The organism is Devosia sp. (assembly GCF_028290435.1).
In the GTDB taxonomy this organism is placed as follows: Bacteria; Pseudomonadota; Alphaproteobacteria; order Rhizobiales; family Devosiaceae; genus Devosia.
In genome coordinates, this window is sequence record NZ_JAQGJV010000074.1 from 1 (window position 1) to 55491 (window position 55491).

The 55491-nt window shown below is 63.1% G+C and carries 57 protein-coding genes and 2 riboswitches (1 of these 59 only partly in view); of the genes, 28 read left to right on the forward strand and 29 right to left on the reverse strand.

Annotation, left to right across the window (positions count from 1 at the left end; all coding sequences use genetic code 11):
• Positions 1-421 (reverse strand): LysR family transcriptional regulator (locus JWP26_RS15295; protein WP_299729433.1); only part of this gene is annotated, 421 nt, incomplete at its 3' end.
• 151 nt (positions 422-572) lie between these two features.
• Here JWP26_RS15295 and JWP26_RS15300 point away from each other — a divergent pair.
• From JWP26_RS15300 to JWP26_RS15310, 3 genes are all read left to right on the forward strand, one after another.
• The gene (locus tag JWP26_RS15300; protein ID WP_299729436.1) at positions 573-833 is read left to right on the forward strand and encodes a hypothetical protein; all 261 of its coding nucleotides are present in this window, start codon (positions 573-575) and stop codon (positions 831-833) included.
• Positions 834-1176: 343 nt separating this feature from the next.
• Positions 1177-1986 (forward strand): PIG-L family deacetylase, encoded by an 810-nt coding sequence (locus JWP26_RS15305; RefSeq protein WP_299729439.1) that lies wholly within the window; start codon positions 1177-1179, stop codon positions 1984-1986.
• A 95-nt stretch (positions 1987-2081) separates the two neighbouring features.
• Complete coding sequence (locus JWP26_RS15310; protein ID WP_299729442.1) at positions 2082-2735, forward strand: glutathione S-transferase family protein; 654 nt, start codon at positions 2082-2084, stop codon at positions 2733-2735.
• On the opposite strand, the gene JWP26_RS15315 is transcribed toward JWP26_RS15310, so the two are convergent.
• Both JWP26_RS15315 and JWP26_RS15320 read right to left on the reverse strand, forming a co-directional pair.
• Positions 2728-2973 (reverse strand): PilZ domain-containing protein, encoded by a 246-nt coding sequence (locus JWP26_RS15315; protein ID WP_299729445.1) that lies wholly within the window; start codon positions 2971-2973, stop codon positions 2728-2730. The genes JWP26_RS15310 and JWP26_RS15315 overlap by 8 nt on opposite strands.
• Positions 2974-2987: 14 nt before the next feature.
• Positions 2988-3497 carry an invasion associated locus B family protein gene (locus JWP26_RS15320; protein ID WP_299729448.1) on the reverse strand — a complete coding sequence of 170 codons (510 nt, stop codon included), beginning with the start codon at positions 3495-3497 and terminating at the stop codon, positions 2988-2990.
• A 299-nt stretch (positions 3498-3796) separates the two neighbouring features.
• Here JWP26_RS15320 and coxB point away from each other — a divergent pair, with 299 nt between their 5' ends.
• The 12 genes from coxB (at position 3797) to JWP26_RS15380 (ending at position 16872) form a co-directional block, all read left to right on the forward strand.
• Positions 3797-4759 (forward strand): cytochrome c oxidase subunit II, encoded by a 963-nt coding sequence (gene coxB, locus JWP26_RS15325; protein WP_299729451.1) that lies wholly within the window; start codon positions 3797-3799, stop codon positions 4757-4759.
• 25 nt (positions 4760-4784) lie between these two features.
• On the forward strand, positions 4785-6488 hold the full coding sequence (gene ctaD / locus JWP26_RS15330) for a cytochrome c oxidase subunit I (protein ID WP_299729454.1): 1704 nt from the start codon (positions 4785-4787) through the stop codon (positions 6486-6488).
• A gap of 75 nt (positions 6489-6563) precedes the next feature.
• Positions 6564-7472, forward strand: a complete 909-nt coding sequence (locus tag JWP26_RS15335) for a heme o synthase (RefSeq protein WP_299730325.1) — start codon at positions 6564-6566, stop codon at positions 7470-7472.
• On the forward strand, positions 7469-7651 hold the full coding sequence (locus JWP26_RS15340) for a hypothetical protein (protein ID WP_299729457.1): 183 nt from the start codon (positions 7469-7471) through the stop codon (positions 7649-7651). The genes JWP26_RS15335 and JWP26_RS15340 overlap by 4 nt, the downstream gene beginning before the upstream one ends.
• A complete protein-coding gene (locus JWP26_RS15345) occupies positions 7651-8214 on the forward strand; it encodes a cytochrome c oxidase assembly protein (RefSeq protein WP_299729460.1) in 564 nt (187 codons plus the stop codon). The genes JWP26_RS15340 and JWP26_RS15345 overlap by 1 nt, the downstream gene beginning before the upstream one ends.
• Before the next feature lie 3 nt (positions 8215-8217).
• On the forward strand, positions 8218-9060 hold the full coding sequence (locus tag JWP26_RS15350) for a cytochrome c oxidase subunit 3 (protein ID WP_299729463.1): 843 nt from the start codon (positions 8218-8220) through the stop codon (positions 9058-9060).
• A 66-nt stretch (positions 9061-9126) separates the two neighbouring features.
• Positions 9127-9486: a DUF983 domain-containing protein gene (locus JWP26_RS15355; RefSeq protein ID WP_299729466.1), complete on the forward strand. Its 360-nt coding sequence runs from the start codon at positions 9127-9129 to the stop codon at positions 9484-9486.
• Complete coding sequence (locus JWP26_RS15360; RefSeq protein WP_299729469.1) at positions 9486-10247, forward strand: SURF1 family protein; 762 nt, start codon at positions 9486-9488, stop codon at positions 10245-10247. Before JWP26_RS15355 ends, JWP26_RS15360 begins: the two co-directional genes overlap by 1 nt.
• A 226-nt stretch (positions 10248-10473) precedes the next feature.
• Positions 10474-11868, forward strand: a complete 1395-nt coding sequence (gene thrC, locus JWP26_RS15365; protein ID WP_299729472.1) for a threonine synthase — start codon at positions 10474-10476, stop codon at positions 11866-11868.
• 45 nt (positions 11869-11913) lie between these two features.
• Positions 11914-13176, forward strand: coding sequence for a pitrilysin family protein (locus tag JWP26_RS15370; protein WP_299729475.1), 1263 nt, complete (start codon positions 11914-11916; stop codon positions 13174-13176).
• 13 nt (positions 13177-13189) lie between these two features.
• Positions 13190-13798, forward strand: a complete 609-nt coding sequence (locus JWP26_RS15375; RefSeq protein ID WP_299729478.1) for a GNAT family protein — start codon at positions 13190-13192, stop codon at positions 13796-13798.
• A gap of 191 nt (positions 13799-13989) precedes the next feature.
• Positions 13990-16872, forward strand: coding sequence for an EAL domain-containing protein (locus JWP26_RS15380; protein ID WP_299729481.1), 2883 nt, complete (start codon positions 13990-13992; stop codon positions 16870-16872).
• Here JWP26_RS15380 and JWP26_RS15385 read toward each other — a convergent pair.
• Positions 16869-17798, reverse strand: coding sequence for a hypothetical protein (locus tag JWP26_RS15385; protein ID WP_299729484.1), 930 nt, complete (start codon positions 17796-17798; stop codon positions 16869-16871). The two genes, JWP26_RS15380 and JWP26_RS15385, sit on opposite strands and share 4 nt — an antisense overlap.
• A gap of 47 nt (positions 17799-17845) precedes the next feature.
• Entirely contained in the window at positions 17846-18418 is a 573-nt protein-coding gene (locus tag JWP26_RS15390) for a YqgE/AlgH family protein (protein WP_299729487.1), read from the reverse strand.
• A gap of 127 nt (positions 18419-18545) precedes the next feature.
• Here JWP26_RS15390 and JWP26_RS15395 point away from each other — a divergent pair, with 127 nt between their 5' ends.
• The 3 genes from JWP26_RS15395 to JWP26_RS15405 all read left to right on the forward strand — a co-directional run bounded on the left by JWP26_RS15395 (position 18546) and on the right by JWP26_RS15405 (position 20605).
• Positions 18546-19352 carry a protein-disulfide reductase DsbD domain-containing protein gene (locus JWP26_RS15395; protein ID WP_299729490.1) on the forward strand — a complete coding sequence of 269 codons (807 nt, stop codon included), beginning with the start codon at positions 18546-18548 and terminating at the stop codon, positions 19350-19352.
• Between the two features lie 132 nt (positions 19353-19484).
• Positions 19485-19979, forward strand: a complete 495-nt coding sequence (locus tag JWP26_RS15400; protein WP_299729492.1) for a peroxiredoxin — start codon at positions 19485-19487, stop codon at positions 19977-19979.
• A 23-nt stretch (positions 19980-20002) separates the two neighbouring features.
• Positions 20003-20605: a hypothetical protein gene (locus JWP26_RS15405; protein ID WP_299729495.1), complete on the forward strand. Its 603-nt coding sequence runs from the start codon at positions 20003-20005 to the stop codon at positions 20603-20605.
• Positions 20606-20827: 222 nt separating this feature from the next.
• Here the strand turns inward: JWP26_RS15405 and gcvPB are convergent, their stop codons facing one another.
• The 12 genes from gcvPB to JWP26_RS15465 all read right to left on the reverse strand — a co-directional run bounded on the left by gcvPB (position 20828) and on the right by JWP26_RS15465 (position 33735).
• The gene (gene gcvPB, locus JWP26_RS15410; RefSeq protein ID WP_299729498.1) at positions 20828-22375 is read right to left on the reverse strand and encodes an aminomethyl-transferring glycine dehydrogenase subunit GcvPB; all 1548 of its coding nucleotides are present in this window, start codon (positions 22373-22375) and stop codon (positions 20828-20830) included.
• A complete protein-coding gene (gcvPA, locus tag JWP26_RS15415) occupies positions 22372-23715 on the reverse strand; it encodes an aminomethyl-transferring glycine dehydrogenase subunit GcvPA (protein ID WP_299729501.1) in 1344 nt (447 codons plus the stop codon). The genes gcvPB and gcvPA overlap by 4 nt, the downstream gene beginning before the upstream one ends.
• A gap of 9 nt (positions 23716-23724) precedes the next feature.
• Positions 23725-24090: a glycine cleavage system protein GcvH gene (gene gcvH / locus JWP26_RS15420; protein WP_299729504.1), complete on the reverse strand. Its 366-nt coding sequence runs from the start codon at positions 24088-24090 to the stop codon at positions 23725-23727.
• A 14-nt stretch (positions 24091-24104) separates the two neighbouring features.
• Positions 24105-25265, reverse strand: a complete 1161-nt coding sequence (gene gcvT / locus JWP26_RS15425) for a glycine cleavage system aminomethyltransferase GcvT (RefSeq protein WP_299729507.1) — start codon at positions 25263-25265, stop codon at positions 24105-24107.
• A 50-nt stretch (positions 25266-25315) separates the two neighbouring features.
• Positions 25316-25412: riboswitch (glycine riboswitch) on the reverse strand.
• A riboswitch (glycine riboswitch) is annotated at positions 25413-25499 on the reverse strand. It abuts the riboswitch before it with no gap.
• Between the two features lie 299 nt (positions 25500-25798).
• Entirely contained in the window at positions 25799-26302 is a 504-nt protein-coding gene (locus JWP26_RS15430; RefSeq protein WP_299729510.1) for an ATP F0F1 synthase subunit B, read from the reverse strand.
• Between the two features lie 5 nt (positions 26303-26307).
• Entirely contained in the window at positions 26308-26904 is a 597-nt protein-coding gene (locus tag JWP26_RS15435) for an ATP F0F1 synthase subunit B (protein ID WP_299729513.1), read from the reverse strand.
• 101 nt (positions 26905-27005) lie between these two features.
• The gene (locus JWP26_RS15440) at positions 27006-27233 is read right to left on the reverse strand and encodes a F0F1 ATP synthase subunit C (RefSeq protein WP_299729516.1); all 228 of its coding nucleotides are present in this window, start codon (positions 27231-27233) and stop codon (positions 27006-27008) included.
• A gap of 80 nt (positions 27234-27313) precedes the next feature.
• Complete coding sequence (locus JWP26_RS15445; RefSeq protein WP_299729519.1) at positions 27314-28072, reverse strand: F0F1 ATP synthase subunit A; 759 nt, start codon at positions 28070-28072, stop codon at positions 27314-27316.
• 14 nt (positions 28073-28086) lie between these two features.
• Positions 28087-28476 (reverse strand): AtpZ/AtpI family protein, encoded by a 390-nt coding sequence (locus JWP26_RS15450; protein WP_299729522.1) that lies wholly within the window; start codon positions 28474-28476, stop codon positions 28087-28089.
• 212 nt (positions 28477-28688) lie between these two features.
• Entirely contained in the window at positions 28689-32144 is a 3456-nt protein-coding gene (gene smc / locus JWP26_RS15455; protein ID WP_299729525.1) for a chromosome segregation protein SMC, read from the reverse strand.
• A 165-nt stretch (positions 32145-32309) separates the two neighbouring features.
• Entirely contained in the window at positions 32310-33125 is an 816-nt protein-coding gene (locus JWP26_RS15460) for a thioredoxin domain-containing protein (protein WP_299729528.1), read from the reverse strand.
• Between the two features lie 88 nt (positions 33126-33213).
• Complete coding sequence (locus JWP26_RS15465) at positions 33214-33735, reverse strand: DUF721 domain-containing protein (RefSeq protein WP_299729531.1); 522 nt, start codon at positions 33733-33735, stop codon at positions 33214-33216.
• Between the two features lie 247 nt (positions 33736-33982).
• On the opposite strand from JWP26_RS15465, the gene JWP26_RS15470 reads away from it, so the two are divergent.
• The gene (locus tag JWP26_RS15470) at positions 33983-35014 is read left to right on the forward strand and encodes an A/G-specific adenine glycosylase (protein WP_367184161.1); all 1032 of its coding nucleotides are present in this window, start codon (positions 33983-33985) and stop codon (positions 35012-35014) included.
• On the opposite strand, the gene JWP26_RS15475 is transcribed toward JWP26_RS15470, so the two are convergent.
• The 4 genes from JWP26_RS15475 to JWP26_RS15490 all read right to left on the reverse strand — a co-directional run bounded on the left by JWP26_RS15475 (position 35011) and on the right by JWP26_RS15490 (position 38153).
• Positions 35011-35205, reverse strand: a complete 195-nt coding sequence (locus JWP26_RS15475) for a hypothetical protein (protein WP_299729537.1) — start codon at positions 35203-35205, stop codon at positions 35011-35013. The genes JWP26_RS15470 and JWP26_RS15475 overlap by 4 nt on opposite strands.
• A 698-nt stretch (positions 35206-35903) precedes the next feature.
• The gene (locus tag JWP26_RS15480) at positions 35904-37037 is read right to left on the reverse strand and encodes a site-specific DNA-methyltransferase (RefSeq protein WP_299729540.1); all 1134 of its coding nucleotides are present in this window, start codon (positions 37035-37037) and stop codon (positions 35904-35906) included.
• Positions 37038-37121: 84 nt separating this feature from the next.
• Complete coding sequence (locus JWP26_RS15485) at positions 37122-37796, reverse strand: ribonuclease HII (protein ID WP_299729542.1); 675 nt, start codon at positions 37794-37796, stop codon at positions 37122-37124.
• A gap of 30 nt (positions 37797-37826) precedes the next feature.
• Positions 37827-38153 carry a DUF4180 domain-containing protein gene (locus JWP26_RS15490; RefSeq protein WP_299730329.1) on the reverse strand — a complete coding sequence of 109 codons (327 nt, stop codon included), beginning with the start codon at positions 38151-38153 and terminating at the stop codon, positions 37827-37829.
• A gap of 126 nt (positions 38154-38279) precedes the next feature.
• On the opposite strand from JWP26_RS15490, the gene JWP26_RS15495 reads away from it, so the two are divergent.
• Complete coding sequence (locus tag JWP26_RS15495; RefSeq protein WP_299729545.1) at positions 38280-38870, forward strand: hypothetical protein; 591 nt, start codon at positions 38280-38282, stop codon at positions 38868-38870.
• Between the two features lies 1 nt (position 38871).
• On the opposite strand, the gene JWP26_RS15500 is transcribed toward JWP26_RS15495, so the two are convergent.
• Positions 38872-39756 (reverse strand): aminoglycoside phosphotransferase family protein, encoded by an 885-nt coding sequence (locus JWP26_RS15500; protein WP_299729548.1) that lies wholly within the window; start codon positions 39754-39756, stop codon positions 38872-38874.
• 80 nt (positions 39757-39836) lie between these two features.
• Here JWP26_RS15500 and JWP26_RS15505 point away from each other — a divergent pair, with 80 nt between their 5' ends.
• Complete coding sequence (locus JWP26_RS15505) at positions 39837-40508, forward strand: HAD-IA family hydrolase (RefSeq protein ID WP_299729551.1); 672 nt, start codon at positions 39837-39839, stop codon at positions 40506-40508.
• 7 nt (positions 40509-40515) lie between these two features.
• On the opposite strand, the gene JWP26_RS15510 is transcribed toward JWP26_RS15505, so the two are convergent.
• Positions 40516-41664: a PA0069 family radical SAM protein gene (locus JWP26_RS15510; RefSeq protein WP_299729554.1), complete on the reverse strand. Its 1149-nt coding sequence runs from the start codon at positions 41662-41664 to the stop codon at positions 40516-40518.
• A 440-nt stretch (positions 41665-42104) separates the two neighbouring features.
• On the opposite strand from JWP26_RS15510, the gene JWP26_RS15515 reads away from it, so the two are divergent.
• On the forward strand, positions 42105-43583 hold the full coding sequence (locus JWP26_RS15515; RefSeq protein ID WP_299729557.1) for a DHA2 family efflux MFS transporter permease subunit: 1479 nt from the start codon (positions 42105-42107) through the stop codon (positions 43581-43583).
• Here the strand turns inward: JWP26_RS15515 and JWP26_RS15520 are convergent, their stop codons facing one another.
• A complete protein-coding gene (locus JWP26_RS15520) occupies positions 43584-44132 on the reverse strand; it encodes a TetR/AcrR family transcriptional regulator (RefSeq protein ID WP_299729560.1) in 549 nt (182 codons plus the stop codon).
• Positions 44133-44219: 87 nt separating this feature from the next.
• On the opposite strand from JWP26_RS15520, the gene JWP26_RS15525 reads away from it, so the two are divergent.
• Positions 44220-44642, forward strand: a complete 423-nt coding sequence (locus JWP26_RS15525) for a hypothetical protein (RefSeq protein ID WP_299729563.1) — start codon at positions 44220-44222, stop codon at positions 44640-44642.
• 50 nt (positions 44643-44692) lie between these two features.
• Here JWP26_RS15525 and infA read toward each other — a convergent pair whose 3' ends face one another.
• Together infA and JWP26_RS15535 are read right to left on the reverse strand one after the other, a co-directional pair.
• Complete coding sequence (infA, locus tag JWP26_RS15530) at positions 44693-44911, reverse strand: translation initiation factor IF-1 (RefSeq protein WP_299729566.1); 219 nt, start codon at positions 44909-44911, stop codon at positions 44693-44695.
• 192 nt (positions 44912-45103) lie between these two features.
• The gene (locus tag JWP26_RS15535; protein ID WP_299729569.1) at positions 45104-46756 is read right to left on the reverse strand and encodes a sodium:proton antiporter; all 1653 of its coding nucleotides are present in this window, start codon (positions 46754-46756) and stop codon (positions 45104-45106) included.
• Between the two features lie 351 nt (positions 46757-47107).
• Between JWP26_RS15535 and JWP26_RS15540 the strand changes: the two genes are divergently transcribed.
• The 3 genes from JWP26_RS15540 to JWP26_RS15550 all read left to right on the forward strand — a co-directional run bounded on the left by JWP26_RS15540 (position 47108) and on the right by JWP26_RS15550 (position 50455).
• A complete protein-coding gene (locus JWP26_RS15540) occupies positions 47108-47506 on the forward strand; it encodes a MarR family winged helix-turn-helix transcriptional regulator (RefSeq protein WP_299729572.1) in 399 nt (132 codons plus the stop codon).
• A 70-nt stretch (positions 47507-47576) separates the two neighbouring features.
• Positions 47577-48869: an MFS transporter gene (locus tag JWP26_RS15545; RefSeq protein WP_299729575.1), complete on the forward strand. Its 1293-nt coding sequence runs from the start codon at positions 47577-47579 to the stop codon at positions 48867-48869.
• Positions 48870-48961: 92 nt separating this feature from the next.
• The gene (locus JWP26_RS15550; RefSeq protein WP_299729578.1) at positions 48962-50455 is read left to right on the forward strand and encodes a diguanylate cyclase; all 1494 of its coding nucleotides are present in this window, start codon (positions 48962-48964) and stop codon (positions 50453-50455) included.
• On the opposite strand, the gene moaB is transcribed toward JWP26_RS15550, so the two are convergent.
• The 3 genes from moaB to JWP26_RS15565 form a co-directional block, all read right to left on the reverse strand.
• Entirely contained in the window at positions 50452-50988 is a 537-nt protein-coding gene (moaB, locus tag JWP26_RS15555; protein ID WP_299729581.1) for a molybdenum cofactor biosynthesis protein B, read from the reverse strand. The two genes, JWP26_RS15550 and moaB, sit on opposite strands and share 4 nt — an antisense overlap.
• A complete protein-coding gene (locus tag JWP26_RS15560) occupies positions 50966-52267 on the reverse strand; it encodes an MFS transporter (protein WP_299729584.1) in 1302 nt (433 codons plus the stop codon). Before JWP26_RS15560 ends, moaB begins: the two co-directional genes overlap by 23 nt.
• A gap of 138 nt (positions 52268-52405) precedes the next feature.
• Positions 52406-53233 (reverse strand): uracil-DNA glycosylase, encoded by an 828-nt coding sequence (locus tag JWP26_RS15565; protein WP_299729587.1) that lies wholly within the window; start codon positions 53231-53233, stop codon positions 52406-52408.
• 165 nt (positions 53234-53398) lie between these two features.
• On the opposite strand from JWP26_RS15565, the gene JWP26_RS15570 reads away from it, so the two are divergent.
• The gene (locus JWP26_RS15570) at positions 53399-55120 is read left to right on the forward strand and encodes a tetratricopeptide repeat protein (RefSeq protein WP_299729590.1); all 1722 of its coding nucleotides are present in this window, start codon (positions 53399-53401) and stop codon (positions 55118-55120) included.
• Positions 55121-55126: 6 nt separating this feature from the next.
• A protein-coding gene (locus JWP26_RS15575) for a 4-(cytidine 5'-diphospho)-2-C-methyl-D-erythritol kinase (RefSeq protein ID WP_299729635.1) crosses the window boundary here: on the forward strand, positions 55127-55491 show its 5' portion. The gene runs 505 nt beyond the window's last position; 365 of the gene's 870 nt are visible here — the first part of the coding sequence; its start codon is at positions 55127-55129; its stop codon lies beyond the right edge, outside the window.

Below are 55491 nucleotides of genomic sequence, written 5' to 3' on the forward strand. Positions count from 1 at the left end.
CGCGCTTCATCCCCTCGAGCAACTCCTCCGACGAGGCGCATTTGACGTCGAGCATGATCCGCGGATGGGTCTTCTGGAAGCTCGACAGGATCACCGGCAGCAAACGCACTGCGTAGTCGTCCGGTAGCCCGAAGCGGATGGCGCCGGCCAAATCCTCGTCGGAAAATTCGTCCATGATCTCGGCATTGATCTTCAGCATCTTGCGCGCCCGCGAATAGAGCGCCTCGCCGTGCTGGGTGAGCTTCACGCCGCGCCCGTCGCGGGTGAGGAGGGCATGGCCGAGCCGCTCTTCGAGCCGCTTGATCTGCATCGACACCGCCGACTGGGTCTTGTTCACCCGCCGCGCCGCCTCGGTGAAACTGCCGCAATCGGCGATCGCGCAAAAGCTCTGCAACTGGTCCAGATCGAGGGGGGCGGTCATCGGCGTATCTCATCACTGAAATTGATCGAGTGAATGAAATCTATTTGTTAGACGAATGGATGTCCAGAGCGTTATCTGATCCTCATTGGCGCCAAGACGGCGCTGAACCCGCCGGCTCCCTTCGGCAAAACAACATTTCTGGAGAATTCCCATGGCTCTCTCGCTTCCCGGCGAGCGGCCCTCCGTGGCCGCCATGCCCCTCAGTCCCTTCGCCGTGTTCGCTCGCTGGGTCGCCAAAGCCCAAGCCGCGCGCACCCGCCGGACTGCGCTGGCTGCCCTTTTGAAACTGGACCACAATCGCCTCAACGATCTGGGCATCGATCGCCAGGATGTGGTCGATGCGATGCGCCTCAATGGGACCGCTGCCGGCCGCAAGCTGACCGCCGCCCGCGCCGTCAAAGCTCGCCTCTGAGCGAATAACACCGGCCTATCGCTGCGATCTGGTGTCGCAGCGTGATGGCCGCCTTGTTTCTGACGAAACCGGCGCTCACCACATCCGCTCTGGAGTGCCCCCCGCTTCAGTCGCGCTTGAAATTGCGCATGGCCTTGGCCATGTGCCACCTCGTTGGCATGAATTGTCCGTCCGGATTGCTCGTGCCATCTCCCGGGCCGGTTTTGCCACCGGCCTATCCTGATGACTTGCCGGATGAGCGCCTCGCGCTTGTCCGGCTTTTTTGTTTGGGACGCCCCCCGCAAGGATATTCGGCGAGCCACACCCTCTGTATGGTCGCCCCGGCGCACAAGACGGCACCGAAATGCAGATTGATCTGAACAGCTACAAAACGATTCTCGTGGTCTCGCCACATCTGGATGACGGGGTGCTGAGCGTCGGTGGCCTCATCGAAAAGGCTGCCGCCAACGGTGCCGACGTGATCGTGGCGACCGCCTTCACCGCCGATACGCCGCCCGGCATGGCCATCTCTCCCCTCGCTATCGAACTGCACGCGTTATGGAACCTCGGCTCGAACCCGTTCGAACACCGACGCAACGAAGACATCGCTGCCGTCGGTGCCCTCGGTGCGCGCACCCTGCACGGCCCGTTGCTCGACGCCCTCTACCGGACCGATCGCGATGGCAACTTCCTCTATCCCACCCGGCAGTCGATCTTCTCGCAACCCCCCGAACACGACGATGTCGGTGAGGCCCTATCCCACCTGCTCGATCAATGGATTGCCGACCTGTCCCCTGATCTGGTCTTGACCCCGCTTGGCGTCGGCCGCCACGCCGATCATATCCAGACCACCAATGCCCTGCGCCGCCTGGCCGAGGTCCGACCGATGAGCGTCGCCCTCTATGAAGACATGCCATATGCGACGGGCGTGTTTCCCGTCACAGCGCCCGACACGGTAGACGCCGCACTCAAAAGAACCGCGTGGCAGGCGGCTGGCTCGCAAATTGTCCCCGTCGACCTGCCGGGCAAATTGAATGCGATAGCCGCCTACGCGTCCCAGATCGCGGACATCTTCCCGAACGGCATCGAGGTTAGCTCGGTCCTCGACAACTACATGCGCCTCGGCGGCCCGACCGGCGCCTATGGCGAACGCCTCTGGAAAGCCGTCCCCTAGCCACGACACGGCATCTTGGCAAAAATCCACGCCGCATGTCGGACGGCGTCTGCGTCGCTCGTCGTATGGGAAAGCACGGCAATCAGGAGCCTCCGATGACCCCAACCATTACCGCCTTTGAAAGCTCGCCCGATCGGGGCCAAGGACTCGCGCGTGACATGCGCGTTCGCTGGGCGCTCGAAGAGGTGGGCCAGCCCTACACTGTCCGCCTGGTGTCGTTTGCGGCGATGAAGCAGCCCGCCCATTTGGCGCTCCAGCCGTTCGGGCAGATTCCCACCTATGAGGAGGGCGATCTGGCCCTGTTCGAAACGGGCTCGATCCTGCTCCACATCGCCGAGCACCATCCGGGCCTGCTGCCGGCCGATGCCAATGCTCGGGCGCGCGCCATCACCTGGATGTTTGCCGCCGTCGGTACGGTGGAGCCACCGATCCTGGAACTGCAGACCCTCAAGTTTGGGGAGGGCAACAAGCCTTGGTTCGAGCAGCGCCTGCCGCTCGTCATGGATCGCATCCGCGATCGGTTCACTCAGCTTGCCGCTCGCCTAAGCGATGCCGACTGGCTCGATGGCGCCTTCACCGTGGGGGATTTGATGATGGTGCACGTGCTGCTCAGGGTGCGTCCATCGGGCCTGCTGGCAGAATTTCCGACCCTGGCCGCCTACACCGCCCGCGCCGAAGCGCGTCCCGCCTACCGGCGCGCCTTCGCCGCGCAACTCGCGGTCGCTACCGGCAAATCATCGGTCAGCTAAAGCTGACGCCGAGTTCCGTCTCGCGCCGCCAGATGACGGTGCAGGCGAAGCTTTGTTTGTCGTCGAGCAGCAGATCGAAGCTGTCGGGAATGCCGATGATGCTGGTGACGCGAAGCTGCGCCCCGGCCGGGGACAGATTGCGCACCGTGCATTGATAGGTGGAGAAGCCATCATTGACCACGATGCGTCCACCCTTGAGCGTACGGTGGCGGATGACGGCGCGTCGTTCTTCTTCCATCGGCTGCCTCGCGATCAAGGGAGTTGGGCGAAACCGTCCTTGAAGCCGTTGAGCGACACCGGGATGCCGATGCCCTCCTCGGGGGTCTTGAACACTACGAAAATGGCGTCCTTGCCGGTCGACAGCGTCTCGATCATCTTGTCGTCGAGCACCACTTCGGCCACGCAACCATTGGGCAGGCAGCGCACGAAGGCGACGCGGCCCATATCCTTGCCATCGACATTGAGGCCAAGCCCGTTCGGTAGCAGCACGCCGAGCGGCGCCAGCACCCGCAGCAGGCGCGCCTGCTGGTCGGCTGTCTTCAGCACGATCACTGACAGGCCAACATTGGGCTGGTCCTCGGCCATCACATTCTGAATGATGGCGCATTGCTCAAAGCTCGCGCCCGGGGGCGTATCGCAGCTCATCTGCCAGTCGCCGAACTGGGCGCGTACCACGCCCTGGCCGAGAGCGGCGCCTCCGGCAAGCGCCAAAACCGTTGCGGTCAGCCCTGCGAGGACCAGCTTGCGCTTCAAAATCGCCATCACTCGATCAATTCTCCCGTCGAATCGCGCAAGCGCGAGGACTATTGCCTGTTTCCGACAGGTGCCATGCCCTGTCAACTAAGCCCGATTTTCGGGCGATATGGGCCGCAAAGTGCGGCGAGGGTGAGGCCATTTTCAAGGGGAGGGCACATTATGACGCATGGGAATGGCGTATCGGCAGAATGGACTTGGCTCCTTCGATGTGATTTAGCTCGGAGTTGAGTTTAGCGCTCCGAGGTTGAGTCGGGGCGGCGTTTGCTATGCCGCACTTTACCCCTCAATCCTGGCGCCGCGCACCAATGGCAGTCTATAGGGGGTTTTCGGTGACCGGACAGTTCAAGAAGCGTTTGGGAGCCGTGGCAGCCGCCGCGCTGTCGTTCGTGCCAGTCGTGGCATGGGCGCAGGAAACCGCCCCCGTAGAGAGCGGCAGTCAGCCATTGCCCGGCGAGTACGCGCTCCAGCGTTCAGTGACGCCGATCATGGACTCCATCGTTGCCTTCCATAACGGCATTCTGCTGTGGATGTGCGGCCTGATCGTGGCCCTGGTCCTGGGCCTGATCATCGTCGTGGCCGTGCGCTTCAATGCCAAGGCCAACCCGGTTCCGTCCAAGACCACCCACAATACGCTGGTGGAAATCCTCTGGACCGTCCTGCCCATCATCGTCCTGATCGTCATTGCCATCCCCTCGTTCGGCGTGCTGTCGGATCAGCTGACGACGCCCGACGGGCAGCGCAAATATCTGGGCCATGACATCTTCTCCTTTGGCGATGTCGATGTTCCCGCACCCGGCTTGACCGTCAAGGCGACGGGCAATCAGTGGTACTGGAATTACGAATATGTCGACCAGGGTAAGGCCTTTGACAGCAATATCCTTGGTGAACCCAAGGACGGCTATGTTCAGGCGGTCAAGCCCGGTCAGCCTCGCCTCCTGGCAGTGGATAATGAGCTGGTGGTACCCGTCGACACCACCGTGCGCGTGCAGGTGACTGCCGATCCGAGCGGCGTGATCCATGCCTTTGCCGTGCCGTCCTTCGGCATCAAAATCGACGCCGTTCCGGGCCGTCTCAATGAAACGTGGTTCAATTCGCGCGAAACCGGCATATTCTACGGCCAGTGTTCCGAGCTGTGCGGCAAGGACCATGCCTTCATGCCGATCGCGGTGCGTGTCGTCACCAAGGACGAGTTTACCGCATTCATGGCGGCGTTTGAGAGCAGCGGCGATTATGCAGTCGCCAATGCCACCCTCGCAGCAGTCAAATAAGAATAAGGGTTAGGGGACTTCAGCCATGGCCGACACCACTCATCTCGAAGCACATGCAACCGGCCACGATGGCGCGGCTTCGCATGACCACCACACCCCAACCGGCTGGCGGCGCTACGTTTATTCGACCAACCACAAGGACATCGGTGTGATGTACCTGGTGTTCGCGATCATCGCGGGCATCGTCGGTGGTCTGCTCTCTGGCTTCATGCGCATGGAGCTGCAGGAACCCGGCATCCAGATTTTCAATGGCCTCGCATCCATGGTGTACGGCATCAATGGTGATCCCTCCATCGACGCCGGCAAGCACATGTACAATGTGTTCACCACCGCTCACGCGCTCATCATGATCTTCTTCATGGTCATGCCCGCGACGGTCGGCGGCTTCGGTAACTACTTTGCCCCGCTGATGATCGGTGCGCCCGATACCGCGTTCCCGCGTATAAACAACATCGCCTTCTGGCTGTTGCCGCCCGCTTTCATCCTGCTGCTGATGTCCTTCTTCTTTGCTGGCCCCGATGGCGCCAACATGAACGGCACCGGCGGCGGCTGGACCATTTATCCGCCCCTGTCAACGACCGGCCAGCCTGGTCCGGCGATGGATTTCGCGATCCTGGCGCTGCACGTCGCGGGTATTTCCTCGATCCTTGGCGCGATCAATCTGATCACCACCATCTTCAATATGCGTGCCCCGGGCATGACCATCCACAAGATGCCGCTCTTCGTGTGGTCGATCCTGGTCACCGCCTTCCTGCTGTTGCTGGCCCTGCCAGTGCTCGCCGGCGGCATCACCATGCTGCTGACCGACCGCAATTGCGGCACCGCCTTCTTCAAGTCCGATCAGGGCGGCGATCCGGTGCTGTTCCAGCATCTGTTCTGGTTCTTCGGGCATCCTGAAGTGTACATCATGATCTTGCCGGGCTTCGGCATCGTCAGCCACATCATCTCGACCTTCAGCCGCAAGCCGGTGTTCGGCTACCTCGCCATGGCCTATGCCATGGTGGCCATCGGCTTCGTCGGCTTCGTGGTGTGGGCTCACCACATGTACACGACCGGCCTCAGCCTCGACGTGCAGCGCTACTTCGTGGCCGCCACCATGGTCATCGCAGTGCCGACGGGCGTGAAGATCTTCTCGTGGATCGCCACCATGTGGGGCGGCTCCATCACCTTCAAGACGCCCATGCTCTGGGCCATCGGCTTCATCTTCCTGTTCACCGTTGGTGGTGTGACCGGCGTGGTGCTCGCCAATGCCGGCGCCGACCGCGTGCTGCACGACACCTACTATGTGGTGGCGCACTTCCACTACGTGCTGTCGCTGGGTGCCGTGTTCTCGATCTTCGCGGGCTGGTACTACTGGTTCCCGAAAATGTTCGGCTACATGTACAAGGAAACCCTGGGCAAGATTCACTTCTGGTCGATGTTCATCGGCGTGAACCTGGTGTTCTTCCCGCAGCATTTCCTCGGCCTTGCCGGCATGCCGCGCCGCTACATCGATTACCCCGATGCCTTCGGCATGTGGAACCGCGTCTCCTCGATCGGCTACTACATCACGTTCGTCTCCATGCTGATCTTCTTCTACGCCACCTGGGAAGCGTTCCGGGCCAAGCGTCCGGCTGGCGACAGCCCGTGGGGCGATGGCGCGACGACACTGGAATGGACGCTGAGCTCGCCTCCGCCGTTCCACCAGTTCTCGACCCTTCCCAAGATCGACTCGACCAACGTTCACTGACGACAATATGGGCCGCCACTGGCGGCCCATCCAACAAAGGCAAGGCGCGTGGCATTTATCGACAACTCCAACAGCATTCCCGTCCCGGCGGGTGAAGCACGGGTAGAAGACTACCTCGCGCTGCTGAAGCCGAGTGTCATGTCGCTGGTGGTGTTCACCGCCATTGTCGGCCTGCTGGTGGCGCCCGGCGCCATCAACCCGGTCATCGCCGTCATCGCCATAGTCTGCATCGCCATCGGGGCAGGGGCCTCGGGCGCACTCAACATGTGGTACGATAGCGATATCGACGCCATCATGAGCCGCACCGCCAATCGTCCCATCCCAGCCGGCCGTATCACCCGTGAAGAAGCGCTGGTGTTTGGCCTTGTGCTTTCGGTGTTCTCCGTCGCCCTGCTGAGCCTCGCCACCAATTGGGTCGCGGGCGGGCTCCTCGCCTTCACCATCGTCTTTTACGCAGTCATCTATACGATGTGGCTCAAGCGCTCGACGCCGCAGAACATCGTCATCGGTGGCGCGGCCGGCGCCTTCCCGCCCATGGTTGGCTGGGCTGCCGTCACCGGCACCATCTCCATCGAGAGCGTGGCGCTGTTCATGATCATCTTCCTGTGGACCCCGCCCCATTTCTGGGCGCTGGCGCTCTACAAGCAGTCGGACTACGGGGCTGCCGGCATCCCGATGATGCCCAACGTCAAGGGCGAAGCCTCCACCAAGCTGCAGATCCTGGTTTACTCAGTACTGCTGGCCGTCTCGGCTTTGGTGCCCACGATCATGGGCTTCTCGGGCATGGTCTATACCGTGGTCGCAGTGCTGACTGGCGTCATGTTCCTGTGGCTGGCCTGGAAGCTGTTCCGGGCCGAAGATGGCGTGCCAATGCGCAAGGCCGCGCGCACGCTGTTCACCTACTCGCTGAGCTATCTCTTCATCGTCTTCTTCGCGCTGCTGACCGACAATCTGCTAACGCGTTTTGGGAGTGTCATCGGATGAGCGCGCCAAACGAAATCCGCGAAGTCATCATTTATCCGCCCGAGATCGAGGCCGCCCGCGCCAAGGTGCGCCGCCGCCGCTCGCTCGCGCTGGGCGCGGCCTTGGCCCTGTTCGCCATTACCTTTTACGTGCTGACCATCATCAAGATGGGCCCGGCCGTGTTCGACCGGGCGATCTGATGGCCGGAACGACGACCCTTCCGCCGGTGACCCCGCAGATGCGCCGCAACCAGCGCGTCGGCTTCATCTGCCTGGCCGTCGTGGCCAGCATGGTGGGCGTCGCCTATGCGGCTGTTCCCCTCTACCAGATGTTCTGCGAAGCCACCGGCTATGGTGGCACCACCCAGAATGCGACCGACAATCCCAAGGGCGTCATCGCCCGGCCGATGACCGTGCGCTTCGACAGCAATGTCGATGGCGGGCTGAACTGGACGGTCACCCCCTCCAAGCCGATCACCGACGATATCGGCAAGGTCGATACCGTCAATTTCGTGGCCACCAACAATTCGGACCACGCGGTTACCGGACAGGCGATTTTCAACGTCTCGCCCGAACGCGCCGGCTACTACTTCAACAAGATCGAATGCTTCTGCTTCACCGAGCAGACGCTGCAGCCGGGCGAAACCGTTCAGATGCCGATCGTCTTTTTCGTCGATCCCGATCTGGCCCAGAACGCGGAACTCGACACACTCAAAGAGCTGACGCTCTCCTACACATTCTACCCAGTCAAAAAGGGAAGCTGAACAATGGCCGCGATTGAGGTAAATCACGACTATCACATGGTAGAGCCGAGCCCGTGGCCGTTTGTCGGCTCGGTGGGCACGCTGATCATGGCGATGGGCGGCGTGTTCTGGATGCACCACTGGACGCCATGGGTGTTCCTCGCTGGGCTGGCCATTGTGCTCTACACGTTCTTTGCTTGGTGGAGCGACGTCATCAAGGAATCCACCCAGACCAAGGCGCACACGCCCGTGGTGCAGATGCACCATCGCTACGGCATGATGCTGTTCATCGCGTCCGAAGTGATGTTCTTCGTCGGCTGGTTCTGGGCCTATTTCGACGGTTTCTTCCGCCACAGCGACGTTGAGCAGTATGCCCGCGTCGCCGCGACCGGCTCCCAGTGGCCGCCGACCGGCATCGAGCTGTTCGACCCGTTCCACCTGCCGCTGTTCAACACGCTGATCCTGCTGACCTCGGGCACCACCGTAACCTGGGCGCACCATGCCCTGCTGGCCGGCGACCGCAAGGGCCTGCGCTGGGGCCTGGTGCTGACCATCGCGCTGGGCCTGCTGTTCTCCTTCGTGCAGTTCACCGAATATCGTGAAGCCGCGTTCTCGTTTGCCGGCAACATGTATGGCGCTACCTTCTTCATGGCGACCGGTTTCCATGGCTTCCATGTGATCATCGGCACCATCTTCCTGATCGTCTGCCTGATCCGCGCCGAGCGCGGCCAGTTCACCCCGGAAAAGCACCTCGGCTTCGAGTTCGCCGCCTGGTATTGGCACTTCGTGGACGTGGTCTGGCTGTTCCTGTTTGCCTCGATCTATGTCTGGGGCAGCTGGGGCGTTGCGGTTGGCCACGGCGGCTGATCGAACGGCATCGATTTTCTCGGGGCGCAGCACTAGCTGCGCCCCGAATTTTTTGAAGGCAGCCACGTGACATCGTCCCGGATCAATCCTTTCGTGGTGGGCCTGCTGTGCCGCTGCCCGCGTTGCGGTGAGGGCAAGCTGTTCTCCGGCTATCTCAAGATCGCCCCGACCTGCTCGGTTTGCGGCCTCGATCTCAAATTCGCCGATAGCGGCGATGGCCCCGCGGTGTTCGTGATCTTCCTCGTCAGCCCGATCATTATCCTCCTGGCCGTGATCACCGGCGCCCTGGTCAGCCTGCCGCCCTATGTTCACCTGATGCTGTGGATTCCGGCCACCATCCTGCTGTCGCTGGCGCTACTCCCGCCGTTCAAGGCAACTCTGGTGGCGCTGCAATATCGTCACGACGCACATGAAGGGCATCAATGATGGCCGAGGCAGTTTCCCCCAAGCGGCTCAGCCCGGTGCTGCGCTGGAGCTTCGTGGCGCTCATGGTGGCATTGACCGTGGTCTTCGCCTGGCTCGGCGTCTGGCAGATCGAGCGGCTGGCCGAAAAGGAAGCCCTGATCGCCGTCGTCGCCGAACGCCTGAACCTGCCGCCCGCGCCGCTGCCGCCCCAGGCGCAATGGGCCACGCTCGATCTGGAGAAGCTGAACTTCTCCCCGATGTCGCTGACCGGCACCTTCAAGAACGACCAGGCCGTCACCGTCTTCACCAGCCTCGTTGACGGAAAGGGCCCGGCCTCTGGTCCCGGCTACTGGGTCGTCACCCCCTTCGTGCTGCAAGACGGCGGCACCGTCTTCGTCAACCGCGGCTTCGTGCCCGAAAACCTGCAGGAAGCCGCGCTCAACGATCCTGGCGCGCCGCAGGGCCTCGTCACCATCACCGGCCTGCTCCGCCCGGCCGAAGCGGCCGGCTGGTTCATCCCCGAGGCCAACACCTCCTCCCGCATCGAATGGGTCCGCGATCCGGTTCGCCTCGCCGCCATGGTCGATCCCGCTCTCGCGCCCTTCGCCCCGTTCTACATCGATCAATCCGCCGGCGCCCCCGGCGTGCTGCCGCAAGGCGGAGAGACTGTGGTCGAATTCCCCAACAACCACCTGGGCTATGCCTACACCTGGTTCGGCTTCGCCATCATCACCCCGATCATGCTCGGCTTCTGGCTGTGGCGGCAGCGGCGGGTGACGTAAGGCCGACCGCCTCTTCACCTCTCCCTTCGGGGGAGAGGTCGGCGCGCAGCGCCGGGTGAGGGGGCCTTCCGCGCACACTTCACCCGGTAAAGGCCCCCTCACCCGACCCAGAGGGTCGACCTCTCCCCCAGAGGGAGAGGTGAAGCAAGCGCCGCTCACGCCAGAGGTTGCGCCTCGCCCCTCGTTTGACTAGGTTGCACCAATTCTAAAAGGGCTCTTCCCCTCGATGCAGTTTGTTTCTACGCGCGGCCAAGCGCCGTCGCTCGGCTTCTCCGATGCAGTGCTGGCCGGCCTTGCCACCGATGGCGGACTCTATGTTCCGCAATCCTGGCCCCAGATCGGTCCTGACGAAATCGCCGGTTTCGCAGGCAAGCCCTATAGCGACGTGGCCTATGCCATCATCTCGCGCTTCGTCGGCGACGAGATTGCCCCGGCCACGCTCAAATCCATCATCGATGGAGCCTATGCCGGCTTCCGCCACCCTTCAGTCGCCCCGCTGGTTGAACTGGAGCCCGGCCATTTCGCGCTCGAACTGTTCCATGGCCCCACCTTGGCGTTCAAGGACGTGGCGATGCAGTTCCTCAGCCGGGTGATGGATCACATCCTGACCACCCGCAAACTGCGCGCCACCATTGTCGGCGCCACCTCCGGCGATACCGGCTCCGCCGCTATCGAGGCTTTTCGCGGTCGCGACACCACCGACATTTTCATCCTGCATCCGCTTGGCCGCACCTCCACAGTGCAGCGCCTGCAAATGACCACCGTGCTTGACGCGAACGTGCATAACATCGCGCTCGAAGGCACGTTCGACGATTGCCAGAACGTCGTCAAAGCGCTGTTCAACAACCACCGCTTCCGCGACTCGGTGCGCCTCTCGGGCGTGAACTCCATCAATTGGGGCCGTATCGTCGCGCAGATCGTCTATTATTTCACCGCGGCGGCCTCCCTGGGCAGCCCGCAGCGCAAAATCAGCTTCACCGTGCCGACCGGCAATTTTGGCGATATCTTCGCCGGCTATGCCGCCAAGCGCATGGGCCTGCCGATCGATCGCCTGATCATCGCCACCAATGCCAATGATATTCTGGCCCGCACCATGGCTACCGGCCGCTATCAGATGGACGGCGTAGAGCCCACCATCAGCCCGTCCATGGATATTCAGATTTCCTCGAACTTCGAGCGCCTGCTGTTCGACGCCGCCGGCCGCGATGCCAGCGCCGTCAACCGTATGATGGATAGTCTCAAGCAATCCGGCGGCTTCGCACTGCCAGATGCAGCTTTGGCCAATATCCGCGCCGAATTCTCCGCCGGCACCACCGGCGAGGCCGAGACCCGCGCGGCGATTACTTCAACCTACAAGAATTCGGGCTACCTGCTCGATCCCCACACCGCCGTTGGCGTGCACGTAGCTCGCCATGAGCGCCAGGCCAGCACCCCCATGGTCACGCTCGCCACCGCCCATCCGGCCAAGTTCGCCGATGCGGTGACAGCGGCTAGCGGCATCGCGCCGGCCCTGCCGGCATGGCTCGCCGATTTGCATCAGCGCGAGGAACGCCTCAGCGTCCTTGCCAACGACCAATCTGCGGTCGAAGACTTCATCAGGGCGCGAACGCGTGCAGCATAACACAAGCATTGAGCGGTCATTGACCGCCGGTGCCGGGAGGATTGCGTGAGTCTACAATCGACAACCCTGGACAACGGCATGGTCGTCCTTACGGACGATATGCCCCATCTCGAAAGCGCCTCGCTGGGCGTCTGGGTCCGGGCCGGCGCCCGCAGTGAGCGCAAGGCCGAACACGGCATTTCCCACCTGCTCGAACACATGGCGTTCAAGGGCACCACGTCGCGCACCGCCCTGCAAATCGCCGAGGCGATCGAAGACGTCGGCGGCGATCTCAACGCTGCGACCTCGATCGAACACACCGGCTATTTCGCCCGCGTGCTGAAAGAGGACGTGGTGCTGGCCGCCGATATCCTCAGCGATATCCTGCAGAATTCCCTGTTCGACGAAAAAGAACTGGAACGCGAGCAACAGGTCATCGTCCAGGAAATCGGCGCCGCGCGCGACAATCCCGACGACCACGTGTTCGACTTGTTCCAGGCCGCCGCTTTCCCCGAGCAGCCGATCGGCCGCACCATTCTGGGCACTGTCGAATCGGTGCGTGAATTCAAGCCGGAAGTGATCCGCAAATACCTCAACCGGAACTATGTGGGCGACCATATGGTCATGGCCGCCGCCGGTAATGTCGATCATGACGAGCTGGTCAAGGTCGCCGAACAGCGCTTTGCCACCCTCAAGGCCAATGGCGCCCCAGCGCCCCAGCGCGCCGAATACAAGGGCGGCGAAGAGCGCCTCGTCTCCGAGCACGAGCAGGCCCATATCGTCATCGGCTTCGAAGGCCGCGCCTATAATTCCGACGGCTTCTACGCTGCCCAGGTGCTGGCCTCCATCCTTGGTGGCGGCATGAGCTCCCGCCTGTTCCAGGAAGTGCGCGAAAAGCGCGGCCTCTGCTACTCGGTCTATGCGTTCCACTGGGCCTTTGCCGATAGCGGCGTGTTCGGCGTCGCCGCCGCGACCGGCGAGGACGAGGTGGGCGATCTGGTGCCCGTCGTCATCGACGAACTGCGCCGCGCCACCCAGACCATCACCGACGAGGAAGTCATCCGCGTCCGCAACCAGATCCGCGCTGGCCTTTTGATGTCGCTGGAAAGCCCATCGGCTCGCGCCGGTCAGCTCGCGCGCCAGCAGATTCTCTGGGGCCGCCCCATCCCGATGGCCGAAACCGTCGAGCGCATCAATCGCATCACTGCCCAGCGGGTCAAGGATGTGGCCGAGCAGATTTTCCTGTCCGGAACGCCAACGCTGGCTGGCATCGGCCCGATCGATGCTTTGCCCGATCTCGAGGCCGTCGGCGGCCTGCTCAAGCGCTGAGCGGGCCAAGGCGATGATTTGGCCCTGGTCATCGCCGGCGTCGCTGATAACCCTCAAGGGCCCGCGCCTGGTGCTGCGTCTGCCTCAGCATGGCGATTATCAGGCCTGGTATAGCCTGCGCAAAACCAGCCGCGATTTCCTGAAACCCTTCGAGCCGCGCTGGACCGAAGCCGACCTGGCCCGCTCGGTCTTCACCGCCCGCGTCAAGCGCGCGCGGCAGGAGGCTGAGGACGGCAGCGACTATTCCTTCCTGGTCTTTGCCACCGCCGGCGGCAAGGAGACCTTGGTGGGCGGCATTACCCTCTCCAATATCCGCCGCCGCGCCGCCCAGTTCGCCAATCTGGGCTATTGGATGGGCCGCGACTTCGCCGGGCAGGGGATGATGACCGAGGCCGTCGGCATCACATTGCCGTTTGTGTTCGACAGCCTCGACCTGCACCGCCTCCACGCCGCGTTCCTGCCCGGCAACACCGCCTCGCGCCGCGTGCTCGAAAAAAACGGCTTTATCGAAGAAGGCTTTGCCGCCGGCTATCTGCAAATAGACGGTCGCTGGGAGGACCATGTCCTCTTCGGCCTCACTCGCGAACGCTACGAAATGCGCCGCCGCCCGCGGCATGCCTGAGACTCTGTGGCCATTCGGCAACAGCCCACAACGCTTGTCGCATGGGTCAATCCCCGCTACCAAAGAGCGCTCCCCTCAAGAGGACACCGTGATGGCCGCGACGCCGAAACAGTCGAGCGCCGTTTCGCTGCCATAATGAAGCCTAGCGCAGGATATAATCGCCTCTGATGCGTCACCTTTTAGCACTCGCGATGTGTCTTGCGTTCGCGCTTGGAATCCTCGCTCCAGCCGCCGCCTTCGAAGTGATTTCCGTCCCCGAAGACGTCAACGCCGTCAATCTGTCCGATGTCGTCGAGGTCCAGCCGGGCACCGAGGGCAAGGTGCAATTGTCGACCGCTCCCGGCGAGGACGGCATCATCCGCCGCATCGAAGTTTTGGCCACCCAGCAGGGCTCCAATCCCGATTGGGCGCTGTTCGCGCTCAAAAACGAGAGCGACCAGCAGATCGAGCGCCTGCTCGTGGCGCCATTTTTCCGGTTGCCCGGCTCCGGCGTCTTCAGCCCCGATCTGGGCGATGACCGCATCAACGCTCTGACCCCCAGCGCCGGCATTCGCCCGGTCCGTCTGGCCGATCCGGAAGCCGACGTGTTCGAAGTCACCCTCGATCCCGGCGCCACCGTCACCTTCGTCGCCGAACTCACCTCCGGCCAATTGCCCGAACTCTACCTCTGGCAACCCAATGCCTACCGCGACTATGTGAACTCCTTCACCCTGTTCCGCGGCGTGGTCCTCGGCGTCGCTTCGCTGGCAGCCGTGTTCCTCACCATTATGTTCGTCGTCAAGGGCCGCGGCGTCTTCCCCGCGACCGCCGCCTTCGCCTGGGCCGTGCTGATTTACCTGCTGATCGATTTCGGCGTCCTCGGCCGCCTGTTGGGCCTCTCTAGCGGCGGCATGCAACCCTTCCGCGCCGCCTCGGAGGCAGGCATCGCCACCACCTTGGCCGGATTCCTGTTCATCTACCTCAACCTCCACCGATGGCATCTGCGCTTCATCCACCTCGCGCTCGGCCTCGCGGCGTTGTTCCTAGCGCTCTTCGCCTTCGCCTTTTTCCAGCCGGCCATCGCCGCCACCATCGCCCGGCTGGTGCTGGCACTGCTCGGCGTCTCAGGCTTCTTCCTGATCCTGCTGCTCGCGCTACGCGGCTATGACCGCGCAGTGCTGCTTGTCCCCACCTGGATCATCCTGATCGCCTGGCTGTTCTACGGCTGGCTGGTCATCACCGGCCAGGTCTCCAACGACATCGCCCAGCCCGCCGTCGCCGGTGGCCTCGTCCTGCTCGTCATGTTGCTCGGCTTCACCTCAGTGCAACACGCCTTCTCGGAAGGCCAAGTCTCCATCGGCACCCTCTCCGAAGTCGAACGCCGCGCCCTAGCCCTCACCGGCTCCGGCGATTTCGTCTTCGACTGGAACATCGAGCGCGACCGCGTCTCCGTCTCCGACGAACTCGCCACCCGCCTCGGCGAAAAGCGCGGCGCCCTGCGCGGCGCCATCAAGCGCTGGCTCGATCGCGTGCATCCGGATGATCGCGACCGCTTCCGCACCGCCTTCGATACCTTGGTCGAACTGCGCCGCGGCAAGGTCTCGGCCGATATGCGCATTGCCGGCCACGACGGCAGCTATCGCTCCTTCCGCATGCGGGTGAAGCCGGTGCTGGGTGGCGACGGCCAGGTCAACCGTATCGTCGGCACCCTGCAGGATGTCACCGAAGACCGCGCCTCCCGCGAGCGCCTGCTGCATGACGCCGTTCATGACAGCCTCACCGGCCTGCCCAACAAGCAGCTTCTGCTCGACCGGCTGGAGCGCGCCCTGGTGCGCGCCCGCACCCCGGGCGGCACCAAGCCCGCCGTGTTCCTCATCGATATCGATCGATTCATGGACCTCGAAGAGCGCATCGGCCACTCCGCCGCCGATTCGGTGCTGCTGGCCGTGTCGCGCCGCATCGCCCGGGTCATGCGCCCGCTCGATACCGTGGCCCGCGTCGCTGGCGACCAGTTCGCCGTCATCCTCGCCTCTGAGCAGGCCGCCGGCAAGATCGCCGAAACCGCCGAACAGATCCGCAAGGCCCTCAAGGCCCCCTTCAATTTCGGCGACCGCGACCTGACCCTGTCCGCCTCGATCGGCGTCACCATCTATGACAGCAACCCCGCCAGCGCCGCCGATGTGCTGCGCGATGCCGAACTGGCCATGTATTACGCCAAACGCCTCGGCGGCGATCGCATCGAGGCCTATCGCGCCTCCGCCCGCTCGATTTCGGCCTATAATCGCGCCAGCGAGGAAGACCTCGAACGCGGCATGAAGCAGGGCGAGTTGCAGGTCCAGTTCCAGCCGATCATGGACATCGTCTCGGGCCGCATCGCCGGGGCCGAAGCCCTGATGCGCTGGCTCCACCCCACGCGTGGCATCGTCGCCCCCTCCGAATTTATCACTCTGGCCGAACGCTCCGGCCAGATCGAACGCCTGGGCCGCATCGCCTTCGAACAGGCCGCCTACCAGACGCGCGATTGGATGACCTCGATTCCGGGCCTGCCGGAAGAATTCTTCGTCTCGGTCAATCTATCCCCCGGCCAACTTGCCGCGCCGAGCCTGCTCAACGATATCCGCGCCGTGATTGCGCAAAATCCGGGTATCGCCAATCACCTCAAGCTCGAACTCACCGAGTCCCAGGTGATGACCAATCCCGAGCATTCCGCCTATATGCTCGAAGCCCTGCGCGGCATGGGCCTCGGCCTGGCGCTGGATGATTTCGGCACCGGCCATTCATCGCTGAGCTACCTGCACCGCTTCCCCTTCGACACCATCAAGATTCCGGCTGATTTCGTGAAGATGGGCGACACCAATGGCATCGGGCACACCCAGGGCCCGATCATCCGGGCCATCGTTGCCCTCGCCAACGATCTCGATCTGGCCGTAATCGCCGAGGGCGTCGAGACTCCCGAGGAAGTCGAACGGCTGCGCCAGTTCAATTGCCGCTTTGGCCAGGGTTTTGCCTTCGGCGCCGCCATGACCGCCCCCGAATTCGGCAAACAACTTGCCGCCCAGGTCGCCCGCCTGCCGGCTCGGGAAACGGCGGGTTAGCGCGAAGCTCGATACACCGGCACTGGCCAGCTGTGCCGCATGGCGCCGGTTTTGGCGGCAGTCGCGATGCGCAAGGTCCAGACAATGTCGGTGGCGCCAGCCTCGCTACCCGTTTGTGGCAGCTCCGCGGGCAGCCCGAAGGCCACCGGTACGACAACCCCTGCCGGTGCACGTCGCAGCTTGGCGGGCTCAACCATTTCCACTGCGGACCAAACTTGCTCCTCGGTATTGCCTGGGCGTCCGTCGCGACGATAGCCGCGGCGGGTGCACGTCAACTCGATGCGAATGGGCACGGTTGGAGGTTTGCGCAACCGGGTCTCCAGTCGGGCTTTAAACTGCCCGCCCAATCGGCCTGGCAGCGGATCGATCACCAGGACGCCGCCGCCCATACGCAGCCAGAGGCGTGTCCGCTTCACCGCCAGGTTCAGCGCCATGAGTGTCATCAGAATGAAGAAGGCGCCAAGTGCCCAGTTGCCCCATCTATCCCAGGAACTGAGGGCGGCGATCACAGCATCCTTGCGTTGAACCAGGATAATGACGATGCCGCCGCACCAACCCGCGCAAAACAGCCAGAGGAAGACGATCCGGCCGATCTGGCTGTCCACCAAGCGTCCCTTGGCCCAGGTTGGGTTGAGCATCCAGGGTTGGTCGGGATAACGCGCTGCGATGGCTGCTTCGCGAGCCGCCGTCACCTGGTCCGACAGGTGGAGGAGATAGAGCCGGTAAGCACCAAACCCGCCCGAGAACATGGCCGCCGCCGCTACCGCGGCTATTGCCAGCGGTGGCTCTCCGGCCTTGAGCATGTTGACCGCGCCAATCAACAGAATGACACCGAACACCATGGCCGCAGTGAGCAGGCCATTGGCCGCGATCGCAGGCCAGCCTGCCTGTGGCGCCGACTTCCGTGAGTTGGGACTGATCGACATGCAACATAACTTCTGCTTGAGGGATTGGATCAGGCTGGTGCCGGGCCCTAAGCGTGCCCCGCATCTGGGCTCAGCGTCGCGCGCGTAATATTCAACATCCCCAGCGCCGCGTCATAGCGCCGGTCCACCGGCGTCTCGAATAGCAATTCGCGCGAGAACGGCACGGTCAGCCAGCCATTTTGCGCAATCTCGCCCTCAAGCTGCCCCGGTGCCCAGCCGCAACAGCCCAGTGCGAACAGGGCCGCCTTGGGCGCGGGCCCGAACGCCATTGCCTTGAGCACTTCCAGCGTCGCCGTCAGGCAGATATTGTTGGCCACCTCATAGGTGTTGCCGCTGGAAAAATCGGGCGAATGCAGCACGAAGCCTCGCCCTTTTTCCACCGGTCCGCCGCGCATCACCGCGCGCTCGCGGATCGCGTCGGGCAGGCGGATGATCATGTCCGGATCGCCGAGGTCCAGCTCGTCCAGGATATCGGCGAAGCGCATGTCCAGTTCGTGGTTGACCACGAGGCCCATGGCGCCATCATCGCTGTGGCCCACGAGAAAGATCACGCTCTCGGCGAAGCGCTCATCGGCCATGTCGGGCATGGCCACCAGGAATTGTCCTTCAAGTGAGTTCATGGTTCCATTCTAAAGGCTGCGGCCCCCGCTGCCAAGGTAACGCTCGCCCATGCTTCAGTGCGAGCCTCACGAAGCCATGAACATGGGACGCTAGGCGGCGCGGATATCCTGGGTTACACGAGTGTCCATGCGAATTTACCCTAAAGTCCTTTTGCTGCTCAGCCTGCTCGCTACACCTGTCGCAGCGGCCGAAACGCCGTGGCAAACCGTGGCACCGGGGGTCACCATGCGGCTGGTCAGCGCCGGCACGATCAAGCCCGATGGAACCACTTGGCTCGGCGTCGAATTGGACATGCCCCAAAACACCAAGACCTATTGGCGCATCCCCGGCGAGACAGGCCTGCCCACCGAACTCGATTTCGCCGGCTCGCAGGGCATTACCGGCGACGCGATTTCGTGGCCCTATCCCGAACGCGACCAGTCGGGTCGCTACCTCGATTACGTCTATCACGGCCCTACCTTGCTGCCCGTCCAACTGACCCTCGACGCCGCCACCGCGCAGATCGAGGTCGCCGTGGTGATGGGCGTCTGCTCCGATATCTGCGTGCCCGCCCAGGCCAAGTTCAGCCTGCCGGTGGATGGAACCAAGGACATGCCCAATGGCCTGCGCATCCGCCAGGCCGTGGCCATGGCGCCGATTGCCTGGCCCGACGCTGTCCAGCCCATCGGCGATGTCCAGTATCGCGCCGCGGACCAGATGCTCCTGGTGCACGTCACCGATCCCGCCGTCGATCCGGATTCCCTGATCGTCTCCACCGCCGATGGCGAGCCCTTCTTTGGCGCGCCGCAAAAAAGTCCCGAACCCGATCTAGTGCTGGTCCCGGTCTTGGGCAAAACCCACGAAATTAACTTGGAAAACCGCCCCGTTCAGCTCACATTCACTACTGATATGGGAGCATATGAAATCACCCGGCCGGTTCAAACGGCCGAATAAGGTCACGAGGGCGATCGGGAGCAGGGCGCAATGCCTTGCATGCGGGGGCAAAGCCGCATATCCGGGTTCCCAGCAATTCAAGCGTCGCTGGCAGCGGGCAAGGCCGCCAGCAATGAAGGGGCATAATCCTATATGATCGAGCGCGGTAATCCGGTCCCGTCGGTGCGGGTCAAGCTTGTCGATGCCAATGGCATTGCCGATAGCACCAGCGACGCCATCCTCGGCACCGGGCTTGTGGTTCTGTTCTCGGTCCCCGGCGCGTTCACGCCCACGTGCCACGTCAATCACCTGCCGGGCTTCATCGCCAATCAGGCCAAGCTGCGCGCTGCCGGGATTACCCGCATCGTCTGCGCATCGGTCAATGACCAGCATGTCATGAAAGCATGGGCCGAAGCCTCTGGCGCCCTCGGCAAGGTGGATTTCATCGCCGACGGCAATGCCGAACTCGCCAAGGCGCTGGGCCTGGCCAAGGATTTCAGCGGCAGCGGCATGGGCACACGCTATGCCCGCGCGGCCATGATCATTCGCGACGGCATTGTCGACAACGTATTCGTCGAAGACGCGCCCGGCGTGTCGGCCAGTGGCGCTCCCGCCATCCTGATGGCGCTCGAAACCGCCAACAGCTAGTATCTGCGTTAGGAGACGATTTCATGCTCAAGTCCACCCTGACCCTGGCTGCGCGACGCGGTCTTGCCATTGGCGCCACCGGGCTCGTCGCAGCGGCGCTGGCCGGTTGCAGCATGGGCGGCATGTTTGGCGGCGGCTCGCCCGCGGCCGATGCCAACCTCGCCAATTCCAACGCCACCCCGACGGCCATGGCCCAGGCGCAGACCAGCGCTCTCCCCGCAATCGCCACTGCCTGCCCACCCATCAAGGTGCGAACCGGCACCGAGGCCATGTTCTATTATGGCAATGGCAAGGTCGGCGATCCGCGCACGCTGCAATATCAGGGCGTCATCGATAAGAGCACCCGCAATTGCGTGGTGTCCAATGGCCTGATCACCGTGCAGATGGGTGTCGAAGGCCGCGTCCTGCTCGGCCCCACCGGCACCCAGACCTCGGTCACCGTGCCGATCCGCTTCGCTGTCGAGCGCGACAAGCAGGCCATATTCTCGGAAAAATACCAGATACCTGTCGCCATCACTCCGCCGGCGCAGGCTGGCAATTTCATCAAGGTCGTCCAGAACGTCGCCATTCCCTATTTGGGCGGCGAAGACATCACCATCTGGGTCGGCTTCGATACTGGCAAGTAAGGCGATACGCGTTTCGTGATGGTCCAGTAGGCACATCACGCCCGCCAGTGTTTGTGCGGCTATCGCATCCTACCCACGTAGTGGGCACTACCGCATCCCACCCACGGGCTTGCACCGTGGCCCACTCCCCACACGCACCCACCTTCGGTTCGCGAGGATAGCGACCCGCGGATCAAGTCCGCGGGCAGCATCGTGGTTGGAAGATCGGTAAAACCGGCGAAATTACTCCGCCGCTTGCGGCAATTCCTTCGGCCGCTCCCACCGCAGGATCGGCGAGCGGGCGGCCCGCGTCTCGTCCAGCCGGCGCCGCGGTGCCTTCATCGGCGCCGCGGTGAAGCGTTCCGTATTCCCCGCCTTGGCGTCGGCGGCCAGTTCCTCCATCACCTCGCAGAACCGGTCCAGCGTCTGCTTGCTCTCGCTTTCAGTCGGCTCGATCAGCATCGCCCCATGCACCACCAGCGGGAAATACATCGTCATCGGATGGAAACCCTCATCGATCAACGCCTTGGAAAAGTCCAGCGTGGTGACACCGGTCCCGGCCAGGAACGTATCGTCGAATAGTGCCTCATGCATGGTCGGGTAATCTCCGAACGGCACCGAGAAGGCATGAGCGAGCCGCGCCTTGATGTAGTTGGCATTGAGCACCGCATCCTGCGCCGCCTGTGCCAATCCATCGCCGCCGTGCGACAGCATGTAAGTCAGCGCACGGACATACATGCCCATCTGACCCTGGAACGCGGTGATGCGACCCAGGGCGTCACCTTCTGCATGTTCGACCAGTTCCAGCCCGCCCGCGCTCTTGCGCACGAACGGCACCGGAGCGAACGGCGCCAGCGCCGCCGACAGCACCACCGGACCCGCACCCGGACCCCCGCCACCATGCGGCGTCGAGAAGGTCTTGTGCAGGTTGATATGCATGGCGTCGATGCCGAGATCACCCGGCCGCACCACGCCCATGATGGCGTTGAAGTTCGCCCCATCGCAATAGAAGAACGCCCCGGCATCATGAACTGCCTGAGCAATTTCAATGACTTGCGGTTCGAACAGCCCGCACGTATTGGGATTGGTCAACATGATCGCCGCCACGTCCGGCGACAGCGCATCCTTGACCGCCTGCACATCCACGGTGCCATCGTCCCGCGCCGGGATCGGCTTGACGGTGTAGCCCAGGAATGCGGCCGTGGCCGGATTGGTACCATGGGCGCTTTCGGGCACCAAAACCACCGTGCGGTGGCTTTGACCGGCCGCATCCTGCGCCGCCTTGATCGTCATCATGCCGAGCAATTCGCCATGCGCGCCGGCCTTGGGCGTCAGCGCCACGGCTGCCGTATTGGTCAGCGTCATCAGCCAGTGGCTGAGTTCGTTCATGAGTTCCAGCGCGCCCTGCACGGTCGAAACCGGCTGCAGCGGATGGATATCGGCGAAGCCGGGCAGGCGCGCCATCTTCTCGTTCAGCCGCGGATTATGCTTCATCGTGCACGACCCCAGCGGATACATGCCGCTATCGATCGAGTGGTTCAGCCGGCTCAGCCGCACATAGTGGCGCATCGCCTCAGGCTCGGTTAGGCCGGCGAGATCAAGCGCCGATTTGCGCTCAAAGCCGCCGAGGCGGCTGGTCGAAATTTCCGCGTCCGGCAGATCGACGCCCGAATGCTCGGTATCGCCGATCTCGAACAGCAGCGGTTCATTCGGCAGCATCGAGGAGCCGGAGGTGGAGGCGAAGCCCGAAGTGCCGGTGCCAGTGGGGCGGCCTTGCGTGTTCATGCTCATGCCAATTCCTCCGTCAACGCCGCCACCAGGGCCGCGATATCTTCGTCGGTCGTCAATTCCGTCGCTGCTAGGACCAACAGGTTGGCAACATTGGGGTTTTCGGGCTCCAGCCGGCTGACCGGCACTCCGCCCAGGATGCCCCGTGCGGCCAAGGCCTCGACCAATGGCGCTGCCGGAACAGCAACCCGAATGGTCATCTCGTTGAAGAAGGTCTTGTTGAGCAGTTCCACGCCCGGGATGCCGGTCAAAGCATCAGCCAGCGCACAGGCCCGCGCATGGTTGAGCCGTGCCAGCTTGGTGAAGCCAGCCTCGCCGAGCAGCCCCATATGGATCGAGAACGCCAGCGCACACAGCCCCGAATTGGTGCAGATATTGCTGGTCGCCTTCTCGCGGCGGATATGCTGCTCGCGGGTCGACAGCGTCAGCACAAACCCGCGCTGCCCATCGGCATCGACAGTCTCGCCGCACAGCCGGCCCGGCATCTGGCGGATGAATTCCTTACGCGTCGCCATCAAGCCGAGATACGGCCCGCCAAAATTCAGAGCATTGCCGATCGACTGGCCCTCGGCCACCACGATATCGGCCCCATAGGCACCGGGCGATTCCAGTAGGCCCAGCGAGACGATCTCGGTCACCACCACGATCAGCAGCGCGCCCTTGGCATGGGCGGCGTCGGCGGCGGTCTTGAGATTGCGCAAGTGGCCGTAAAAGTCCGGCGTCTGGATGACGATGGCCGCGGTCGTCTCGTCGATATGATCGAGAATATCGCCCTGGCCCTCGGGAGAAGCCGATAGGCATTCAAGATCGGCATCGTCTTTGAGATAGGAGCGCACCACGTCGCGGTAGTGCGGGTGCAGCCCGCCCGATAGCACGATCTTGTTGCGCCGAGTCAACCGCCGCGCCATCAGCACAGCTTCGGCCGTGCCGGTCGAGCCGTCATAGAGGCTGGCGTTCGCCACATCCATGCCGGTGATCTTGGCCACCTGGGTCTGGAATTCGAACAGCATCTGCAGCGTGCCCTGCGAGATTTCTGGCTGGTACGGCGTATAGGCCGTCAGCCACTCCGAGCGCTGGATCAGATGATCGACCGTCGCCGGCACATGGTGGCGATAAGCGCCAGCGCCGACGAAGAACGGACCGTCGCTGCCGGCGCGGTTCTTGCCGGCCAGCGCCTTCATATGGGCCTCGACCAGGTATTCGGGGCTGTGCTTGGGCAGGTTCAGGTCGAACGTTTTCAACGCCTTGGCTGGCACGGCGCTGAACAGCGCCTCGATCGACGTCGCGCCGATCACGCCAAGCATCTCTGCGCGTTCGGCGTCGGAATGGGGGAGGTAACGCATTGAGCTCTCTTACTTGGTCAAATCGGCATAGGCCACGGCATCGAGCAGGCCATCCAGCTCGCCCGCATTGGCGATGGAAATTTTGTAAATCCAGCCGGCCGCCTCAGGATCGGTGTTGATTAGCCCCGGCTCGCCCGACAGCGCCGAATTGACCTCGGTCACCGTGCCCGACACCGGCGCATAAATCTCGGAGGCGGCCTTGACCGACTCAACCACGGCGGCCTCGTCGCCCTTCTTCAGCACCTTGCCGACGCTGGGTAGCTCGACAAAGACGATGTCGCCCAGCGCGTTCTGGGCATAGGGCGTGATGCCCACAATGCCGGTCGCGCCCTCGACGCGAATATATTCGTGGTCCGGGGTGAATTTGGTGGTCATGATCGATCCCTCAACTAGGATTTGGCTTTGCGGAAATAGCGGTGTGGCACGAAGGGGGTGGCAGTCACCTGCGCCGGCTGCATGCGTCCGCGGACGCTGACTTGCAATTGCGTGCCGGGAGTTGCGTGGGCCGGCGGCACGAAGCCCAAAGCGATGGCACGCGCGAGGCTAGGGGCAAAGCCGCCGCTGGTCACCTTGCCGACGACCATGCCAGAGGCATCGAGGATTTCGGTGCCCTCGCGCGCTGGTGCGCCTTCGACGAACAGGCCGACGCGAATGCGAGACAGTTCCCCGCCGAACTCCTTCAGAATGCGCGCAGCGCCGGGAAAGTCGGCGCTCTCGCGGCGACGCTTGGAGACGGCGAAATTAAGCCCTGCCTCAGTGGGAGAAACAGTTTCGTCGAGGTCATGCCCGTACAGCGGTAGCCCGGCTTCAAGACGCAGGCTGTCTCGCGCGCCGAGCCCGATCGGCTTGACGCGTTCGTCGGCCAGCAGGGCGTCCCACATCGCTTCGGCCACGCTGGCATCACAGAGGATTTCGCATCCGTCCTCGCCCGTATAGCCGGAGCGGGCGATGATCAGCTTGGTGCCGTTCCACTCGAACGGCGCGTAGGTCATGAAGCCCAGCTCGGCAACACCGGGAACGATGGTATCCAGAACGGCAACTGCCTCGGGCCCTTGCAGCGCCAGCAAGGCGCCATCGTCGGCGCGGGTCAGCTTGGCTTTGTCGCCGGCAGCCTTGGCGATGATGTCGAAGTCATTGTCCTTGGTGCCCGCATTGACCACGATATAGAGCGAGCCGGGAAACAGCGGCGAGCGGGCGACCATCAGGTCGTCGATAGCGCCGCCGGTCTCGTTCAGCAACAGGGTGTAGCGCACCTGGCCGGGCTTAAGCCCGTTGATGTCGCCGCAGACCAGCGGCTCCACCAGGGCCGCGACGGCCGCATGATCGGCATCGGCGTCGCCGCTTGGATTGTTGAGCGTCAGGAAGCTCGGGCCCATATGGCTGACGTCGAAAAGGCCCGCATGCTCACGGGTCCATTTGTGCTCGCCCATGATGCCCGTGTTGTACTGCACCGGCAGGTTATAGCCGCCAAAGGGCACCATGCGGCCACCGGCGGCGACGTGTTTGGCATAAAGCGGAGTGGTTTTGAGGTCTTCGACTGGTTCGGACAAGCGGCGCTCCCGGCAAATGGACACTGCGGACGTTCGTTGCCGAACGCCGTGGTGCCCCCTCTGTCCGCTGAACCTGAGAGATTTCCCGGCCGCCTATGGGCCGGTTGCTCCTTCGGTGAGGCGTGTGCGCCTGCTTTCCAGAGTTTTCGTCGAACTGCGGTCCATTTGCCTGAGAGTTTCCGGGGCGGTTGCTCCTTCGGCGCTGGACTGAACCAGCTCTCCCGCAGTCACCGGCACCATGGGGGAGATTCCGCGGGGCGTCAATCGGGCCGCAGGGCAGGGCACAGGGAATTGTGGGATTAGGGTAGAGCCGTGCGCAGAACTCGATCTGATCCCCTCCCCCGTGAGAGGAGGGCTAGGGTGGGGGGAAGTTGCAACAGGAGTGGCGCCTGCTGGAATGAACCTCACTCTCGCGGAGAGTTCCCCCCACCCCTAACCCCTCCCCTCAAGGGGGAGGGGAACCAGATCGATGCCCACAAACAAAAAGGCGGACCTTGCGGCCCGCCTCAATTCTCTACGCCATCCGCCGAACCTTAGTTCAGCTGCGTACCAACATCCTTGATCGCCTTGCTGACCAGATCGTCGCCCTTGCTGGCCATCTGCTGGCTGAGCACGATGCGGGCGGCTTCCACGGTCAGGTCGGCGGCGCGGGCGCGCACTTCGCCGAGTGCCTGGGCTTCGGCCTGGGCAATCTTGTCCTGCACCGACTTGGTGCGGCGGGCGATCAGGTCGGTCAGCGCGACGTTTGCCTCTTCGGCGAGGCGCTTGGCCTCTTCCTGGGCGGCGGTCACGATGCCGGCGGCTTCGCCTTCGGCAGCGACGCGCTTGTTTTCATAATCGACCAGCAGGGCCTCGGCTTCTTCGCGCAGGCGCTTGGCTTCGGCCAGGTCGGTTTCGATCTGGGCGATGCGGGCGTCGAGCATCTTGGTGATCATCTTCGGCAGGCCGAAATAGATCATGATGCCGATGAAGATCACCAGCGAAATGGTGGCCCAGATGGTCGCCCAGGTGGTTGCGTCGATCGTCGAAAAGTCCATCCGAGCTACTCCTTGGCCGCGGTGGCGACAGCGTTGCGCGCCTCATCGGCCGAAGCCGAACCGGTCAACTGGGTGACCAGGGCTTGCACTGTATCGGCGGCGATTTCGGACACATGGCCCAGGGCCTCGGTCTTGGTCGCCTGGATGCTGGCTTCGGCATCGGCGACCTTCTTGGAGAGGTCGGCCTCGACCGCTTTGCGCTTGCCGTCGATATCGGCCTTGATGGCGTTGCGGGTTTCCTCGGCAATGGCTTGCGACTTGGCGCGTGCCGCAGCGTGGGCGGCCTCATAGGCTGCGATCGCTGCGTCGGTCTTCTGACGGGCCGCGTCGGCAGCGCTCAGGTCGCCATCGATCCGGCTCTTGCGGTCTTCGAGGATGGAGCCAATGCGTGGCAGCGCCAGCTTGCTCATCGTGAAATACAAAAATGCGAAGGTAATCGCCAGCCAGATCAGCTGGGTGCCAAAGCTCGAAGGATCGAACGGCGGAAATACTTCGGAATGTTCACCGCCATGCGCCTCTGTGGTCGCGTGGACAGCACCACCCTCGGCAGATGCATCGACAGCCGCCTGGGCGACGAGCATCACTGGAGTTTCGGTTGCCATATTGGTCTACCCGTTGGTGAGCCGGCTCGAAAGCCTTCGAAAAAAGCGGCAGCCCGGAGAAATTTCCCCCGGCCGCCGCTCCTCATGAACGAACGCTGATATCACACTGCGAACAGCAGGAGCAGGGCGATCAGGAACGAGAAAATGCCCAGAGCTTCGGTCACGGCGAAACCGAAAATCAGGTTACCGAACTGGCTGCCGGCGGCAGAAGGATTACGCAGGGCGCCCGACAGGAAGCTGCCGAAGATGTTGCCCACGCCGATAGCCGCACCGGCCATGCCGATAGCTGCAATACCGGCACCGATGTACTTGGCGGCAATTGGATCCATTTGAATACTCCTTGGAGACCGAAGATTTGTGTTTTCTGCCGTCCGGCCACCGTGGCCGCACGAATAGCTAGGCAGTCAGTTTAATGCGACGGATGGATCGCATCATTGATGTACATCGAGGTCAGCACCGCAAACACATAGGCCTGCAAGGCTGCCACGAGGAATTCGAGCGCCGTGATGGCGACCGTCATGATCAACGGCAGCGACGCGCCGAGGAACCCGAGAACGCCCAGCGAGCCGAGCGAATAGATGAAGCCCGCGAACACCTTGAGCGTGATGTGGCCCGCCAGGATATTGGCGAACAGACGCACGGAGAGCGAAATCGGGCGCGACAGGAACGAGACGACCTCGATCGGCACCACGATGGGCAGGACGTAGCCGGGAACGCCGGCCGGCACGAACAGCTTGAAGAACTTGAAGCCGTTGCGATAGAGGCCGTAGCCGATCACCACGACGAACACCAGGATGGACAAGGCGGCCGGCACGATGATGTGAGAAGTGGTGGTGAAGAAGAATGGGATCATGCCGAACATGTTGGCCATCAGCACGAACATGAAGAGCGAGAACACGAAGGGGAAGAACTTCATCCCCTCGGAGCCGGCAGCCCCTTTGACCATATTGGCCACGAAATCATAGAGCAGTTCGGACACTACCTGCGCGCGGCCGGGCACCAGGCGACGGCCGGCGGTCGAGCCGAGCAGGAAGATGACGATCAGGCCGACCGTCAGCACCATGAACAGGGCCGAATTGGTGAAAGCGAAGCCGCCTTCGCCGCCGAGCGAGAAGATATTGGTCAGTCCAAACTGATGGATCGGATCGACTTTATTCGGATCGGCCACGCCCAAACCCCGGTCTAGTTATCGTCTTCATCGTCCGCGCTCGAACCTAGGTCCGAACCCGGTGGCGGCGGCGCCGCCTTGTTCATTTGTGTCACCACGCGGATGACATTGAGAATGCCTGCGGCAAAGCCCACCAGTAGGAGGATGAGCAAGCCCCATGGCCGAGTTCCCAGGCCGAGATCGACCAGATAACCCAGGCCCGCTCCCACCAGAATAGCGGCGATGAACTCGGTGCCGATGCGCATACCGCGCGCCATACCGCTCATGTCGCTGGGAGACATGTTCGAAGCTCTATTGGCCTCGACATTGCGTTCCCTCTGGGCTGAGGCAATACGCGATGCGAGATCGCGCGTCACCCCTTTGGCACTATCGGGCTGACCCTCGGTATCTTGCGGTTTTGGCATCCGCTCGCTCCCCTTGGCCGGCCACTCCCGTGTGTTCCGGGGCGCCTTTATTAGTCGCGCGCAACATAGGGAAGGGTGCTGGGAGTGTCAAGACGAGGCCGGTCGGCTTAACATACTGATGTGTATGGCATTTTTGGCTTGATAGCGGGGTGCGGCATGCTGTCCACAGCTAATCGTGGCGAAGTCTGGGCAGGCGACGGGGGATTCTCTGCCTAAACCGCCTCGCGGAAGCTCTCGGCCGTGGTCAAATCCACCGAAACCAGTTGGCTGACGCCGCGTTCGGCCATCGTCACCCCGAACAGGCGATCCACCCGGCTCATCGTGATCGGATTGTGGGTGATCACCATGAACCGTGTCTGCGTGCGCTGGCGCATCGAATCCAGCAGGTTACAGAATCGCTCCACATTGGCGTCGTCCAGCGGCGCATCGACTTCGTCGAGCACGCAAATCGGCGCCGGATTGGTCAGGAACACCGCAAAGATCAGGCTCATCGCCGTCAGCGCCTGCTCGCCACCCGACAGCAGCGTCATGGTCTGGGGCTTCTTGCCGGGTGGGCGGGCGATGATTTCGAGGCCCGCTTCCAGCGGATCGTCGCTTTCCACGAACTGCAATTCCGCCGTGCCGCCGCCGAACAGGGTGGTGAACAGCTCCTGGAAATGCGCATTAACCTTGGCAAAGGCCTCATTGAGCCGGATGCGGCCTTCGCGATTGAGCGAGGCGATGCCCTGCCGCAGCTTGGCGATAGCCTCGATCAGGTCGTCGCGATCCTTGACCATCAGGTCGAGCTTTTCCTGAACCTCGATGGCTTCCTTCTCGGCCGACAGGTTCACCCCGCCCAGCCGCTCGCGCTCGGCTTTGAGCCGGTCGACCTTCTGCTCGATGGCATGTTCATTGGGCAACGCCTCTTCCGGCTTGATGCCCGAGGCCTCAAGTGTCCGGCTGGCCTCGATATTCAGCGTCTCCTCGATCTGCCGCTCGATCTGCTGGCGCTGGACGATGAAGCCCTTGAGCCTCTCCTCGATCCGCGTCAGCTCGATTCGCGCCGCCGCCAAGGCCTCGCTCGCCAGCCGCAGGGCTTTGTCCGCCTCACGATACGTGGTCTGCGCCACGCTCAAGCTGTCGCTCGAGGCCTTGTGCTCCACCTTGGCGCGCTCGATCTGCTCGTCCAAAGCCGAGCGCCTGGCGGCGAAGCCATCCGGCGTTTCGTTGACATTGGCGAGTTGGCTGGTGACTTCGGCGGTGCGGCTGTCCAGCGTCGCCAATTGCGCCATCGCGCCCTCGCGCCGGCGCTGCCAACTTTGACTGTCCTTGGCCAATTGCGCCAAACGACTGTCCCGCATCCGGGCTGCGGTTTCGAACGAGCCCAGTTTCAGCCGCGCCTGATCGGCCCGCTCGCGCAGCTGCGCCAGGCTCGCCTGCTTCGCGTCAGCCAGCTCGCCGGCATAGTCCTCGTCGCCAGCCTCTTCAAGCGCCTGCTCGGCATCGTCGCGGATCGCTTCGGCCTCGCTCAGGCTGGACGCCAGCCGCACCCGCGCCTCTTCCAGCGCACTCTGCCGCGTAGTCAAATCGCCGATGGCACGCTGCGCCTTGTCGACCTCAATCTGAGCCGCGCCGATTGCATGTTGCGCCGCGCGCCAGCCGTCGCGCTGCTGCTTTTCGGCCTGCCGTGCTTCCGCGAGCGCCGTGGTCAGCGCATCGATATCGCGCTTCCAGCCATTGCGCTCGGCCCGTGCCCGCGCCACTTCCTCGTCCAGTTCCGCCAACCGATTGCGCTGTGCCAGGCGTTGCGCAGCAGCACTCGGTGCGTCGGCCGCCGCCACAAAACCGTCCCAGCGCCATAGCGCGCCGTCAAGCGTCACCAGCCGCTGACCGGGTTTTAGCGCGTGCATCAGGGCGGGTCCGTCAGTGTCGCTCACCAAGCCGATCTGGTCCAGCCGCCGCTTCAAAAGCGGATTGCCCGAGACATAGCGCGACAGCGGCTCGGCCGCCTGGGGCAGGGCGGCATCGTCATATCCGTCAATCGCCGCCGCCCAATGCATCGGCGCCCCCGCATCCGAGGAGGCCTCAAGGTCATCCCCCAGCGCCGCGCCCAGAGCCGTCTCGTATCCCGGCGTCACCTTGAGCTGGTCAACGATCGCGGGCCACAGCGAGGCCCCGACATTGAGCATTTTGCCGAGTGTGGAGGCTTCGGCCTCCAGCCGGTTCAGCGCGGCCTCGATCTCCTGCAATTTAGGCCGCGCCGCATCGAGTTTGGCCTGCGCCGCGACCGAAACTTCCTCCGCCGCCACCGCGCCTTCTTCCGCCTCGGACGTGTCCGCCTGCGCTTTGGCCAGAGCCGCGCGCTTCAGCGTTAGCGTCTCGTCGGCATCCAGACTCGCGGCAATCGTTGCGGCCTCGCGCTCGACTTCGGCCACTTGCTGGCTCAGTCGGGTCATTCGTGTCGCCGCGTCCTCCGCACTGCGCTGCGCCTGCACCCGCCGGGCGCGAACCTGGGACAGTGCATCGGCCGCCGCGCGTGCTTCGGCCTCAGCCGTCACGACAGAAGCCCGCGCCGCGTCGGCGGCAATTCGAGCGTCGTCAAATTCCGCCTGCGCCGCCTCGCCTTCGTCCTGTAAGTGCGCCTGTTCCTCGCCATAGACCGCCAGCGTCGTTTCGCTTTCGGCCACGAGATCACGCTCACGCTCGCCATCGGCGGCCAGTTGCTTGATGCGATCTTCCAGTTCCACCCGCCGCCGGCTATTGCGACGGGCCTCTTCCGCCAATTGCTCGGACAGGATCGTGTAGCGCTGCAACACGGCCCCAGTCACCGCCTCGCGATCGCGCAGTGGCTGCAGCGCTGCGTCCGCCGTTTCCAGCGCGCGCTGCGCCTGCAACTGCTCATGATTGGCATCGGCCAAACTGCGGATCAGCACCGCCTGCTGCGCCTCGCCTTCTTTTTCAGCAAAGCGCGCCGCCACCCAGCGGATGTGGAACAGCGTTGCCTCAGCACGGCGGATGTCGCCAGAAACGGCGCGATAGCGCATTGCCAACCGTGCCTGCCGCTTGAGTGTTTCAAGCTGGGTGTCGACCTGGCCGATAATATCGTCGACCCTTTCGAGATTGCCCTCGGCCGCCCGCAGCCGCAATTCGGCCTCGTGGCGGCGCGAATGCAGCCCGGAAATTCCGGCGGCTTCTTCGAGCAGCGCCCGGCGCTGCGTCGGTTTGGCGGCAATCAACTCGCCAATCTGCCCCTGCCGCACCATGGCGGGCGAGTGTGCGCCGGTCGAGGCATCGGCGAACAGCAGTTGCACGTCGCGGGCGCGCACTTCCTTGCCGTTGACGCGATAGACCGAGCCATTTTCGCGCTCGATGCGGCGAGTGATTTCCAAAATGTCGGCATTGTTGAGCGCGGCCGGCGCGGTGCGGTCCGAATTGTCCAGGACCAGCGTAACTTCGGCCGAATTGCGCGCCGGGCGCCCGCCGGAGCCCGAGAAAATGACGTCGTCCATGCCCGAGGCGCGCATTGCCTTGTACGAGCTTTCGCCCATCACCCAGCGCATCGCTTCGACCAGGTTGGACTTGCCGCAGCCGTTCGGCCCGACAATGCCGGTCAGCCCCGGCTCCATATGGAGCACGGTTTCATCGGAAAAGGATTTGAAGCCGTGCAGCTTGAGACGGGAGAATTTCATGGGATGCCTGCCGGCATCGAGCGCGCTGCATGCAATCCCCACCCCGGCCATCCCCTCAAGGGGGAAGGGGCGACGGAGCCGATGGCTTCAATCGAGTGGAGGGCATTCCCCTCCCCCTTGAGGGGAGGGGTTAGGGGTGGGGGGAACCCACCGCAAAATGCAATATTAAGGCGCAGCAGGTGCCGGAGCAGCCGGGGCGACGGGTGTTGTCGTCTCGGCTGGTGCAGCGGGAGCAACCGGTGTTGCAGTTTCAGCCGGCGCAACTGGAGTTGCGGTCTCGCCCGTTGGGGCAGGGGCAGCAGGAGTCGTTCCCGCGGCAGGAACTGGTGCGGTTCCGGCGGGCAGCAGCGGGTCGATTTCGGCCGCAAGCTGTTCAAGCGTCTTTTCCCCGGAGAGGGTCTTGCCATTGATGTAGAATGTCGGCGTGCCGGCAAGGCCAAACTCGTTCAGCGCCTGATCGCGCAGCGATTCCATCCCGGTGAACAGCGCCTGATTCGTCAAGGCGGCGTCGAAGGTTTCCTGGGTAAAGCCGAGCTGCTTGGCGATTTCGAGGATCGCGTCGCGCGGCTTGTCCGAAGTGCCCCAAGTCTGCTGGGTCTTGAAATAGGTCGAGATGACATTGTGATAGTTGGTTTCGCCGGCGGCTTCCGCCAGCATGAACACCGCAGCGTCCAGCACATTGCGCACGAAGGGGCGCAGGATGAACTTGACGTCGCCCGGCTTCACATAAGCCTCTTCGAACGGCGCGAGGACCGTGTTGGAGAAGGTCGCGCAATGCGGGCAAGTCGGCGACGCGTATTCAATCACCGTGACCGGCGCATCGGGCGAGCCCTGCACCTTGTCGGTGAAGCCGGTGGGGGCCATCAACTTGGCCATGTCCACGGTGTCGCCATCGGCGGCCAAAGCCGGAGCCATCCCGCTAAGGCTGAGCGCCGAGGCGGCAGCGGCTAAAACGAGGGTGTCACGACGGGTAAACTTCACTGGGAACGCTCCTGATGGCTTTGTGGCGACACTACACATCGCCAAAGTGTCGGCAAGTGGGCACATGCATCAACAGGGAGTGAACAATCTATTTGTTCTTGCCTTCCGGCCTGCTGGACAGCGCGTGGCCCAATGCCCGCAACGCTTCCCTCAGGCCTTCATCCTCAACCCCGGCGACCGAGGCTCCGACCTTTGCGATGACGCTCTGGCTCGGTTGAGAACGTTTTTGATCCCCCTTGGCTGAATGTCCGCTGAATGGCTCTGCCGACAAACGGACAGCCCCCACCAGCACATAGCCGAAATAGCGATTGACCGCCGCGGCGATCACCGGCCCCTCATGGGAAATCGCCAGCGCATGACCGGCAATGCAGCGCAGGTAGAGCGTCGCCCCCTCGGCGCTGCGCTCGCCGCGCGGCCAGGTCAGCTTGTCCGGAATGGCGACCGCGTCATAGGGTTTTGGCGCCATCGCCCCCCAATGGGTGATGATATCGCGGCTGGCAAAGCCGCGCTTCTTCAGCACCGGATCGAGCGCCCCCGCCAGCGCATCAGCCAGCGACAGCGAGCGATTGCGGCGCTTGGGTTCGGGCGGGGATTTGGGGGCGGTGGTCATGATGAGGGGTGTAGCATTTGTAGCATTCCGCGACACCCCTCCCAGCCTCCCCCATCAAGGGGGAGGTGCCGCTCCACTCGTTAGACTCGATCGGGCCCCGCCCACCGGCAGACACCTCCCCCTTGATGGGGGAGGCTGGGAGGGGGTGTCGTTTAGCCGCGATCCTGTTGATGTGACCCCAACTCCGCTTGCGCCAATCCCCGCCTTCCCCCAATTCTCCCCCATGCACCTGCCGTCCCCCGCTCCCATCGACGCCATATCCGTCCTCGCCTGGTATGATCGCCACGCCCGCGATCTTCCCTGGCGCATCCCTCCCGCCGACCGCGCCCACGGCATCGCGCCCGATCCTTACCGCGTCTGGCTCTCTGAGGTGATGCTGCAGCAAACCACTGTCGCGGCCGTACGCAAGTTCTACCAGCGCTTCACCTTCCTTTGGCCCACCGTGCAAGACCTCGCCGATTCGCCCATCGAGGCCGTGCTCGTCGAATGGGCCGGCCTCGGCTACTACGCCCGCGCCCGCAATCTGCATGCCTGCGCCATCGCCGTCGTCCGCGACCACGGCGGCGTTTTCCCGAACACCTCCGCCGGCCTGCAAACTCTCCCGGGCGTCGGCGCCTACACCTCCGCCGCCATCGCCGCGATCTGTTTCGACGAACCCATCGCCGTCCTCGACGGCAATCTCGACCGCGTGCTCGCTCGCTATTACGCGCTCGATGTCCCCGTCCGCGACGCCAAGGATGAACTGCGCGCGGCTCTCCAAGGCTCGGTCCCGACGCGCGCGGGCGATTTCGCCCAGGCCATGATGGACCTCGGCGCCACCATCTGCGCCCCGCGCAAGGCCCTCTGCATGCTCTGCCCCATCCAGCCCGGCTGCATCGCCACCCGCACCGCGGACCCCACGCTTTACCCTATCAAGCCCCAAAAAGCCGACCGCCCCACCCGCAAGGGCCATGCCTACGTGATGACCGACGCCGATGGCGACGTGTACCTGCAAACCCGCCCTGGCAAGGGCCTCCTCGCCCAAATGACCGAAGTCCCCGGCTCCGACTGGGCTGGGGAACTCCCGCCTCCCACCTATCCAGCTACCGCCGACTGGCGCCATCGCGGTCAGATCAGCCACGTCTTCACCCATTTCCGGCTGGAGCTGGAAGTCTGGTCGGCCATGGTTGATCCGAAGGGCATGGACAAGGGCTGGTGGTCCGACCCCAAGACCCTCAAAGCCGAGGCACTGCCAACGCTATTCCGCAAAGTCTTGGCGACGGCGGGGATGGCAAGTTAGGGAGCGTCGTCTATCGCGTCGTTGCCAACTAGCAGATCGCGCATGATTGGCGGCACTGGGAATCCATAGCCGCTGCCCGGACGATCGAGCATGAGGTTGCCTGCCCGGTGATAGCTGCTCGAATATAGCTCGATGCCGATCTTCTGCATTGCGATGAGTAGCGCTTGAACGCCGTCCTGACCATGTGCCATTGCGACTCTTGGCGCCCCGGGCCAGTCTATCTTGTAAGTGCAACTCCAAGACCGATCATTTTGTTCGGGAGGATATATCTCAATCACGACGGGCCGTTTTAGATCACCTGTATGAATGTAGATAGTTCGAGTTGCGAAGATCATGGGACCTCAGAAATTTAGTGGGACAATTTTCTTGCCGGCTAAGCAAGCTCCATATCGTTCAGCTGCTCTTGCGTGACACGACCTTGAGCCAGTAGCCACACATATGAAGGTATCGTAGTCGTATTGGGCATCGCATTCCGCCTCAGTAAGACCAACGACAAAGACGGCGTTGGAGTTGGCCGCTCCATCTGTCCACTGCCCTCCCTCCGAGCTACCAGCAGGCACTCGAGGTTGGGTGGATCGGTACTTTCGTAGCAACATCTCGCCGCGCAGAGCAGCTAGTGCTGCCTGAAATTCCACGATTGTTCTCCTCACCGTCTTTAGATCAGCGGGGTTCCTCATCTCAATCTCCTGTCAAGATGATGGGATAGTAACAATGGCTTCGCGTGTAGGGATAAGCGGCATTGGTTTTGGCGGGGGTGTCGCCGACAACTGTCCCAGTGCCCAGGGGATAACCCAAGCCTGGTTCGGATCTATGGTCCGCAAAAAAAACAAAAAGGCCGCCGGGGCAAACCGGCGGCCGAAGTAAGAGCCTGATTGATTGGAGGTCAGGATCAGGCAGAAAGCAAATCAAGTTTCGCGCGGATATCCGTACGAAGATCGTCTATCGGGGCGACGCCCCGGGCAGTGTCGTGATGCCAGAATGTCCACCCGTTGCATGCCTCGGAACCTTGGACCAACGCCCCAACCTTGTGGATGGAGCCCTGATGCGAACCCGAGACGAGTGAGCCGTCGGCACGAACCATGGCGGAGTAACGTTTTGTTAAGTCAAACAGTTGCGCCCCCGGCTCGATTAATCCCTGCTCGATCAGCGAACCGAACGGAATGCGGGTTTCCTTGCGCTTTGGCGTCACGGATTGCAGCGCCTCGAACACACCCGGCCGGATCGCCGCGATCCGCTTGAGCGCCGCCGCGATGTAAGTGTCCTCGCGTTCGATGCCAATAAAGTGACGGCCCAGCTTGCGCGCTACCGCGCCGGTGGTGCCGGTACCGAAAAAGGGATCGAGCACGATATCGCCCGGCTTGGTGGTGGCGTTCAAGATCCGGAACAGCAGCGCTTCGGGCTTCTGCGTCGGATGCACCTTGTCGTCGGCATCGTCCTTGAGCCGCTCGGCCCCGGTGCAGATCGGGAACAGCCAGTCGCTGCGCATCTGCGTGTCGTCATTGGCCAGCTTCATGGCTTCATAATTGAAGGTGACGCGGCTTTTCTGGCTCTTGGCCGCCCAGATCAGCGTTTCATGCGCATTGGTAAAGCGCGTGCCGCGGAAATTCGGCATCGGATTGGCCTTGCGCCAGATGACGTCGTTGAGCATCCAGAAATCGAGATCCTGCAACGCCGTGCCGACGCGGAAGATATTGTGATAGCTGCCAATCACCCACAGCGCCCCATCGGGCCTGAGCAGGCGGCGCGCCGCCGCAAGCCACGCCCGGGTGAACTTGTCATAATGGGCAAAGCTGTCGAACTTGTCCCAATCGTCATCCACCGCATCGACCTTGGATTGGTCGGGACGGGTCAGGCCCTGCTCGAGCTGCAGGTTATAGGGCGGGTCGGCGAAAATCAGGTCGACCGACCCGGCCGGCAGCGCATTCATGTGGTCGATGCAATCGCCCACCAGAATAGTATCGATCGGGAGCCGCGTGGGCTCCTCCGCAGCGGCCGAAAAGGCCGTACGCGCGGTACGCAACATACACTTAACCCTAACAAAGGACTAACTATCCTGTTGTAACGCGGTAGGGTTAAAGTGGAATGAATAGAATGGGTTAGCGAGAGGTTAAGAGGCTAGGTCGATGATCGTCGCGCTCACCGTCAGGCGCAGTCGGGCCTCGACGACCGGGGCAAAATCCGCCCTATGATGCCGGCACGGACCATGATCGGTCAGCGCCCGCAAATGCTGGGGCGTGCCATAGCCCTTATGCGCCGAAAAGCCGAAATGGGGCGCGTCGCAATCCATGATGCGGCACATCCGGTCGCGTGTCACCTTGGCGACGATCGAGGCCGCTGCGATCGACACGCTGCGCCCGTCGCCGCCGATCAGCGCAATACCTTCGCAGGGCAGGCCGGGCGGAATATCGCGCCCATCGATCAGCGCCCGGTCGGCCGCGACCGATAGCCCGCGCACCGCCTGGCTCATCGCCCACAGCGTGGCGCCCCGAATATTGCGGCTGGCGATGATCGTGGGCGGCGCCACCACGACCGAGACGATCGCGCCGCTGACCACGATCAGTTCGAACAGCGCCTCGCGCTGCTCCTCGGTCAGTTTTTTGGAATCGTTGAGCCCCGCCGGAATATTGTTCGGGTCGAGCACCACTGCCGACACCACCACCGGCCCGGCCAGCGGCCCGCGTCCGGCCTCATCGACGCCGGCGACGATCCGGGCTCCGCGCGCCTGGGCCGCGAGCTCGTGCGTATAGTCGGGTTCGGTCTGCTCAATTGATTCGAATAACATGTCCGCAGCATCCGCGCCCGCGCCGCGAAGTCAACTCAAAGCCGCGAGCATGGCCTCGCGGTCGGCAGCGAACAGGTGATGACCGGCGTTGTTGGTCTCATAGACGAAGTCCCGTAGCGCCGTGCTGGCCGCAACCGCAGCGCTGACATCGCCCAGGATCACCAAGCGGCAATGATAGTTCTGCAATTTCTGGATAAACGGGCCGGCCAACCCGCTACGCAGCCGCAGGAAGTCCGGATCGAGCCGCTCGACGGGCAGCACAATCACTGTCGCGTCGGTGGAAAACGCTTCGCTCAGAATATCGGTGGCGTCACGCCCGCTTCCCAGCAGGGGCCCCGTTGGCTCCAGCTCCAGCACGCTCAAACCGTTGATCTACGTCACCTCCACCATAATCTCCCCAAAACTCGCGACTGCCGGCCTGTATTCTTCGCCCCCGCTGCTGTAAACAGAACTGCGCCGGGGGGCGGCACATAGAGTTTATCGATGATCGCGAAAATCAGCCTCGCCATCTTTCTGGTTGCCCTTTCGGGCCTGCCGATTGCAGCCGCACCGTTCCATCATCCTTATGGCGAATGGCGCGAGTACAATCAGGATTGGCTGGCGGCCTGTCCCGATATCATTAATGAGGACGCCACCGATTATTACGGCAACTCCTGTTTCGCCAGCACCGGCAGCGAAGAGCTCAACAGCACCAGCCTGCCGGCCTGGAAGCTGACGCTGATCCTGAATCGACTGACCGGGGTGATCGATATCGCCTTCACCGGCGCAGCCGACGCCGTCGAAATCGATACCACGCGGCCGCTGCGGATCGCCTTTGGGGGCGATGCCCCGCTGCTGTTCGATTTCACTGCCGATCTGCAAACCCGCTACAACACCACCAATCAGTGGTTCGTTGCGGACCCGGCCCGCCGCGACAGCCTGATCGCCACCATGAAGACCCGCAATGCGGCGACGCTGACCGTGCCCCTGACCGAACTCGACGAGCAGACCCGCAGCGTCTGGCTGTCCCTGCGCGGCGTGACCGCGTCGCTCGATTTCATGGCCAGCTATGCCCGCAAGGTCGCCCAATACTGAGCTATTGCCGGCCCGCCCAATTGGCGTAGAAGCCCAGCAATGTCGGCAGCATCTGCTCCGTGCCGTCTGCCTCCCAGGCGATCTCGACCAGATGCAGGATGCCCGTCAGCAGATTGATCCGCTCCCTGTCGAGCACGCGGCCGGTGATCGCCTCATAATCCGTCATGATCCTAGCCGTGAGGTCCGCCGAAACCAGGCTGGGATAGACAAACTCCTGATGCAGCGGGCCGAAGCCGGAATCGGCGAAATCATAGATACCGTTGAGCCGCCGGCGCTGATGATCGAACGCCATGTTCCAGCCATGGCCATCGAAAAAACCATAGATGGTCCCATGAGGATCGGGCGGCAGCGCCTGCCAAGCCGCGATAGTGCGTTCCGCCCGCGCCTGCCGCTCGGCCGGCAAGAGCGGCACGGCGCGCTCCAGAATATAGTCCGGTGCCGGCCAGCTATCGAGCAATGTAGCGCCGGCCGCCGCCATCGCTTCGCGGTCAAGCGCATGCAATTGCGCAAAGAAAGCGGCCATTTCCTCCGCTAGGCGTTGCCGTTCCTTGTCCGCCAAGTGCTCATAGTCCGCCGTCAACAGATGTTCGCCCTTGAGCTTGCGGTGGCGCGAAAACAGCCTTGGATTCTGGAGCAGTTGGAGCTCCGGCACCGGCATGGTGATGGCGGGACCAATAGCGGCCAATAGCCCTGCCTCTCGGGCGAGCGCTACTTCGGCATCCGGCTCGCGCGGGAACTTGAAGATCAGCGCGTCGTCGACATCCACAGCCACGCTGTCCCAGCCCTCTGTCAAGAGGCTGAACTGCGCACCCTCCAGTTCGGGGAATGCCGCCACGATGATCGAGCGGAACTGATCGAGCGATAATGTCGGGGCAATTATCGGCACGGACTAAACTCCCCGAAGCGATTGACTTTTAGGCCTGGCGAGGCTCAATCCGCCGACCATTTCCTCAAGGCGGCACAATAATGCATCCACGGTCCGGCGCAGCATTGCTTTTCGACATTGATGGCACGCTGGCCGATACCGATCCGCTGCATCTCGAGGCGTTCAATCGCACGTTCGAGCCCTATGGCCATCACTTCGACAAGGCCCAGTTCGCGCTGGAACTTCAAGGCAAGGCCAACGAAGCCATCGCCAAGCGCTTCGTGCCGGATTTGCCTCCAGAGGAGCAAATGGCGGTCATGGCCGGTAAGGAGCAACTGTTCCGCGACCTTGCGCGAACGCAAATCCATGCAGTTCCGGGCTTGTTCGAACTGCTCGACCTCGCCGATGCCAGCGGCCTGCCCATGGCCGCCGTCACCAATGCGCCGCGCGCCAATGCGGACCTGATCCTTAATGGGCTTGGCATCCGCCGCCGGTTCCGCGCTCTGGTGATTGGCGAAGAACTCGCCCACGGCAAGCCGCACCCGCTGCCCTATCTGGAGGGCCTGCGGCAGTTGGGTGCTTCGGCTGAAGCGTCCGTCGCCTTCGAGGACTCCCGTACCGGCATTGCGTCGGCAACGGCGGCGGGCCTCAAGACCATCGGCATGCGGACCAGCCTAGTACATCTCGATATGATCGCCGCCGGCGCCTCGATGTCAGCCGATCGCTACGACGATCCCGCCCTGCTGGACTTCATCACCGCGACGATCAGCTAATCTACTCCTAGAACAAGCTCATCTGCTTGTCCTCGGGCCGGGGCGGCTCGAACAGGTCGGTGCGGATGGCTGGCAGTTTCTCGTCCAGCCCATAGCGCTCGCGCGCCTTTTCGAAGCGCTGCTGCAACAGCGTCGCATAGGGCCCTTCGCCGGTCATGCGGGTGCCAAAGCGCGGATCGTTGTCGTGGCCGCCGCGCGTGTCGCGCACCAGCGACAGCACATGGCGCACCCGGTCGGGGAAATGGCGCAACAGCCATTCGCGGAAAATGTCGCGCACTTCGCCGGGCAGGCGCAGCAACACCATGCCTGCGCCCTTGGCACCCTGCGCTGCTGCCGCGTCGAGAATGCGCTCTAGCTCCATATCGTTGATCGCTGGGATCATCGGGGCCGCCAGCACCGAAACCGGCACGCCCGCTTCGCTGAGCAGCCGGATCGCTTCCAGCCGCCGGGCGGGAGAGGACGCCCTCGGTTCCATCTTGCGGCTGAGCTTGTGATCCATCGAGGTCATCGAAATGCCCACCTTGACTAGCCGCAACTTGGCCAGTTCGGTCAAGAGGTCGAGATCGCGCACGATCAGTGCCGATTTGGTGACGATGCTCACCGGATGCTTGGTTTCCAGCATCACTTCCAGAATGCCGCGCGTCAGCTTGTGCTTGCGTTCGGCCGGCTGGTACGGGTCGGTATTGGTGCCCATGGCGATGCGCTTGACCTTGTAGGACTTGGCCCCGAGCTCCGCCCGCAGCGCTTCCACCGCATTGGTCTTCACATAGATATCGCGCTCGAATTCGATCCCCGCGGAATGGCCAAGATAGGCATGCGTCGGCCGTGCAAAGCAGTATGAACAGCCATGCTCGCAGCCGCGATAGGCATTGATCGAGCGATCGAAGCCGAGATCGGGGCTATCATTGGACGTGATAATGGTCTTGGCGCGCTCCATATGTTCGATAGTCTCGAAAATGGGCAGCGGCTCGACGCTGTTCCAGCCGTCATCGAACCCCTCGCGGCTTTGCTTCTCGAAACGGCCGCTGCGATTGGACTGGGCGCCCCGGCCGCGATTGCGGCTCGGATCCACCAGTTCGCGCCGCGCCAGATCGGCGTCGCGGCTGCGGCTGAGCTTTTCCAATGCTTCGAAAGACGGGGCCTGATAAAGGGCCATGCTGTTCTCCTGCCGGGCAAACCACAGTCGAATCGTGAATTCAACGTCCCCCGAACATAGGGGTTGCATAAGAACATAACAAGAACAGATTTTACGGGACATACTCCCGTTGCCCATGAGGTGGTGATCGCGGCGCCGCCCTTCAATGCCGTTTTCAGTTCCACCATCGCAAGGCAGGACTGCGCTGCCGTGGGTGGACAGGATGAGGCCATCGGCCTAAACCAGCCGACCCTTCCGAACCCTGCTGCCGGAAGGCATCTATTCTTAAGCAGTCGATTTAGTATTGACCCTCGGGGGAGGGCGGTTTACTAAACAATACGCTTAACTATTAAACTCGGCCTGCTGACACACGCTGTCGTGGATTAGTTGCACCACCGTGTCGAAGTGAACCGAAGTCATTCGTCTTTATGGCGATACCGATCGTATGAAGGGAAAGCCCCATGACCACCGATGCTCCAACCTTGGCCGATTTCGAGGCTACTTCCCCAGCCGAGGACCATAGCGCCCGCAACAAGCTGGTGATCGGCCTGCTGCTGGTGTCGGCCTTCGTCGTCATCCTCAACGAGACCATCATGGGCGTGGCACTGCCGCACCTGATGGCCGATCTCGATATCACCGCCAGCGCCGCGCAGTGGCTGACCACCGCATTCATGCTGACCATGGCCGTGGTCATTCCGATCACCGGCTTTCTGCTGCAGCGCCTTAATACGCGGCCGGTCTTCATCCTCGCCATGTCGCTGTTTTCCGTCGGCACGCTGATTTCGGCGCTGGCGCCCGGCTTTGGCGTGCTGGTCATCGGCCGCATCGTGCAGGCTTCCGGCACCGCCATCATGATGCCGCTGCTGATGACCACCGTCATGAACCTCGTGCCGCCCGAATCGCGCGGCAAGACCATGGGCAATATCTCCATCGTCATCTCGGTCGCCCCCGCTATCGGGCCGACCATTTCCGGGCTGATCCTGTCGGTGCTCGAATGGCGCTGGATGTTCATCCTGGTGCTGCCGATCGCTCTTGGCGCCCTGGCGCTGGGTGCCTCGCGCATCAAGAACGTCACCACGCCCACCAATGCGCCGATCGATATCGTGTCGGTCATCCTGTCCGCCATCGGCTTCGGCGGCCTGGTCTATGGCCTCAGCGGTCTGGGTGAAGCGGCGATCCATGCGCCGCTCGTGTCGCCCTACATTCCGCTCGTCGTGGGCGTCGTGGCCATCGTCATCTTCGTGCTGCGCCAGTTGCAGTTGCAGAAAGTGGATCGCGCACTGCTCGATCTGCGCACGCTGGCCATCCCGGCCTTCACCATCTCGGCGGCCATGATGTCCATCCTGATGATGGCGATGTTCGGCGCCTTCATCCTGCTGCCGATCTATCTGCAGAACGTACTTGGCTTGACCACGCTCCAGACGGGTTTGCTGCTGCTGCCCGGCGGGCTGATCATGGGCCTCTGCGCGCCGACGGTGGGCAGTCTGTTCGACAAGTATGGCCCGGCGCCGCTGGTTATTCCCGGCGCCATCCTCACCAGCGCCGCCTTGTGGAGCCTGACCTTCATCCAGGTCGACACCCCGTTCTGGGCGCTGCTGATCGCTCACCTGGGGCTCAGTGTCGGGCTTGCTCTGATGTTCACGCCACTCTTCACCGTCAGCCTCGGCTCGCTGCCGCCGAACCTTTATTCGCATGGCAGCGCTGTGATCGGCACCAGCCAGCAGGTAGCTGGCGCGGCTGGCACGGCTTTGTTCGTCGCCATCCTGACGTTGCAGTCGGCGGGTCTGGCTGCCGGCGGAGCCGATGTGCTGACCGCCACGACCGGCGGCATCAAGGCGGCGTTCCTCTGCGGCGCCATCATCTCGCTCCTCGCAGTGATTGCGGCCTTCTTCATCCGCAAGCCCGCCGGCAGCGCGCCCGGAATGGCCCACGGCCACTAACTACAGCAGCCGCAACAGTTCGGCGGCAACACCATCGAGGGGGGCAACGCTCCCCTCGGCACGGCAGAGGATCAGGGCGCCTTCCATGCCGGCAACCGTCGTCAGCGCAATCGCGGCGGCGCGGGCAGGGGGGAGCCCCGCGGTTTCAAGTTGCTCGCTTAGCAGCGCCACCCAGGCCCTGAACGTCTCCCGCACCACGCCGATCAATTGATCCCCCGGCATCGTATCGATCGCCGTGCCCGCAACCGCGCAGCCGGATGCCCCGTTCGACGCGATCACCACGCGCCGCCACAGTTCCACGAACCCGTTGATCACCTCGACCGCGCTCGCCCCATCCAGCGCCCGCTGTCGCGCCAGCACGAATGCGCCCGTCGCCTGCACGGCGGCCTCGGCCAACTGCGCCTTGCCCTCGGGAAAATGGTGATAGATCGAGCCACGCGGCGCGCCGCTATCGGCCAGCACGTCCGAAAACGACGTCGCATTCACCCCGCGCGCCGCGATCAGCGCCACGGCACTGCGCACCATCTTGGTCCGGCTATCGTTCTCCATCACGCAAATCCTTGACTATGACGATCGTCATATGGCAACTCTTGTCTATTGACTATGATGGTCATCATAATTCCTGGAGAAGCTCTCATGCCCATGATCGATGTCTACGCTGCCAAAGGAACGTTCGGCAATAAACCCGCGCTCACCAAGGCGCTCAATGCCTGCCTGATGGCTTGGGAAAAGGTGCCGCCGATTTCATGGTTTACCGACAATACCGCCGCCTTCATCCACGAAATGGACGCGGATTCGCTGGCCAACGCCAATGGCGACAGCACTTATGTGCGCATCCAGGTCCTGACCCCGGTGGGCATTCTGGATCGCGATAAAAAGCTGGGTGTCACCCGCGAGATGACCGACATCATCGTCGCCGCATCGGGCAATGCCACGCCCAAGGACCAGGTCTGGGTGCAGATCGTAGAGGCCCCCGATGGCGGCTGGGGCATTGGCGGCGACGCCTATCTCAATGACGAAATCGCCACCGAAGCGCGCCGCCGTCTTGGCATCGCATAGGCCGCAATCGGCCCAGCGCCGGTCGAACAGACCGGCGCGACTGCCTGATTCTAGCGGAAGCGGTAGGTCAAACGACCCTTGGTCAGGTCGTATGGCGTCATTTCACACAACACCTTGTCGCCGGCCAGCACGCGGATGCGGTTCTTGCGCAGCTTGCCGGCGGTGTGGGCGATAATCACGTGGTCATTTTCCAATTTGACCCGGAAGGTCGCATTGGGCAGCAATTCGGTAACAACGCCCGGAAATTCGAGCACGTCTTCTTTGGCCATGTAGGCTCCTGAGTAGCCCCGAAGCAGGGCCTCGGCAGACGCCGGGCGGGTTCGGGTATGTTGGGATCATCACGTCTGGCAACCGGGTTTCCCCAGAGGCGTCGACAGGCAGAATGGTCTGATGGACGTTATATAGTGTAGTTCGCCTGCTTTGTGAACCACTTGCCGGTTTTCAGATCGCAATACAGCCATCTATTCGCTGCGCCGCGCGATGACTGCTTGTTCCAGGTCAATGTTCTCCAGCATTTCACGCACGATTTCATCGTCCAGCCGCTCGGCGTCGCGCTCGGCGAGCAAGGAGCCACGGCGCGCCGCCTGCATTTCGCCGACAATGACCATCATTTTCTCGCGGCCAACGCTGTCGTCAGCGCCCCGGCCCGCCGGATTGATCGAAAAGTCGCGCTTCACGTTGGCCAGCATGCGCTCGCTGAAGGCTTTTCCCGCCTCGTCGTCCTGGGCGTCTCGGATTTCCTCGAGCTTTTCGACCGAAGCCTTTTGCGTCGCCACCCGCGCCAGCGCTACCTGCTCCTGCCGAAAAGCCAGGTCGCCATCGTTGGTCACTCCCAGCCACTTGATCAGCCAGGGCAGGCTCAGCCCCTGCAGGATCAACGTTCCCAGCGCCACCGCAAAGGCGATGGTGACGATCAGGTCGCGCTCCGGCAGGATGAGCGGCGTACCGGCGGCGGCCGCCAGCGTCACCACGCCCCGCATGCCCGACCACGATAATATGAGGTTCTCGCGCCAGCCCAGCGGCTCGGCCAACTTGGCATCCGGACTGCGGCCACGCCGGCCGCGCTTGGTGGGCCGCGCATTGATGCTGGCCAGACGCCGCTCAAACCCCTCCTTGCGGCGCGGATGGCTCCATTTTGATAGCACGGCGCTGAACATCACCCAGACCACGCGGACCAGAATCACCGCCGCCAGCGTCAACGCGGACAAGCCCGCCAGCGTGCCCAGGCTATATCCATGCTCGATCGCGTCCTCGACCACGAAGCGGAACTGCAGGCCCATATAGGCGAAAACGAAAGCCTCGAGCAACGCATCCACGACGCTGAGGAACTCGCGCTGCTGGATGCGGCCATCGAATTTCAGGTCCGACGAATTGTGCCCCAGCGACAGGCCGGCAAACACCACCGCCATGACGCCCGATGCCGTCAATTCCTCCGCCAGCATATAGGCCGCGAACGGCACGATGATGGTCAGCGCCGTGACCATGGTTGGATTATGCAGGCGGCGACGCACCTCGTGCACTAACCCACCCATAATGACGCCCAAAATGGCGCCCACGCCCGCCGCGAACAGGAAATACAATGCCGGATTGTCGATCGGCATTTTGGCGCCGGTCGCCCCGGCCACGGCCGCGCTAAACAGCGCCAGCGCCGCCGCGTCGTTGATCAGGCTTTCGCCCTTGAGCACCGTCATCAGCCGGTTGGGCAGCTTGAGCTTTGCCCCTATCGCGACCGCACTGACCGCATCGATCGGCGCGATCACCGCGCCCAGGATCAGTGCCGCCGGCAGTGACATCACCGGATAAAGCCATCCCAGCAGCGCCCCCACCGCCACTGTGCTGACAAGGATCAGCGCCACGCCCATGTTGAGGATCGAGCCAATCCGCTTCATGAAGCTGAAAAACGAGAAATTCACCGCCGCCGAAAACAGCAATGGTGGCAGCACCAATCCGAGAATGATTTCCGGCTCTAGCTCGGTGCGCGGCAATCCCGGCACGAAGGATACCGCAATGCCCACAATCGCGAGGAACAGCGCGGCCTGATATCCTTTGCGCTCGGCAAAGATCGTCAATGCGATGGCCGCCATCATCACGATCAGGATTTGGGATGCGCCCATGTGCCGTTTCCACCGCTGAATGTGTCATCCACCGGCTAACCCAGAACGCGCCCCATACAAAGGGATTTTCCTTCCTCCTCCCGTTTGTGGCAATCCTGTCTTGCTTGAACATTGTGCCACGCCCTCATGGTTCGAGGCTCGCAAAGGGCTCGCACCTCACCATGAGGGCCGCTGTTGATTTCGCGATGTTCCAACAGCCCTGATCATTTCAGTAGGCCTCATGGTGAGGCGGGAGGCGCAGCGGACCCTCGAACCACGAGGACGTGGCGCTGTGGGCGGTCTCCGCTTGCTTGAACAGTTCCAAGAGCACCTCCCTTGCCAAACCTCACACGCGGGCATATACCCGTATCTATGGATCAAACCTGCCTCTGCATCGCCGTCCGCAAAGCCTCGCGCCGCATGACCACGGTCTACGACGATGCATTGGCGCCTGTCGGCATCAATCTGGCGCAATACAGTCTGCTCAAAAAAATCCGCCGTATGGCGCCGGTTTCCCTGACGGATCTTGGCGCCGCCATGGACCTCGACCGCTCCACCATCGGCCGCAACGTCAAGGTGCTGGACCGAATGGGCCTGACCCAGGCCATCACCGGCAAGGACCATCGCGAAGCCACGGTCGAGCTCAGCGAAACGGGGCAGGGTGTCCTGACCACCGCCATCCCGCTGTGGGAGCGGGCGCAAGAGCAGATCAATACCAGGCTCGGTGCCGATAAGGTTGCCCAGCTCGAACAACTGCTCGCCGAACTTTGATTTTTTCACGCACAAGCGGGTATATACCCGAAAATGGACGCCAAATGACCTCATGTCCAGGATGCCAGCCATGATTTCCAATCGTCTCGCCAGTTTCCTCGCGGCGCGGGGCATCCACTACGGTTGGGTTGCCGCGGGCACCACCTTCCTCGTCATGCTCGCTACCGCTGCAGCCATGGGCTCGGCCGGCGTGCTCATCGAGCCGCTGCAAAAGGAGTTCGGGTGGAGCACCACCGAAATCTCCACCGCCTTCGCCATTCGCCTAGTGCTGTTCGGACTGCTCGGGCCTTTCGCCGCCGCCTTCATGAACCGCTTCGGCATTCGCGCCGTGGTCACCACCGCGCTGCTGTTCATCTCTGGCGGCATTCTGGCCTCCTTCGTCATGACCCAGGTCTGGCAGCTCGTCCTGCTCTGGGGCGTGGTCGTCGGTGTCGGCACCGGCATGACCGCGCTGGTGCTGGGCGCCACCGTCGCCACCCGCTGGTTCGACAAGCGCCGCGGCCTCGTCGTCGGCATGATGACTGCCAGCAATGCCACCGGCCAACTGGTGTTCCTACCTTTGATCGCTGCCCTCACCGAACAGATCGGCTGGCGAACCGCGCTGACGCTCGTGGTCGGCATCCTGCTGGTGGCCATGCTCGCCGTCCTCGTTCTGATGCGGGACCGTCCCGCCGATCTGGGTCTTGCCCCCTATGGTGGCGCCGCCATCGTCCCGGCCCCGCCGCGTGGCAGCATGCTGTCATTGCTCACCTCGCCCATCGCCGCCTTGCGTGACGCCGCCAAGACCTCGGTGTTCTGGGTGTTGTTCCTTACCTTCTTCGTCTGCGGCTTTTCCACCAATGGCCTGATCCAGACCCACTGGATTTCCATCTGCGGCGATTTCGGCATTGCCGCCGTTGGCGCCGCCGGCATCCTCGCCGTTATCGGCATCTTCGATTTCGCCGGTACCATCAGCGCCGGCTGGCTCTCCGACCGCTTCGACAATCGCTGGCTGCTGTTCTGGTTCTACTTCCTGCGCGGCCTGTCGCTGCTTTACCTGCCGTTCAGCGGCTTCTCGCTCGAAGCCCTGGCGTTGTTCGGCGTGTTCTACGGTCTCGATTGGGTCGCCACCGTCCCACCGACGGTCAAGCTTGCCGCCGAGCGCTTCGGTCCCGAAAAGGCCGGCCTGGTGTTTGGCTGGGTCTTTGCCGGCCACCAGCTCGGCGCCGCCAGCTCCGCCTTTTTCGCCGGCGCCTCGCGCACCCAGTTCGATAGCTACATGCCCGCCGTCTTCATTGCCGGGGCTCTCTGCGTCCTCGCGGCTTTGCTCATTTTGACCGTGGAGCGCCCGGCATCCTTCAAGGCTCGGCTTCAGGCCGCTTAGCACTCGTTAACCCCTGTGGCAGCTTGGCGGGAGGAGTTCACCTTCCGCTAAGCTCCGTAAGGGAAATTGCCTCCCACAGGCGGGGGCATGGCATGAGCACGACTAAAGCGTCGAAATGGCAGTTTTCTCACAAGGTCATGCTGCCGGTTGTGCTGGCCATCACCATCACCGTGGTGGCGGTCGGCGGTTTCGTGGTCTGGTCCACGGCTCGCACCGACGATCATGCCTTGGCGCGCGAAACGGCGCTGGTTGCCAACGCCTTGAACGATCAGTTGAAGGCCATGCCGCCCATTCAGGTGGGCTACGCGGTATGGGACGAAGCGCTCACCGCCGTGGCCGAGGGCGATACAGATTGGCTGGATGAAAATATTGGCGCCGCCGCCTATACGGCCTATGGCCAGCAGCGCAGCTACGTCCTCAATTCCAAATTACGCCCGGTCTATGCCATGCGCGACGGCGGCAAGGTGCCCGCTAAGGCCTTCGAGTCGGTGCGCGCCGTCATCGTGCCGCTGATTGACAAGCTGCGTTCACTCGATGGCATCGCCGCGACCTCCGCCTACAATAACAGCGTCAACGGCACCGCGCCGTCCGCCACGGACGTCGCCCTGCTCGATGGTCATCCGGCCATGATCAGCGTCATGCCCATGCTGTCCTATTCCGGCGACATGACCGAAGACGCCGGCAATGAGCCGATCCTGGTTTCGGGCATGTTGCTGGAAGATGCCTTGGCCACCACGTTGAAGGACCAATACCTCTTCAACGGCGCGCACTTTGCGCTCACCGCCGATGTGCCGGCGGGCGAAGCCGCCTATCCGGTGCGCAACAATGCCGGCGACACCATTGCCTGGTTCAAGTGGCAGCCCGACCGGCCGGGCGCCCGCATCCTGCAGGATACGCTGCCCGCTCTGCTCGGCGCGTTCGTGGTGGCCGGCATCATCATCACACTGCTGCTGCGCAATCTGCAGCGCGCCTCGACCCAGTTGCAAACCGAGCGTGCCGAGGCCCAGCACCGCTCCCTGCATGATCCGCTGACGGGCTTGGGTAATCGCGCCCTGTTCCGCGATCGCCTGCACCAGGCCGTCAGCGCCATGCAGCGCGGCGAACCGCAATTGGCGCTGCTGGCGCTCGATCTCGACCGCTTCAAGCAGGTCAACGATACCCTTGGCCACGAAGCCGGGGATGAATTGCTGCGCCAGGTCGCCGGCCGCATCGCCAGCATGCTGCGTCCCACCGATACGCTGGTGCGCCTCGGCGGCGACGAGTTCGCCATCATCCAGACTGGCATCTCAACCCATGCCGATGCCGCCGACCTGGCCCAGCGCGTTATCGCCGCCCTACAGGCGCCGTTCCATCTCTCCGGCACCAGCGCCCAGATCGGCGTCAGCATCGGCATCGTGACGGCGCCGGATCTGGCCCAGACTGAGGCCGAACTCGCCGCTCGCGCCGACGACGCGCTCTATCGCGCCAAGGCCAATGGACGGAACTGCTTCAGCCTCTATGCCGAACCCGCCAACGAACCGGCGCGACTGCAGCAAGAAATCCAGCATGCTTACAGTATTCGGGTCCGCGCGACCGACGCAGCCTAGCGCTCATCCAGCCGCGGCATCAGCTCGACGAAGTTGCATGGCTTGTGCCGGTAATCGAGCTGGTGGGTCAAAATCCCCTCCCAGGCATCGCGACAGGCGCCGCGCGAGCCGGGCAGGGTGAACACGAACGTCGTGCCGATCAGCCCCGCCGTCGCGCGCGACTGGATCGAGCTGGTACCCACCGTAGTGCCCGAATACTGGTGGAACAGCACCGAAAACCCCTCCATCCGCTTGTCGAACAACGGCTCGATTGCTTCCGGGGTGACGTCGCGGCCGGAAAAGCCAGTACCGCCAGTGGTCAGGATCACATCGACCTTCGGATCGGCGACGAAATTTTGCACCGCCGCGCGGATCAACTGGATATCGTCGCGCACCACGACCCGCTGGGCACACTTGTGTCCGTCGGCCTCGAGCAACGATTTGAGCAGGGCGCCGCCGGTGTCGGTTTCCAGCGTCCGCGTGTCGGAAACAGCGATGACGGCGATCGACAGCGGAACGAAATTGCGGTCTTCAAACCGGGCTGACTTGAACATCGCTTCTCTCCGCTTCTTCGGTTTCCGCATCGTTTGGCGGGATGTCTTCACTATCAGCCCGGGGGTCGAGCGCAACCGATTCCGGGGTCACCTGCTTGTCATTGCCCATCGGCTGGAACGGCGCGCGATTGGCCGCCACCGGCGCGCTACGCACCCGCATGCGCAGGAATGCCGTAACCGCCAAAGCGCCGTGGAAGGCGGCCGTAACGATGAACAGCCCCACCGGCGCAAAAGCGCCCATGATGAACGATGCCACGGCAGGGCCGATCGCCAGCCCCACGCCCAGGATCAGCAGCATCCCGCCGGCGATCTTGGCGAATTCGCCGTCCTTGGCAAAGTCGTTGGCATGGGCAACGGCCACGGCGTAAATCGGATTTGCGCAGAAGCCATAGAGCGCGAACAGCACATACATCATCCAGCCCGCGGAAGGATTGATGATGACGGTCAGCGCGCCAATCAACGCAGCGGCCCCCGAAAGCCCGATCAGAACAATGCGCCGGTCGATCCGGTCGCTCAGCCGCCCGAACGGGATTTGCGCCACGGCGCCCAAAATCGCCGCTAGCGCGAACAGAAAGGCAATGCCGCTGGCATCCAGCCCCTGCTCGTAGCCATAGACCGGCGCCAGCGTGCCGAACGAACCATTGGCCATGCCTACCGAAAATGCCGCGATCGCCGCCACCGGCGAGGTCTTGTACAATAGCCGCACATCCAGCCGGGCCGAGGCCAGCGGACGCGGTTGTGGGCTCGACGTCAGCGCTGTGGGCAGGACCGCGCAGATGAAGCTGATGGCGCCGAGCACGAAGGGGATATAGCCGGCCGTGCCGGTCATCGACATGGCGATCTGGCCCATGGTGGAGGCGGCCATATTGATGGTGACATAGATCGAAAACACCGTGCCGCGGCTCTTGTTGTCGGCAACCTCGTTGAGCCAGCTTTCCACGATCATCGCCGCGCCGGCAAAGCAGAAGCCCGACAGCGCCCGCAGCACGATCCAGCTCCAGTCGTGAATCATCATCAAGTTGAGCAGGATAGTGACCGTGCCGATCGCCGCCATCACCGAAAACGCCCGAATATGGCCGACCTTGCGCACGATCAGCGGCACGCAGATCGAGCCGGCGACGAAGCCCACCGACCAGCCGGTGCCGATCAGGCCCAGCGACAGCAGTGAAAACCCTTCCTCGGCCCCGCGTACCGAGAGCAGCAGTCCCTGCAGCCCACCGCCGAACATCAGCAGGGCCGAGCCCAGGAACAGGGCATAAATCTTGATTACGGAGGACATGGACGCTTCCGGCTGGGGATTTAAAATCATCACGCAATGGTGACCATATCCCGGTGTCATTGTTTCGCACGGCAAAAGTGCGGCGGGATGCGAATTTGTTTTGGCGCTTAGCGCGGAGGACGAAACCCGCCAGCCTGGCTACCCGATCCCCAGCGCATCCAGCTTCATCCGCAAACTCAGCATATCCCGCCACGCCTGCTGCTTCGCCGCCGGATTGCGCAACAAATACGCCGGATGCAGCGTCGGCATGGCCTCCACGCCATGAGCGCCCACCGTCAATTCGCTCCAGCGCCCCCGCATCTTGAGAATGCCGATCGTCGTATTGAACACGGTCTGCATGGCCGGGCCGCCCAGCGTCAGGATCACCTTAGGCGCGACCAATTCCACCTGCCGGTGCAGGAAGGGCAGGCAGGTCGCCAGCTCCTCGGGCGTGGGCGTGCGATTACCCGGCGGCCGCCATGGCACTGTATTGGCGATATAAACCTTGGTGCGATCCAGCCCGATGGCCGCTAGCATCCGGTCCAGCAATTGCCCTGATTTGCCGACGAAGGGTTTGCCCTGGCGGTCCTCTTCGGCGCCCGGCGCTTCGCCGATCAGCATGATTTGCGCTTGTGGATTGCCGTCGGCGAAACACAATTGCGTGGCGCGCAGCTTTAGCCCGCATCCGTCATAGGCGCCCACGATGGCTTCGAGTTCAGCCAGGGTCTGCGCCGTCGCGGCCAGCCCGCGCGCTTCCCCGGGATCGGTGACGAAGGCCGGCTGTGCGGCGGGTGCAGCCTCGGCAAGCCCCTGCACCGGGGCCCGCGATTCGCTCGCTGCCGCAGGCACTTCGGCTGGTCGCACTGGCGGGCGTTGGGCGAACCGGTTGACCGGCTCCTCGCCCACCGCCACGTCCACTCCGGCAGCCCGATACCAGTCGAGCACCGACAGCAATTCGCTGGGATTGAGCGGTCGATCTTGAGCCATGGGCCGACTTATGTCACAGCACTGGACGGCCTGCCAGATGCGGTGGACTGCCACAACAGCACAATGTGACTGCCCGCGTAATGCGCCGAGCTTGCGCGACAGCCGCAAAATCGACACTGTTTGCGCGAAAACCGGCCTGCACCGGCCAAGGGAGAACTGAGCCTCGTGACCAAGCTTTTCAACCGTCTCGCGCGCCCCGCTGTTCTGGCGCTGGCTCTGGGCAGTCTTGCGGCGCCGGTCCTCGCGCAGCAAAGCCCGCTGCCGCAGCAGGCGATGAACATGCTCAACATGCTCAGCCCCAGCGAAACCGGCAGTTATCTGGCGGGTCAGCAGGCGCTCAAGGAATTGCGCACCAAGGAAGCCGCCAGCTATTTGATGGCGGCGGCGCAGGCCGATTGGAACAATCCAATCCTGGTCGAGCGCGCCTTTATCGGCTTTGCCGCCGATGGCCAGATTGGCCAGGCGGCCGCGACCGCCAAGCATCTGCTCGAACTCGATCCCAAAAATGAACTCGCGGAACTGGTCGTCGCCACCGAGGCGCTCAAGGAACGCCGCTATCCGGCCGCCGAATCCGCCCTGTCCGACATCGGGCAGGACAGCTTCACCGCCATTACCGGCGGCATCCTGCGCGCCTGGGCCATGGTGGGCGATAACAAGGCCAAGGAAGCCGAGTCCGAACTCGATAAGCTGGGGCAGGGTGGTCTTGAAGACTTCCTGCTGTTCCACCGTGCGCTGATGGCGGAAGCCGCCGGCGATACCGACAAGGCCATCGATCTGGCGGGGCAGGCCTTCGACGCGGAACCCAATGTCGCGCGCGTCGTCGAAGTTTATGCCCGCATTCTTGCCAATGCCGGCCATTTCGACCAGGCCAAGGAAGCCATCGCCAAGTTCGAGGCCCAGGGCCTCAACCATCCCATCGTCACCATCGTCAAGAATATGATCGATGCCGGCAAGAAGCCGGGCGTCTTCGCGTCCAGCGTGCAGGTCGGCGCCGCCGAAATGTACCACGGCATCGGCGTGGCGCTGTCGCGCGATGGCAGCATGGATCTGTCGATCGTCTTCCTGCGCCTCGCGCTTTATCTCGATCCGCAGGCCGACGTGATTTCGCTGGCGCTCGGGCAACTGCTCGATCAGGCAGGCCAGAACGAAGCCGCCAATGCGATTTATGATGGTGTCCCCGCCACCTCGCCGATGAAGCCGACAGCCGTCGTGCGCATCGCGCAGAATCTCGACACCATGGGCGACCGCCCCGAAGCGCTGCGCCGCCTCAGCAATATCGTGGCCACCCGCCCCAATGACCTCGATGCCGTTTCGGTGATGGGCGATCTGTTGCGCTATGACGAGCAATATCCCGAGGCCGCCGACGCCTATACCAAGGCCCTGGCGATCAGCGGTGGGCAAAGCCCGTCCGATTGGCGCTTCTACTACGTGCGTGGCATTGCCTATGAGCGCGCCGGCGTCTGGCCCAAGGCCGAAGCCGATTTCCTCGAGGCGCTCAAGCTCAATCCCGATCAGCCGCAGGTGCTGAACTATCTCGGCTATAGCTGGATCGACAAGGACATGCATTTCGACCAGGCGCTGGAGATGATCCAGAAGGCCGTCGCCGCTGTGCCGCAGGACGGCTACATCGTCGATTCGCTGGGCTGGGCCTTCTACAAGCTGGGCCGCACCGACGAAGCGGTGACCACGCTCGAACAGGCGGTGCAATTGCTGCCCAACGACCCAGAGATCAATGACCATCTGGGCGACGCCTATTGGAAGGCCGGTCGCGAACTCGAAGCCAAGTTCCAGTGGAAGATTGCGGCCTCGGTCGACACCATCGGCAATGTCAAGAAGCGGACGATTTCCAAGCTGGCCAACGGCCTGACCGCCGACGCTGCGCCGTAACGCAAGGTGCCACTGAGCGTCCAGGCAGCTCCCGCCAAGGTCAATCTCGCGCTGCATGTGACAAGGCGGCGCGAGGACGGCTATCACGACCTCGAAAGCCTCGTGGTCTTCGCCGACGTGGCCGACGACATCGAAGCTATGCCGGCCAAGGCCGACACGCTGGTCATCACCGGCCCCTTCGCCAAGGCGCTGGGCAACGGCGATAACCTGATCACCCGCGCGGTTGCGGCGTTCCGCGCCCAGTGGCCGGGCGCCGTCGAAGAACCCCTCGCCTTGACCTTGCGCAAGAACCTGCCGGTCGCGGCTGGCATTGGCGGAGGTTCTGCAGACGCCGCCGCTGCCCTGCGGCTGATGGCGGGCCTGTCGACCAT

What these genes read in the sequence shown, in the direction of transcription:
- JWP26_RS15430 (WP_299729510.1), bottom strand. Translation starts at nt 26,302, where the DNA reads ATGGACTTTTCGACGATCGACGCAACCACCTGGGCGACCATCTGGGCC.
- JWP26_RS15535 (WP_299729569.1), bottom strand. Translation starts at nt 46,756, where the DNA reads ATGGGCGCATCCCAAATCCTGATCGTGATGATGGCGGCCATCGCATTG.
- JWP26_RS15380 (WP_299729481.1), top strand. Translation starts at nt 13,990, where the DNA reads ATGTGTCTTGCGTTCGCGCTTGGAATCCTCGCTCCAGCCGCCGCCTTC.
- JWP26_RS15510 (WP_299729554.1), bottom strand. Translation starts at nt 41,664, where the DNA reads ATGGCCCTTTATCAGGCCCCGTCTTTCGAAGCATTGGAAAAGCTCAGC.
- JWP26_RS15360 (WP_299729469.1), top strand. Translation starts at nt 9,486, where the DNA reads ATGGCCGAGGCAGTTTCCCCCAAGCGGCTCAGCCCGGTGCTGCGCTGG.
- JWP26_RS15375 (WP_299729478.1), top strand. Translation starts at nt 13,190, where the DNA reads ATGATTTGGCCCTGGTCATCGCCGGCGTCGCTGATAACCCTCAAGGGC.
- moaB (WP_299729581.1), bottom strand. Translation starts at nt 50,988, where the DNA reads ATGTTCAAGTCAGCCCGGTTTGAAGACCGCAATTTCGTTCCGCTGTCG.
- JWP26_RS15350 (WP_299729463.1), top strand. Translation starts at nt 8,218, where the DNA reads ATGGCCGCGATTGAGGTAAATCACGACTATCACATGGTAGAGCCGAGC.
- JWP26_RS15310 (WP_299729442.1), top strand. Translation starts at nt 2,082, where the DNA reads ATGACCCCAACCATTACCGCCTTTGAAAGCTCGCCCGATCGGGGCCAA.
- thrC (WP_299729472.1), top strand. Translation starts at nt 10,474, where the DNA reads ATGCAGTTTGTTTCTACGCGCGGCCAAGCGCCGTCGCTCGGCTTCTCC.
- JWP26_RS15515 (WP_299729557.1), top strand. Translation starts at nt 42,105, where the DNA reads ATGACCACCGATGCTCCAACCTTGGCCGATTTCGAGGCTACTTCCCCA.
- ctaD (WP_299729454.1), top strand. Translation starts at nt 4,785, where the DNA reads ATGGCCGACACCACTCATCTCGAAGCACATGCAACCGGCCACGATGGC.
- JWP26_RS15300 (WP_299729436.1), top strand. Translation starts at nt 573, where the DNA reads ATGGCTCTCTCGCTTCCCGGCGAGCGGCCCTCCGTGGCCGCCATGCCC.
- smc (WP_299729525.1), bottom strand. Translation starts at nt 32,144, where the DNA reads ATGAAATTCTCCCGTCTCAAGCTGCACGGCTTCAAATCCTTTTCCGAT.
- JWP26_RS15405 (WP_299729495.1), top strand. Translation starts at nt 20,003, where the DNA reads ATGCTCAAGTCCACCCTGACCCTGGCTGCGCGACGCGGTCTTGCCATT.
- infA (WP_299729566.1), bottom strand. Translation starts at nt 44,911, where the DNA reads ATGGCCAAAGAAGACGTGCTCGAATTTCCGGGCGTTGTTACCGAATTG.
- JWP26_RS15480 (WP_299729540.1), bottom strand. Translation starts at nt 37,037, where the DNA reads ATGTTGCGTACCGCGCGTACGGCCTTTTCGGCCGCTGCGGAGGAGCCC.
- JWP26_RS15505 (WP_299729551.1), top strand. Translation starts at nt 39,837, where the DNA reads ATGCATCCACGGTCCGGCGCAGCATTGCTTTTCGACATTGATGGCACG.
- JWP26_RS15545 (WP_299729575.1), top strand. Translation starts at nt 47,577, where the DNA reads ATGATTTCCAATCGTCTCGCCAGTTTCCTCGCGGCGCGGGGCATCCAC.
- JWP26_RS15485 (WP_299729542.1), bottom strand. Translation starts at nt 37,796, where the DNA reads ATGTTATTCGAATCAATTGAGCAGACCGAACCCGACTATACGCACGAG.
- JWP26_RS15400 (WP_299729492.1), top strand. Translation starts at nt 19,485, where the DNA reads ATGATCGAGCGCGGTAATCCGGTCCCGTCGGTGCGGGTCAAGCTTGTC.
- JWP26_RS15320 (WP_299729448.1), bottom strand. Translation starts at nt 3,497, where the DNA reads ATGGCGATTTTGAAGCGCAAGCTGGTCCTCGCAGGGCTGACCGCAACG.
- JWP26_RS15385 (WP_299729484.1), bottom strand. Translation starts at nt 17,798, where the DNA reads ATGTCGATCAGTCCCAACTCACGGAAGTCGGCGCCACAGGCAGGCTGG.
- gcvH (WP_299729504.1), bottom strand. Translation starts at nt 24,090, where the DNA reads ATGACCACCAAATTCACCCCGGACCACGAATATATTCGCGTCGAGGGC.
- JWP26_RS15540 (WP_299729572.1), top strand. Translation starts at nt 47,108, where the DNA reads ATGGATCAAACCTGCCTCTGCATCGCCGTCCGCAAAGCCTCGCGCCGC.
- JWP26_RS15565 (WP_299729587.1), bottom strand. Translation starts at nt 53,233, where the DNA reads ATGGCTCAAGATCGACCGCTCAATCCCAGCGAATTGCTGTCGGTGCTC.
- JWP26_RS15390 (WP_299729487.1), bottom strand. Translation starts at nt 18,418, where the DNA reads ATGAACTCACTTGAAGGACAATTCCTGGTGGCCATGCCCGACATGGCC.
- JWP26_RS15520 (WP_299729560.1), bottom strand. Translation starts at nt 44,132, where the DNA reads ATGGAGAACGATAGCCGGACCAAGATGGTGCGCAGTGCCGTGGCGCTG.
- JWP26_RS15435 (WP_299729513.1), bottom strand. Translation starts at nt 26,904, where the DNA reads ATGGCAACCGAAACTCCAGTGATGCTCGTCGCCCAGGCGGCTGTCGAT.
- gcvPA (WP_299729501.1), bottom strand. Translation starts at nt 23,715, where the DNA reads ATGCGTTACCTCCCCCATTCCGACGCCGAACGCGCAGAGATGCTTGGC.
- JWP26_RS15560 (WP_299729584.1), bottom strand. Translation starts at nt 52,267, where the DNA reads ATGTCCTCCGTAATCAAGATTTATGCCCTGTTCCTGGGCTCGGCCCTG.
- JWP26_RS15315 (WP_299729445.1), bottom strand. Translation starts at nt 2,973, where the DNA reads ATGGAAGAAGAACGACGCGCCGTCATCCGCCACCGTACGCTCAAGGGT.
- JWP26_RS15395 (WP_299729490.1), top strand. Translation starts at nt 18,546, where the DNA reads ATGCGAATTTACCCTAAAGTCCTTTTGCTGCTCAGCCTGCTCGCTACA.
- JWP26_RS15305 (WP_299729439.1), top strand. Translation starts at nt 1,177, where the DNA reads ATGCAGATTGATCTGAACAGCTACAAAACGATTCTCGTGGTCTCGCCA.
- JWP26_RS15525 (WP_299729563.1), top strand. Translation starts at nt 44,220, where the DNA reads ATGCCCATGATCGATGTCTACGCTGCCAAAGGAACGTTCGGCAATAAA.
- JWP26_RS15465 (WP_299729531.1), bottom strand. Translation starts at nt 33,735, where the DNA reads ATGACCACCGCCCCCAAATCCCCGCCCGAACCCAAGCGCCGCAATCGC.
- JWP26_RS15450 (WP_299729522.1), bottom strand. Translation starts at nt 28,476, where the DNA reads ATGCCAAAACCGCAAGATACCGAGGGTCAGCCCGATAGTGCCAAAGGG.
- coxB (WP_299729451.1), top strand. Translation starts at nt 3,797, where the DNA reads ATGGCAGTCTATAGGGGGTTTTCGGTGACCGGACAGTTCAAGAAGCGT.
- gcvPB (WP_299729498.1), bottom strand. Translation starts at nt 22,375, where the DNA reads ATGAGCATGAACACGCAAGGCCGCCCCACTGGCACCGGCACTTCGGGC.
- JWP26_RS15340 (WP_299729457.1), top strand. Translation starts at nt 7,469, where the DNA reads ATGAGCGCGCCAAACGAAATCCGCGAAGTCATCATTTATCCGCCCGAG.
- JWP26_RS15550 (WP_299729578.1), top strand. Translation starts at nt 48,962, where the DNA reads ATGAGCACGACTAAAGCGTCGAAATGGCAGTTTTCTCACAAGGTCATG.
- JWP26_RS15440 (WP_299729516.1), bottom strand. Translation starts at nt 27,233, where the DNA reads ATGGATCCAATTGCCGCCAAGTACATCGGTGCCGGTATTGCAGCTATC.
- JWP26_RS15475 (WP_299729537.1), bottom strand. Translation starts at nt 35,205, where the DNA reads ATGGCACATGGTCAGGACGGCGTTCAAGCGCTACTCATCGCAATGCAG.
- JWP26_RS15495 (WP_299729545.1), top strand. Translation starts at nt 38,280, where the DNA reads ATGATCGCGAAAATCAGCCTCGCCATCTTTCTGGTTGCCCTTTCGGGC.
- JWP26_RS15345 (WP_299729460.1), top strand. Translation starts at nt 7,651, where the DNA reads ATGGCCGGAACGACGACCCTTCCGCCGGTGACCCCGCAGATGCGCCGC.